Raw genomic sequence first — 57671 nt, 5'->3', positions numbered from 1 at the left:
TCGTGGGCCGACTTGAGCCGTCGTACATCGGGCTTGATGACCTCACGGTCGTATGTGAGCAGCCCGTTGAGCTCGCCCTCGACGTCCGTGATCTGGGTGTACACCGCGCCGTTGCCGCCCCGGCAGGCCAGGGCGTGCACCTCGGCGAGCTTGGTGAGGTAGTCGTCGGTGTAGGTGGCCGGGTCGACGTCGACGTAGGACTGCTGGACCGACCAGGCGTGTCCCGGTACGGCCAGGCCGAGGCCGCCGTACTCGCCGCTGACCAGGGCGCGTCTGCCGTCCGGGTGCGGGGGCAGCGCGGGGCTCGGGTAGCCGTGCTCGTCCATGATGTCGCCGGTGCCGCCGTCCGCACCGAGGTTGAGGCCCGACATGCTGTTGACCAGCCGGGTCGGGTCCCAGGCCTTGGCCTGGTCGGCGATGCGGGCCATGTCGTACTGGCCCCAGCCCTCGTTGAAGGTGACCCACATGACGACCGACGGGCTGCTGATGTGCTGGTCGATCATCTGCTTCAGCTCGCGCTCGTACTCGGCGCGGGACTCCGCGTCCGGGTTCACCCCCGCGGTCATCGCGGGCATGTCCTGCCAGACGAGCAGGCCCAGCCGGTCCGCCCAGTAGAACCAGCGGTCCGGTTCGACCTTGATGTGTTTGCGTACCGCGTTGAAGCCCATGGCCTTGTGCATCCGCAGGTCGTAGGCCAGGGCCTGGTCGCTCGGCGCGGTGTGCAGACCGTCCGGCCAGAAGCCCTGGTCGAGGGTGGCCATCATGAACACCGGTGTGCCGTTGAGGACGGTGCGCGGGGTGCTGTTGACGTTCTCGACCGCGATGGAGCGCATACCGAAGTAGCTGCCGACGCGGTCGGAGCCGACCCTCACCTTCAGGTCGTACAGGAACGGATCGCCGGGCGACCACAGGCGCGGATTGTGGATCTTCAGGGTGAGCGGGGTGCCGCTGCGCCCGGTGGCGGTGGCCACGGGCCGCTTGCCCTCGTACGCCGTCGCCGTGACCGGAAGGCCGTCCCGTACGCCCCGCGGCTCGACCGTCAGGGTGCCCGCGCTCACATCCGGCGTGAGCTTCAGCGACTCGACGTGGTCGGCCGCGACCGGCTCCAGCCACACCGTCTGCCAGATGCCCGAGGAGGGTGTGTACCAGATGCCACTGGGGTCGAGGCGCTGCTTGCCGAGGGGTGGGTTCTCGCCGCTCGCGGCGTCGGTCGGGTCGTAGACGCCGACGATCAGCTCCTGGGTGCGGCCCGGCCCCAGAGCGTCGGTGATGTCGGCGCCGAACTTGTCGTAGCCGCCCTGGTGATCGGCGACCTTGGCGCCGTTGACATAGACCTGCGTCCGCCAGTCGACCGCGCCGAAGTTCAGCCGCAGCCGCTTGCCCGAGCCGATCTTCCAGTCCGCCGGGACGGTGAAGGTGCGCCGGTACCACATGCGGTCCTCGTGCCGCTCGATGCCCGACAGCTGGGACTCCACGGGGTACGGGACGAGGATCTTCTCGGCGAGGTCCCTGCCCACTGGCGGCTGCTCGCCCGCCTTGGCGGCGGCGAACTGCCAGGTGCCGTTGAGGTTCTGCCAGTCGCCACGGGTCAGCTGCGGTCTCGGGTACTCGCGGTGGGCGTTGGCCGGGGTGACGTCGTCGGCCCACCGGGTGCGCAGTTCATACGTCGAGTGGTTGGCCCCGCTGCTCCAGAAGGATCTGACAACGTTGCCGTCCGTGCCGGTCAGGCCGCCCGTTCCGTCGTAGCGGACATCGGCGGTGCCGCGTGCGGTGCCGGTCCTGTTGCCGACGACGGGCTCCTTCAGCGCGACCAACAGCGACGTGGGGTCGGCCCCATTCAGCCGGGCCTCGCCGAGCGGCCAGGTGGCACCGCCGACCACAGCGGTCAGGTGGTCGGCGAGTTCGGCCGGGGGCGCCTGGAGCGGCTGGGCGAAGTCGAGCCGGAGCGTCCGGCCGTCCCCCAGGACCGTGGTGGCGATGGCGCCGTTGTAGTCGTAGCCCTCGGGCAGCAGGAAGGCGGACTGCGGAATGGCCGTCTTCGTGCCGCCGGGCGGGGTCCAGCGCACGTGAAGGTTGGAGCCGCCGTAGTGCTCGAAGTACTCGACCTTGATGTCGTAGGCCGTGCCCGCGGTCAACTCGACCGGCTCGCTGGTCTGTTCGCGGTCCCAGTCGTCCACCCAGTGGTCGATGACGAGCGTGCCGCCGACCCAGAGGCGGAAGCCGTTGTCCCCGGTGATCGAGAAGGTGGTGGGCCCGGTCTTCTCCGGTACGATCCGGCCGGTCCAGCGGACGCTGACGTCGTCCGACCGGCCGGTGGCGGACCTCAGCCGCGACTCCAGGGAGTCGAAGTCGAGCCGCGGATCGAATCCGGTGGCCTTGAGTTCGTGGAAGTCGAAGGCGCCGGGGGCGGACTGGGTGTAGTACTCGCCCTTGAGGCCGTGGACCTCGGGGGGATCGTCCGCGGCCGTCGCGGCGGGCATGGCGGACAGTCCCGCGACCCCCAGCACCGCCGCGACGAGCAGGGCGACACGGCTTCTCAGTGGTCCGAATGATATACGCGGTCTGAACCAAATACGCGGTCTGAACGGACTGAACGATCTGATGCGCACGAATCCTCCTTGACTGAGGAAGGGTGGCGGCTCGGTGCTTCAGTCTGTACAACGTTGTCAGCAGAGGCAGTTGGCATGAGAGCACGGCTCCCGGCCTCAAGTCCAGACCAAGGCACTCGTGCCTCGCGTGCCAGGCAGGCGGAATCGATGACGGGGGAAACGCGGTGGGGCGGGAGCCGGACGTCAACAGGATGGGATTCGGAAGACCGCCCTATCGCCGCTCGGCGAGCGGGGTGGTGGCCCTGCTGTGTTTCGTCATGGCCCTCTGCCTCTGGGCCTCTTCGGTCCATGGCGCGGTGTACGCCGGGGGCTTGGCGGGAGAACCCGGCACGCTGACCGTCGGGCGATGCTGGACCGAACACGGCACGGGCCGCGACCACAGCGTGACGAGGATGTGCGGCGGAACCTTCCGCTCCGACGACGGCCGCACCGTCGACCCGGACGCGAGCCTCGAGTCCGACGGCCGCAGGGGCGACCGGATACAGGTGCGGCGGGACGGTGGCGACTATCTGCCCGCCGGCGCCGGGGAGGTGTGGCTGTCGGCCGGGGTGTTCTTCGTCGGCTGCGTCGCGGCGGGGCTCGGCTTGTCGGCCTGGGCCGTCAACCGGCGGTTCAGGGCCGGAGACGAGCTATTCGCTGTGAAGCGGCCGGTGCGCGGCACGCCGACGGGGCGGGTCGCGCTGTCGCTGGTCCTGGGCGGCGCCGTGCTTGCGGTGGTCTGCTTCGCCCTGGCGGTGTGAGGTGAGCGCGGTGCTCAGCCGTGGTGCAGCCGCCATGTGGTGAGGGCGACCCTGGCCCGGGTCAGCCCGGTGGGTCCGGTGAGTTCGATGGCCAGGGTTCTGGCGATCTGGTCGACTCGGCGGGCGACGCTGCTGTGGTGCAGATGGAGGAGGTCGGCGGCCCGGCGCAGCGAGCCGGTGGCGCAGTAGGCGTCCAGCACCGCCATGTCCTCCGGGGTGCCGGCGATGCGGGCGATGGCGGCCACATCGGCGTTGTCGCGTGAGGCGTCCGGGGGTATCTCGGCCAGGAGCGCCAGCGCGCCCAGGTCGGTGTGGCGGACGACGGGTTCCCGCGGGGTGGTGAAGCGGAGGGCGGTGCGGGCCTGCCGCCAGGATCGGTCGGGGCTTCCGGCGGCGCCGATGCCCGCGCGTACGTCCGCCGGAAAGCGGGCCGTGTCCACGGTGGTGGCCAGGATGACGCCCACCTCGGCGAGTGGCGCCGCCTTCACCGGGCGGGCCGGGCAGATCAGGCCGCCGATCCGGTCGAGCGGGAGCCGGGCGTGTACGGCGACGACGTGGACCGGCAGATCGGCGGCGAAGCCCAGCAGCCGCAGCGCCCGCGCCCTGGCCGCCTCGTCGCTGTCGGCGCTGATCGCCAGTTCGACCAGGGCGGGGTCGGCCATGGTGGTGCGGGCCGGGCCGTACCGCTCGACGGCCGCCGCGGCCGCGATGGCGAGCCGGTCGAGGAGGACTTCGTCGAGGGGGCCCGGCGGGCCGGGGCGTTCCAGCCACACCGTGCCGATCTCCTCGTCGTCGAGGGTGATCGGCACCGTGGTGGAGGCGGGCGGCTGCGGGGCCGGCGCCTGTGTGCCATGGGGCGAGACGCGGATCGTCCGCCCCGTGCCGTGGAGTCGTATTCCGGCCACGCACTCGGCCAGGCCCGCCGAGGCGCGGGCGAGCGCCGGGAGATCCACCCGGCGGCGCATCAGGGTGTCGTAGAACGCAACGATGCGGATCGCGCCATCGACGTACGGATCGAGTCCCGAGAGCCGTACGGCCAGTGCCTCCATGGCAGAAGGATAGAAGGACGGGAACACGGACAGGAGCGCCGGTCGGTGCGCGATCGGGGCGGGATGCGCGACGGATGGCGGATGACCCCTCGGGGGACGGCCGTGAGGATGGTCGTCATGGATCCCGAACTCGAAGCATTCATTCCGCTGTTCCCCCGGACCGATCTGACCGAGCCGTCCACCGCGCGGACGAGCCTGGCCGGATTGGCCGCCGCCATCCCGGCACCGGACACCGCGGACATGGAGATCGAGGACCGTACGGTGGCCGCCGATCCGGACGTGGCGGTACGGATCTACCGGCCGCATCAGGAGCACCAGGCGCAGGGCGCCATCGTCTGGCTGCACGGCGGCGGATTCGTCATGGGGAGCCTGGACACCGAGCACCCGTGGGCCGCCCGGATCGCCTCCGGCTCCGGCGCGGTGGTGATCTCGGTGGCCTACCGGCTGGCCCCCGAACATCGCTTCCCCGCAGCCCTGGACGACGCCTACGCCGTGCTGAACTGGACGGCCGAGCACGCGGGCCAACTCGGTGTCGACCCGGCGCGGATCGCGGTCGGAGGGCACAGCGCCGGTGGCGGGATCGCGGCCGCGCTGGCGCTGCGGGCGCGTGACGAGCGGGGGCCCGCGATCTGCTTCCAGTTGCTCAACCAGCCGGGGCTCGACGACCGGCAGGAGACGTGGTCGGCGCGGAACTTCACGGACACGCCCTGGTTCACTCGCGACAAGGCCACCACCGCGTGGCGGCAGTATCTGGGCTCCCAGGCCGCGACACCGTACGCCGCCCCCGCGCGGGCCGCCGATCTGTCCGGTCTGCCACCGGCCTATATCGCCACCGCGGAGCTGTGTCCCAACCGCGACGAGGACATCGCGTACGCGCTGCGCCTGCTGCAGGCGGGCGTGTCGGTCGAACTGCACCAGTGGCCCGGCACCTTCCACGGATCGCAGGCGATCCTGTCCGCCGAGGTCTCCCAGCGGCAGAACGCCGAGCTCGGCGCCGCCCTGCGCCGCGCGCTGAACGGGGCTGTGAACGGCGCCCTGAACGGGTCCTGAACGGGGAAAGTCCCCGACGCACTCATGGAGCATGAAAGGACTGATGTCTTGATAACCGAACCCAACGAGGCATACGACGTGGCGGCCGACGGCGCGGGCTCGTCGACCGATCTCGATCCCGCGGCGCTTCAGTCCGCCCTGGACGGTGTCCATCGGGCGGGGATGCCGGGGGTGTTCGCCGAGGTGCGCGACGGCGGCCGGACATGGCGCGGCGCTTCCGGGGTCGCCGATGTCGAAACCGGCCGTCCCGTCAGCCCCGAGATGCGCCATCGCGTCGGCAGCATCACCAAGACCTTCACCGCCGCCGCCATCATGCAGCAGGTCGAGCAGGATCGGATCGAACTCGACGCGCCGATCGGCGGTTATCTGCCGCGGCTGGTACCGGGAGAGCGCGGCAGCGCGATCACGGTGCGGATGCTGCTCAACCACACCAGCGGCATCTGTGATTACATCCCCTCCGCGTTTTCGTCCGTCCGTGGTGTCCCCTCTCTGTCGGACATCTCGCCCGAGAAGGTGGACGACAACCGGTTCCGGCAGTTCGACCCGGCCGAGCTGATCGAGATGGGGCTCGCGGCGCCGCCCGTCTGCGAGCCCGGAGGCCCTAAAGGGGTGTACTCCAACACCAATTACGTGCTCCTGGGCCAACTCCTTGAGCAGGTGACCGGCACCCCGGCCGAGAAGTACGTCACCGAGAATGTGATCGAGCGCGCCGGGCTCCGGCACACCGAGTTTCCGACCGGCACGCATATCGAGAGCCCGCACCCACGGATATACGAGGCCCTGTACGGCCTGATCGACCCGCCGCGCGACTACAGCGTCTACAACATGTCCTGGGTGTGGCTGACGGCCTCTTTGATATCGACCATGGAGGATCTCAACCGTTTCTTCGGCAAGCTGCTCGACGGCGAGATCGTCGGCCAGTCGTCGCTGGCGCAGATGCAGCGCACGGGCCCGGTCGTCGCCCTGGACGGGTCGACGGTCGACTACGGCTTCGGTCTGCACAAGGTCGGCACGCCGGACGGCGCCACCTTCTGGGGCAACACCGGCACGGTGTGGGGAGCCGGAACGATGTCCATGACCCGGGCCGACGGTAAGCGCCAGATGTCCGTCGCGATCAACCTCATGAGGTGGAACAAGCCGGACTCCTCGGGCAAGCCGCAGCCCCACCCCATCGACGACGCGCTGTCGACGCTGTACCGGCAGGCGATGTGCGGTACCGCAGACGCCCGGCCCAGGAGGGCCGCGTAGCGCGGCGCCCGGGAGCCCTCGGCTCGTGACCGGCCCGGTCCCGGCGGAGGTCAGTGGTGCGGGGCCTGGGCCACGGGAGGTGGCGTCCTGCTCATGTACCAGCCGTCGCAGCGGGGCCCGACGAGGTCCGACGGCCAGCCCGCGGTCTCCACTGCGGCGTCGTAGACGGCATCGCCGAACGTGACGATGGCCTGGTGCGGGTCGGCTGTCTCCCTGAGCACGGCCCACGGCAGCAGAACCAGACCGGCGTCAGGATGCCAGGCCGCGCCGTCGACCCCCCAGGACCGGCCCTCGAGGCCGTCCGGCTGGGGCCAGATGTAGGCGTACATACCCACATCCGGCGCCTCGGGATTCCCGAAGGAGAACCCCACCGCCAGATACTCCTCGACCTGGGCGTTCCGCAGGAACGCCGGGCCGTGGGGCGGCGGCGTGGCGGGCCGTGCGCGGTGCCGCGTGGCGGAGAGGTCGAAGCCGCCCCACATCACACCGACCCGGGGGCGGTGCCCCTGGAAGGGCGCCTGCCACGCCTCGAGCCCGCCGGCGACGAGGTTCAGCGCGGTCCAGATCAGCCGAGCGGTGTGGGGATCCCAGTGACGTTCGACGCGATCATCTCCGAAGGCCGCGGCGGCACCGGGAATCTCGCAGATCAAGGAAGACCCGGGGCTGCGGATGCCGAGTTGGCCCACCGCGTTGCAGAACGACGCGTGGAACGCGGCCAGCGATTCGTCGAACAGCGGCACGGTCCGTGAGCCCGAGTCCGCCTCGATGACCACGTCACCGTCGAGCAGGCGGTAATGCACGGTGAAGGTCACATCCCGCCTCCGCAGCGTCGGTGTCCTGAGCCCGCGGGGCGTGACCTCGAGAACGATGTTTCCCCAGCCGACCTCGAACGGCTCGTCGAGCGTGTACTTGCCCGCGACCTGCACCAATCGGTTCACGAAGGCGACCATGGGAGCCAGTTCCCCGTAGACCAGCCTTGGCCACACCTTGATGGATGTGCTCACGACGAACCTCCCCACATGTCGATGGGAACGGCGAGTCGCCCGGGCGGCACCACGACACAACCGCGATGCCATCTCGTACCCATTGTGCTACGCCGGCCAGGATTTCTCCTGGTCGGCCATGGCTATGCGCCGTCTCCCCAGAGGCCGCGATGCCCGCGGTACCAGTCGACCGTGGCCGCCAGCCCGTCCTCGAACGGCACCGTCGGCTTGTAGCCCAGGGCGCCGGAGATCTTGGAGATGTCCATCGCGTACCGCCGGTCGTGCCCCTTGCGGTCGGCCACCTGCTCCACCATCGAGTGGTCCATGCCGAGCAGTTCGAGCAGCCGCTCGGTCAGCGCGCGGTTGGTCAGCTCCGTTCCGCCGCCGACGTTGTAGATCTCACCGGGCTCGCCGCCCTCGGCCACCAAGGCGATCCCCCGGCAGTGGTCGTCGACGTGCAGCCATTCCCTGATGTTCGCGCCGTCGCCGTAGAGCGGCACCTTTCGCCCGGCGAGAAGACGGGAGACGAACAGCGGGATGATTTTCTCCGGATACTGGTACGGGCCGTAGGTGTTGGAGCCGCGAGTGAGGCACACCGGCAGTCCGTGGGTGTGGTGAAAGGCCAGCACCATGAGGTCGGCCGACGCTTTCGAGGCCGCATAGGGGGAGTTGGGGGCGAGGGGTTCTTCCTCCGTCCAGGGGGTGCCGTCGGCGTCGAGCGACCCGTAGACCTCGTCGGTCGACACATGGACGAACTTGCCCACTCCCGTCTCCAGCGCACAGGTCAGCAGGGTCTGCGTACCCAGGACATTGGTCCGCACGAATTCCCCGGCCTCGGAAATGGAGCGGTCGACATGCGACTCGGCGGCGAAGTGCACGACGAGGTCGACGCCCCGCATCGCCTCCCGCATCAGCCGCCCGTCGCAGATGTCGCCCTCCACGAAACGCAGCGCGGGGCTGCCGGATACGGGCGCGAGGTTTTCCCTCCGGCCCGCGTAGGTCAGCTTGTCGACGACCACCACCTCGGCTCCCGCGAAAGCCGGGTACTCACCCTGTGTCGCCTGCCGGACGAAATGCGAGCCGATGAACCCGGCACCCCCGGTGACAAGTATGCGCACTGGCCGCCTTTCAGCCTTGCTGGGCAATCTCCCTCAGACGCCGACCGTAGTGCATCTGCGGCGGCGTGAGAGAAGTTCCGCCTTTCCTCGCGGCCGGCGGGCACCAGCCGCAAGGAGGCCCGCGCCCTGGTCGCCGCCTACGACGACCGGCGGGAGCCGCGGGCCACCACGAGCAGGCCGACGGTCAGTACCGCCACCGCAGCCGCCCGCGCGTCATGGTGCTGCAGCACGCCGTCCACCACCAGCACGCAGCCGGCCAGGACGAAGACTCCCACCCCGGCCCGCGTAGCTGCCCTCTGTCCGCGATTCATCCTGTCTCCCCCCACCGGCATGCGCCCGAGCCCCGTGATCCTATGGGGAAACGGCGACTGATGGAGCGGCGGGTCGGGGTTCCGGTGTCCGGTTGGGGTGCGGTGGCGGGGTGGTCAGTATCCGCGGGCGATCCAGGCGTCGAGCTGGGGTGCTTCGGCGCCGATGGAGGTGGAGCCGCCGTGGCCGGTGTGGACGGTGGTGTCGGCAGGGAGGGTGAGCAACTGGTGGCGGATGGAGTCGATGATGGTCGGGAAGTCGGAGTAGGAGCGGCCGGTGGCACCCGGGCCGCCCTCGAAGAGAGTGTCGCCGGAGAACAGGGCGCCCAGCTCCGGCGCGTACAGGCAGATCGCGCCGGGAGCGTGGCCGGGTGTGTGCAGCACGGTCAGGTGGGTGCCGGCCACGGTGAGGACGTCGCCGCCGGCCAGGTCCCCGTCCGGCTGCCGCCGCGGGTGCACGGCCTTCCACAGCGCGTGGTCGGACGGGTGCAGCAGGACGGGCGCCCCGAGGCGGTCGGCCAGCGCCGGGGCGGCGTTGACGTGGTCGTTGTGGGCGTGGGTGCACACGATGGCCACCAGGCGCCGCTCTCCGACGGCGGCGGCGATCGCCGCCGCGTCGTGTGCGGCATCGATGACCAGGACCTCGTCGTCGTCCCCGATGAGCCAGACGTTGTTGTCCACGTCCCAGCTTCCCCCGTCCAGCTGGAAGGTCCCGGACGTGACCAGGTGCTCGATCCGGGCGGTCACAGGACCACCACCGAGCGCAGCACCTCACCGCGGCGCATCTTCTCGAACGAGGCCTCGACCTCGTCGAGGGTGATCTTCTCGCTGACGAAGCCGCCGAGGTCGAAGCGGCCCTGCAGATAGAGGTCGATGAGGGCGGGGAAGTCGCGGGAGGGCAGGCAGTCGCCGTACCACGAGGACTTCAGCGCGCCGCCGCGGCCGAAGACGTCCAGCAGGGGGAGGTCGAGGGTCAGCTCCGGGGTGGGAACACCGACGAGGACGACGGTGCCCGCCAGGTCGCGGGCGTAGAAGGCCTGCTTGTACGTCTCCGGGCGGCCCACGGCATCGACCACCACGTCGGCGCCGAAGCCGCCGGTGAGCTCGCGGACCGCCTCGACGGCGTCGCTCTTGGCCGAGTTGACGGTGTCGGTGGCGCCGAACTTCACGGCCCACTCCAGCTTCCGCTCGTCGACATCGATGGCGATGATCTTCGAGGCGCCGGCCACCTTGGCGCCCGCGATGGCGGCCATGCCCACGCCACCGCAGCCGATCACCGCGATCGAGTCGCCCCGGCCCACGGCACCGGTGTTGACCGCGGCGCCGAATCCGGCCATCACCCCGCAGCCGAGCAGGCCCGCGGCGGTGGCCGAGGCCGTCGGGTCGACCTTGGTGCACTGGCCGGCGGCGACGAGGGTCTTCTCGGCGAAGGCGCCGATGCCCAGGGCCGGGGAGAGCGGGGTGCCGTCGGCCAGGGTCATCTTCTGGGTCGCGTTGTGGGTGGCGAAGCAGTACCACGGCTTGCCCTTGCGGCAGGCCCGGCACGTGCCGCAGACCGCGCGCCAGTTGAGGATCACGAAGTCGCCGGGGGCGACGTCGGTGACGCCCTCACCGACCGCCTCGACAACGCCGGCGGCCTCATGGCCGAGCAGGAAGGGAAACTCGTCGTTGATCCCGCCCTCGCGGTAGTGCAGATCGGTGTGACAGACACCGCAGGCCTCCACCCGCACCAGCGCCTCACCCGGGCCGGGGTCGGGCACCAGGACGGTCTCCACCGAAACCGGGGCGCCTTTCTCCAGGGCGACAACGGCGCGTACCTCGTGTGTCACTGTCGAGCTCCTTGTCGGGGTCGGCCGACATGGCTTCGGCCGGATGTACTGAACGGGTGAGGGAGAACAGGCTTGTTGCGGATCGTGCGTGGGGTTTTGTTATGGGCAACAGTCTGGTGTCTGGGGGACTGCTGTCAAGGCGTCGATTCCCGTGAACTTGTCCGGTGCCGAATAGGGCTCCGTCATCGGTTCGCTTCGTGCATAATGTTGCGCTGTGAGCAACAGTGCGCACGGTCGCCGGCCCATTGAGCAGGCGGAATCGCAGCACAAGGCGGAGTCTCCGGTGCAGTCGGTCGATCGAGCCGTGACCATCCTTGAACTCCTGGGGCGCCAGGTGGAGGCGGGGGCCACGGAGATCGCCGCTGAACTCGGGGTGCACAAGTCCACGGCCTCCCGGCTCGCGGCCGCCCTGGAGCTACGGGGGTTCATCGAGCAATCGGCAGAGCGCGGCAAGTACCGCCTGGGCCTTGGCATGATCCGCCTGGCGGGTACCGCCGCGGTTCGGCTCGACCTGTTCGAGCAGGCGCGCCCGGTGTGCGAGCAGCTCGCGGCGCAGCTCGCGGACTCCGTCCACCTGGCCGTCCTCGATGGCGACGCGTCCCTCACCATCGACCAGGTGCTCGGCCCCTCGCCGGTGACGACGCACAACTGGCTGGGCCGGTATCTGCCGCTGCACGCCACCGCAAGCGGCAAGATACTGCTGGCGCACCTGCTCGAGGAGGAAGTCGTGCGCAGGCTCGCGGGCCCGCTGCCCCGCTACACGCCGCGCACCATCACCGACGTCGCCGTCCTCAGGGCACAGCTGGACCAGGTCCGCACGGACGGCTGTGCCTACAGCGTCGTGGAGCTCGACGCGGCCCTGAGCGCGGTGGGAGCGCCGGTCTTCACCTCCAGCGGACGGGTGGAGGGCGCGCTCTGTGTCTCAGGGCCCTCGTCCCGGCTGACCGAGCAACGGCTGCGGGAGATCGCCCCCGTGGTGCGGGCGGCCGCCGAGAAGATCTCCACTCGGCTCGGCCACCCTCGCCACGGATGAAAGGCGCTCGGGAGGTCGGCGCCCGGGGTGCGGGGACTCATCGCGGACCCTGGGGGGAGGCGGCGCGTTCGGCGGCCTCGACGACGTTGGCCAGCAGCATGGCCCTCGTCATCGGCCCGACGCCGCCGGGCATGGGCGCCACCCAGCCGGCGACCTTGGCCACGTCCGGGTGGACGTCGCCGATCAGCCCGCTCTCGGTGCGGGTGATGCCGACGTCGAGCACGGCGGCCCCCGGCCGGACCATGTCCGGGGTGACGATCCCGGGCGAGCCGGCGGCCGCGACGACGATGTCCGCGTCGCGGACGTGCCAGGACAGGCCCTTCGTGCCGGTGTGGCACAGGGTGACGGTCGCGTTCTCCGACCTGCGGGTGAGGAGCAGGCCGAGAGGCCGTCCGACCGTGACGCCGCGGCCGATGACACACACCCGGGCGCCGTCGAGCGGCACACCGTGGCGGCGCAGGAGTTCGACGATGCCGCGCGGGGTGCACGGCAGTGGGCCGTCGACGCCGAGGACCAGCCGGCCGAGGTTGGTCGGGTGCAGACCGTCGGCGTCCTTGGCCGGGTCCATCCGCGCGAGGACGCGGCCTGAGTCCAGGCCGCGCGGCAGCGGCAGTTGGACGATGTATCCGGTGCAGGCGGGGTCGGCGTTGAGCTCGTCGACGACGGCCTCGACCTGGGCCTGGGTGGCGTCGGCCGGCAGTTCGCGCCGGATCGAGGTGATGCCTGCCTGGGCGCAGTCGCGGTGTTTGCCGGCGACGTAGGCGTGGCTGCCGGGGTCGTCTCCGACGAGGACGGTCCCCAGGCCGGGCACCACACCGCGCTCGGTCAGTGCGGCGACGCGGGCGGCGAGCTCGGCGCGGATGGCGGCCGCGGTGCTGCGGCCGTCGAGGATGGTTGCGGTCACGGGCCTGTCTCCTTCTCAGCCGCTTCTCAGCCGCGCAGGCGCTGCATGCTCGGGTCGAACAGGGGCTCCTCGGCGACGGCCGCGGGAACGCGCTGGTCGAAGTAGCCGATGGTCAGCGAACGGCCGGCGGTGGCCAGGTCGGCGGGCAGCCAGGCGTACGCGATGCCCTTGCCGATCGTGTAGCCGTACGCGGCGCTGGTGACATAGCCGACCGCGCGGTCCCCGTCGTAGACGGGCTCCTTGCCCATGACCTGGGCGTGCGGGTCGTCGATGGTGAGGGGGGCCAGCCGGCGCCGGACGTCGGCCGCCCGCCGCTCCAGTGCGGCACGGCCGATGAAATCGCCCTTGTCCATCTTGACGGCGAAGCCGACACCGGCCTCGTAGGGGTCGTGCTCATAGGTCATGTCGGTGCCGAAGGACCGGTAGCCCTTCTCCAGGCGGAGGCTGTTGAACGCGCCCCGCCCGGCCGCGATGCCGCCGTACGGCTGGGCCGCCTCCCACAGGGTGTCCCAGAGCTTGAGGCCCATGTCGGCGGTGGTGTAGATCTCCCAGCCCAGCTCCCCGACATAGGACAGCCGCATGGCGGTGACGGGGACGGAGCCGATATGGGCCCGCTGGGCGCGGAAGTAGCGCAGCCCCGCGTTGGAGAAGTCCTTGTCGGCCAGTGGCTGCAGCACCTCGCGGGCCTTCGGACCCCACAGCCCGACACAGCAGGTGCCGCCGGTGATGTCGCGGACGGCGACGGATCCGTCGTCGGGCAGATGCCGGGTGAGCCAGTCCAGGTCCAGGTTGCCGTTGGCGCCGACCTGGAAGTGGTCGCGCCCCAGGCGGGCGACGGTGATGTCGCTGCGGATGCCGCCGTCGTGGTCGAGCATCAGGGTATAGGTGACCGAGCCGACGGACTTGTCGACATTGGCCGTGGTCATGCGCTGGAGGAAGGCGACGGCCCCGCGGCCGGTGACCTCGAGCCGCTTGAGCGCCGTCATGTCGTACAGGGCGACGGACTCGCGGGTGGCCTGGGCCTCGGCGCCGACGATGGGCGACCAGTAGCGGGCGGCCCAGTCGTTGGGCGTGGGGATGTCCCGCCCCTTCAGCAGGGCCTCGTTCGCCGCGTACCACTGGGGCCGCTCCCAGCCGGAGGCCTCCAGGAAGTAGCCGCCGAGCTCCTGCTGACGGGCGTGGAACGGGCTGGTGCGCAGGGGCCGGGGCGCACCGGTGGGCTGCAGCGGGTGCAGGATGTCGTAGACCTCGACGAAGTTCTGGCAGTCGCGCGCGAGCACGTACTCGGGGGCGAGCTGATGCGGTTCGAAGCGGTTGACATCGCATTCGTGGAGGTCGAAGGACGAGCAGTGGCCGTCGACGAGCCATTCGGCCATGGCGCGGCCGACGCCGGCGGAGTGGGTGACCCATACGGCCTCGGCGACCCAGAACCCCTTGACGTCGGGCGACTCGCCGAGCAGGGGGAGCCCGTCGATGGTGAAGGAGAAGAGGCCGTTGATGCCCTCCTCGATCGTGGCGTCCTTGGTGGCGGGCAGCAGGGCCCGGGTCTCGCTCCAGGCGTCGGCGAAGTCGTCCTCGGTGAAGCCGAGTACGGAGGGCATCTGCTCGGCGGAGTCGACGGAGAGGATGTCGTCGGGCGACATCGGCATCGGGCGGTGGCCGTAGTAGCCGATGCCGATCCGGTCGAAGCGGTCGCGGTAGTAGAGGTCGGCGTCCTGGTGGCGGAGGATCGGGCGGATGGCTTCCTCGGCCTGCCCGGCGAGGGCGGGAACGGGGCCGGTCCAGGCGAGCTGGTGGGCCAGCGGTGTCAGGGGAAGGTTCATCCCGACCATGCGGGCGATCCTGGGGCCCCATATGCCGGCGCAGCACACGACGATGTCCGCGGGGACCTCGCCGTGGTCGGTGACCACGGCGGTGACGCGGCCGTCCTCCTCGCGGATGTCGAGGACTTCGTGGCGGGCGAGGGTCCGCACACCGCGGTCCTGGGCGGCTTTCAGCTGTGCCTCGACCGCGAGGACGGCCTTGGCCAGGCCGTCCGTGGGGATGAGCAGCCCGCCGAGCACCCGCTCGCGGTCGACCAGCGGATGGAGCCCGACGCATTCGTCCGGGCCGATCAGCCGGGCCTCGATGCCCCAGGAGGTCACCCAGCCGTGCCGGCGTCGCAGCTCCGCCAGACGCTCGGGGGTGGTGGCGATCTCGAGGCCGCCGACCTGGAGGAAACAGGGCTGCCCGGCAACCTCCAGGGAGCAGAACTTCTCCACGGTGTAGCGGGCCATCTCGGTCATGGTCTTCGAGGCATTGGTCTGGAACACCAGGCCCGGGGCGTGGGACGTGGATCCGCCGGTGGCGGGCAACGGTCCCTGGTCCACGACCGTGATGTCCGCCCAGCCGCGGGCGGACAGTTCGTCGGCCAGTGCGGCCCCTACGACGCCCGCCCCGATGATGACCACGCGCGGTCCCGCCATCGCATAACCTCCAGTTGCTGTTTATGCAACCTGCATCGCATTATGCAACTCACAGTGCAGGGCCCCCAGGTCGCTGTCAAGAGGTCGCGCGACAGCTCGGCTTTCTGCGGGCCGGTTGCACACCGGCTCTTGACCGGCTGGGCGGTGCACTGGACCATGTTGCGCATCACTCACCAGGTTGCGTATTGCGCATCAAATGGAGGATGGCGATGTCAATGTCTTCTCGACCGCGACCCGGCCACGAGTTCGTCCTCACCCTCTCGTGTCCCGACCAGGCCGGCATCGTCCACGCCGTAACCGCGTTTCTCGTCGGCCACTCCGGCAACATCCTGGAGAGCCGTCAGTTCGACGACCGGCTGCGGAACCGCTTCTTCATGCGGCTGCACTTCGACGTCTCGGATCCGGGTGTTTCGCTCAAGGAGCTGCGCGATGGTTTCGGCCCGGTGGCCGAGGAGTACGGGATCACCTGGCAGCTGCACGACGCCTCGGTCCCCACCCGCACGCTGATCATGGTGTCGAAGTTCGGCCACTGCCTGAACGACCTGCTCTTCCGCACCAGCGCGGGCGCCCTCAACATCGAGATCCCGGCGATCGTCTCCAATCACCGGGACCTCGAGCCGCTGGCGCGCAACTACGGCATCCCCTTCCACCACATCCCCGTGACCCAGCAGACCAAGGCCGAGGCGGAGGCGCGGCTGCTGGAACTGGTCGACGAACTCGACGTCGACCTGGTGGTGCTCGCCCGCTATATGCAGATCCTCTCCGACGATCTGTGCAAGCAGCTCGACGGCCGGGCCATCAACATCCACCACTCGTTTCTGCCGAGCTTCAAGGGCGCGCGGCCGTACGTCCAGGCGCATGAGCGCGGCGTCAAGCTGGTGGGGGCCACGGCGCACTACGTCACCTCGGACCTCGACGAGGGGCCGATCATCGAGCAGGACGTGGTCCGTGTGGACCACTCGCGCGCCCCGGACGAGCTGGTCACCCTCGGCCGTGACGTCGAGGCCCAGGTGCTGGCGCGGGCCGTGGAGTGGCACAGCGACAGCCGCGTCCTGGTCAACGGCAACCGCACCGTCGTCTTCCGCTGACCGGGTGAGCGACCGCGGGTCCGCCGCTGCGGAAGAAGGGTGACCTGGGACACGCGGCAGCCACGCGAACGGGCGGCGGGCCGTGGCGGAGGGATCACGTTGCGTGGCGGGGCGGGCTGATCCTGATGAGCATGCACACACCGCGCCCCCTACCTTCATGGCTCCCTCACGCCGCACCCCGAGGGGGCCCGGAGCCCAGCACATATAGTTGCGCTATGAGCAACTACACGGCAGCTAACGAAACAGCCAGCCCCGGAGTGAACGGGGTGCAGTCCGTCGACCGTGCCGTGAGCGTCTTGGAGATCCTGGCCCAACGCGGTGAGGCGGGCGTCAGTGAAGTGGCCGCCGAGATTGACGTGCACAAGTCGACCGCCTTCCGCCTGCTCGGAGCGCTCGAGTCACGCGGCCTGGTGGAGCAGGCCACCGAGCGGGGCAAATACCGCCTGGGCTTTGGGATCGTGCGCCTGGCCGGGGCGGTCACCGGCCGTATCGACGTCACCCAGCAGAGCCGGCCCGTCTGCGAACGGCTCGCCGAAGAGATCGGCGAGACCGTCAACATCGGCGTGCTGCAGGAGCACTACGCGGTCAACCTCTACCAGGTGCGCGGCCCGGGCGCGGTCGGCGCGCACAACTGGGTCGGGCAGCTCACCCCGCCGCACGCCACCTCCAGCGGCAAGATCCTGCTGGCCCACCTGCCCGCGAAGGAACGCGCCGAACTGATCGGGGAGTTCGGCATGAAGAAGCTCACCCCGCACACCATCACGGCCAGGACGAAGCTGGAGAAGAACCTCACCGAGGCGCGGGAGCGCGGATACGCGGTGACGCTCGAAGAGCTCGAGGTCGGCCTGCACGCCATGGCGGCGCCGATCCGGTCGCGGGACGGCGAGGTCGTCGCCGCGATCAGCGCGTCCGGGCCGGCGTACCGCTTCACCGAGGAGCGTATGCGCGAGGTCGCCCCGGTACTCGTCGAGGGCGCGGAGGAGATCAGCCACCGGCTGGGTTACCTGGGCTGAACCTCCCGCACGCCGCAGGACGGGGAAGCACGGCGCTCCAGCCGCACCACGATGCTCTTGGACGTCGGTGTGTTGGAGGTGTCGGCCACCGAGCCGAGCGGGACCAGCACATTGGCCTCGGGGAAGTACGCCGCACAGCAGCCGCGCGGGGTGTCGTAGGCCACGGCGCGGAAGGCCTCGGCCCGCCGCTCGTGGCCGTCGGACCACTCGCTGACGATGTCCACCACCTCACCGTCGGCGATGTCGCGCTCCGCGAGGTCATCGGGGTGGACGAAGACCACCCTGCGCCCCTGGTGGATGCCGCGGTACCGGTCGTCGAGCCCGTAGATCGTGGTGTTGTACTGGTCGTGGCTGCGCAGCGTCTGCAGCAGCAGACGACCGGGCGGGACGCGGAGCACCTCCAGGGTGTTCACCGTGAAGTTGGCCTTGCCGGTGGCGGTGGGGAAGCGCCGTTCGTCACGGGGGGCGTGCGGCAGGGTGAAGCCGCCGGGCTGCCGCACCCGGGTGTTGAAGTCGGTGAAGTCGGGCACGACCCGGGCGATGCTGTCGCGGACGGCGTCGTAGTCGGCCTCGAAGGCCGCCCAGGGCACGTTGTCGTCAGCGGCGTTGTCAGCGGCGGCGCTGTCGGTGGTGGCGGCTCGGTCGTCCGGGCCGAAGAGGGCGCGTGCCAGGCCGCAGATGATGGCCGGCTCCGAGCGAAGGTGCGGGGAGGCGGGGGCCAGCCGTCCCCGTGAGGCGTGCACCATCCCCATCGAGTCCTCGACGGTGACGAAGCGGTCCTCCCCGCCCGGCCCCCGGTCCCGCTCGGTGCGGCCCAGGGTGGGGAGGATGAGGGCCTCGCGGCCGCATACGGCGTGTGAGCGGTTCAGCTTGGTGGAGACCTGCACGGTGAGGCGGCAGCGTCGCAGGGCCCGCTCGGTGGCGGCGGTGTCCGGGGCGGCTGAGACGAAGTTGCCGCCCATGGCCATGAACACCCTCACCTCCCCGGCGCCCATCGCCCGGATCGTCTCCACCGCGTCGAAGCCGTGGTGGCGGGGCGGGTCGAAGCCGAACTCCTTGTTCATCGCGTCCAGGAACTCCGGGGCCGGCTTCTCGTAGATGCCCATCGTGCGGTCGCCCTGGACGTTCGAGTGGCCCCGCACCGGACAGACCCCGGCTCCGGGCCGGCCCAGGTTGCCGCGCAGCAGCAGGAAGTTCACGACCTCGCGGATGGTGGGCACGGAGTGCTTGTGCTGGGTGAGCCCCATGGCCCAGCACACCACGATCGACGGGGCTGACATGACGTCCCGTGCGGTCGACTCGATGATGTCACGGGTGAGCCCGGTGGCCTCCATGACATCGTCCCAGTTGAGTTTGCGCAGGTCGTCGGCGTACGCCTCGAAGCCCTCGGTGTGCTCGGCGATGAAGTCGCGGTCGAGGACCGTACCGGGGCGGGCGTCCTCGGCGTCGAGCAGGAGCCGCGACAGCGCCTGGAAGAGCGCCAGGTCGCCACCGAGCCGGATCTGGAGGAAACGGTCCGCGAGGGCCGTGCCGCCCCCCGCCACTCCGCGCGCGTTCTGCGGGTTCTTGAAGCGCAGCAGCCCCGCCTCGGGCAGGGGATTGACCGCGACGATGCGCGCGCCGCGGCGCTTGGCCTTCTCCAGGGCGGACAGCATCCGCGGATGGTTGGTGCCGGGGTTCTGTCCGACGACGAAGATCAGGCCGGCGTTGTGCAGATCGTTGAGGTGGACGCTGCCCTTGCCCACCCCGATCGTCTCCACGAGGGCCGAGCCGCTGGACTCGTGGCACATGTTCGAGCAGTCCGGCAGGTTGTTGGTGCCGAATTGCCGGACCAAGAGCTGGTAGAGGTAGGCCGCCTCATTGGAGGTCCGGCCCGAGGTGTAGAAGGCGGCTTCGTCGGGGGTGCGCAGCGCCCTGAGTTCCCGGGAGATGATGGCGAAGGCCTTCTCCCAGGTGACCGGCGCGTAGTGTGCGGATTCGGCGGGCTTGTACATCGGCTCGGTGAGGCGGCCTTGCTGGCCCAGCCAGTAGTCGCTGCGCTCGGCGAGCTCGTCCACCGGGTGAGCGGCGAAGAACTCCGGCGCCACCCGGCGGATGGTGGCTTCTTCGGCGACGGCCTTCGCGCCGTTCTCACAGAACTCCGCCCGGCTGCGGTGGTCGCCTTCGGGCCAGGCACAGCCGGGGCAGTCGAAGCCGTTCTTCTGATTGACCCTGAGCAGTGTCAGCGCGGTGCGCCTGACGCCCATCTGGTCGTACCCCATGCGCAGCGCGTGGGTCACCGCGGGCACGCCGGCGGCCCATTGCCCGGGCGCCCCCACCGTCAGCGCGTCCTCACCGGGCTCCTCGCGGGGCGCCTTGCGTGGCATGGGTGTTTCTCCTCGTCGATGTGGCGGTGGACCGCTGTTATGCGCTCAGCCTGCTCTGCAGCCAGGTGTGGAACTCGCCGATGTGGTGCTCGCTGGGCACCAGGACGCCGCCCTTGGCGTAGGCCCGCGAGCTCATCGCCGGCTGGGTGCGCTCGCAGGCGTCGAAGTCCTGTTGGTTGACCCGGTGGAACAGCTCCACCGAACGCTCCACGTCCTGACCGCTCTCCACCACATGCGGCAGGTAGAGCCAGTCGCACTCCACGACCGTGCGGTCGGGTGCCATCGGATACATCCGGTGGAAGATCACATGGTCCGGCACCAGGTTGATGAAGACCTGCGGCCTGACCGTGATCGCGTAGTAACGCCGGTCCTGGTCCTCTCCCACGCCGGGAATGCGGTCCAGTCCCTCGCTGCCGTCGACGGTGAACCCCTGGATCTGCCGGCCGAACTCCGCGCCGTGCCCGACGTAGTACTGGGCCGCGTACCCGTCGGCGAACTCCGGCAGCACCTCCGTCAGCTCCGGATGGATGGTGGCGCAGTGGTAGCACTCCATGAAGTTCTCGATGATGAGCTTCCAGTTCGCCGTGACGTCGTAGGTGATCCGCCGGCCCACCTCGAGGTCTTCGATCCGGTAGTTCTCGATCGCCTCCACGTTGCCCAGACGCTCGACCACCGCGCCGATCACGTCGTCCTCGAACGACGGCGGGGTGTCGGCCAGCGACACCCACACATAGCCCAGCCACTCCCGGACATGCACGTTGACCAGGCCGTACTCCTGCCGGTCGATGTCCGGCATCGACGTCAGATTGGGGGCCGCGACCAGCTTCCCGTCCAGACCGTAGGTCCAGGCGTGGTACGGGCACTGGAAGGCCCGCTTGACCTCACCCGACTCCTCCAGGCACAGCTTCGCGCCCCGGTGCCGGCAGATGTTCAGGAACCCCTTGATCGAACCGTCCCGCGCACGGGAGACCAGCACGCTCTCCCGCCCGACCTGGTACGTGCGGAACTGACCCGGCTTGGCCAGATCGGCGGAGCGGGCCACGCAGAACCACATGGCCTCGAAGACGCGCTCCTGCTCGAGCGCGAAGATCGCGGGATCGGTGTAGTACTCCCCCGACAACGTGCTGATCAGGCTGGGGGGCAGGCTGGTCGTGGTCACGGTGCTCCTTGAGGGTTACGTCGTGGACGGGGCTGACGGACGCTTCAGGAACGGCGTCGATCTGTTTCTTAATGAGAAACGACGCTCTTATTACGCAACGAGAATCGGGTGTAGAAGTACCGGTGTCAAGAGTTCGGGAGGCCTGCGCCGGCCCGCCGCGGGGCGGTGGCGCGGACCGTCGGGCTCACACGGATCCGGCCCTCTGTGCGGCAGCCTCCGTGGCCAGCAGGCGGCGCCAGCGCATGAACGGCTTGGCCCGGTTCACGCCGAGCACCGCGACCGGCTGGTCCGCGCGCCGGTAGACGGCCAGGAAGCTGCGGTCGTCGGCCGCGCCCTCCTCGATCGTCACCTGGTCGGCTTCGGCGGCGTATCCGGCGAACTGGACGCGGACACCGTACTGGTCGGACCAGAAGTACGGGGGGCGGACGGGCTCGGGGGCGGCTGTGCCACCGGAGAGCAGGGTGGACACGGCGGCCGCCGCACGCTCCAGCGCCCCCGTCCAGTGCTCGACCCGGCGGTGCGCCCCGACCGCGGGGTCGTACCAGGCCGCGCAGTCGCCGACCGCGACGACGCCCGGCAGGCTCGTGCCGCCACCGGCGTCACACCGCACCCCGTTCTCCAGCGCCACGCCCGAGCCGGCGAGCCAGTCGACGCAGGGGCGGGCGCCCACTCCGACGACGACGGTGTCGGCCGCGAGGCGGCGGCCGTCCTCGAGCAGCACCGCCTCCACACGGCTCCCGCCGCTGAGCCCCCGGACGGCGGTGCCGCACAGCAGCCGGACGCCGTGGTCGGCGTGGAGGGAGGAGACCAGCCCACCCATCTCCGCTCCGAGCGGACCGGTGAGCGGGGCCGGTGCGGCTGAGACGACGGTGACTTCGAGGCCCAGCGCACGGGCCGTCGAGGCGACCTCGGCGCCGATGAACCCGCCGCCGACGACCACGAGCGAGCCGCCGCGCGCCAGGTCCGCACGGAGCGCACGGGCGTCGTCGAGGGTGCGCAGCACATGGACGCCGGCGAGGCCGTGTCCGGTCGGCAGGGTGCGGGCCGCCGCTCCGGTGGCCACCACCACCCCGTCGGCGCGGACCGTGCCGCCGTCCGCCAGCCGTATGGCGCGGTCGGACCGGTCGAGGCCGACGGCGCGCGCGCCGAGCATCCAGTGGGCGTCCAGGGCCTCGTCGTCCGACTCGAGCGCGAGGGCGGACTCCGTCATGGCTCCGGCCAGGAACTCCTTCGACAGCGGCGGCCTGTCGTAGGGGCGGTGGACTTCCTCGCCGAGGACGACAAGGCGTCCGTCGTAGCCCTGGGTACGCAGTGCGCGGGCGGCCGACAGTCCGGCGAGCGACGCACCGACGATGGCCACGGTTCTCATGCGGCCCCCTCGCCGGCCAGGCGGTGGGCGACGCGGGGCGGCAGGTTCGGTGCGTCCTGGGACAGCTGGACGTAGATCATGCCGTCCTCGACGACGACCTGGTGGGTGCGTACCGGGAGCTTGGCCGGCGGAGCGTCCACCCTGCCGGTGCGCAGGTCGAACTTCGAGGCGTGCAGCGGGCACTCCACCTCGCACCCCTCCAGCCAACCGTCGGACAGCGAGGCGTCCTGGTGGGTGCATGTGTCGTCGATGGCATAGACCTCGCCGTCATCGGTGTGGAACACCGCTATGGGCGGGGTGTTCTCGAACCGGAAGGCCTCGCCTCGCGGCAGATCGGCGAGACGGCACACGGGAATCATCACGACCACCTCGATGCATATAATGAAACGGATTGCGCGAAGCGCAACGTCAGTCTGAAGTCGGCCATATCCCTTGTCAAGGAGTCGACATGGACACAAGGCGCTGCTCGCCCGCGTACACGTTCATGGAGTCGCCGCGCAGAAAGCCGACCAGGGTGAGCCCGGTCTCCGCCGCCAGATCCACCGCGAGGGCGGACGGCGCCGACACCGCCGCCAGCACCGGAATACCGGCCATGACGGCCTTCTGCGCCAGCTCGAAGGAGGCGCGGCCCGACACCAGCAGAACGCTCCGCGACAGCGGCAGCGCGCCGGCCCGCAGGGCGTGGCCGATCAGCTTGTCCACGGCGTTGTGCCGGCCCACGTCCGCGCGCAGGTCCAGCAGCTCGCCCTCGGCCGAGAACAGCCCGGCGGCGTGCAGCCCCCCGGTCCGGTCGAACACCCGCTGCGCGGCCCGCAGCCGTTCGGGCAGGGCGGCCAGCAGCTCAGGGGAGACCTGGACTCGCGGGGTGTCGGCGATCGGCCAGCGGGCGGTGGTCCGTACGGCGTCCAGGCTCGCCTTCCCGCACAGACCGCATGAGGACGTCGTGTAGACGTTCCGCTCGAGCGTGATGTCGGGGACCGGCACGCCGGGGGCGAGCCGGACGTCGACCACGTTGTAGGTGTTCGAGCCGTCTTCCGTGGCGCCGGCGCAGTACACGATGGCGGCGAGTTCTTCAGCCGCGCCGAGGACGCCCTCGCTCACCAGGAAGCCCGCCGCCAGCGCGAAGTCGTCCCCGGGCGTGCGCATGGTGATCGCCAGCGGCTTGCCGCCCAGCCGGATCTCCAGCGGTTCCTCGGCGACGAGGGTGTCGGGGCGGGCGCCGGCCACGCCGTCCCGGATCCGTACCACACGCCGGCGCACGGTGACCCGTCCCATACCGTTTCTCCAGGTTGTGTACCAGTGACGTTGGCGGCCGGCGCCGGTCCGCCGGGCCGGCACGGGGACATGCCGGTGCGGCACGCGGCCGGTTGACCGCGTGCCGCACGGGGTCGGCTTTGCCGACCGTGCCGTCGGAGGGCGCCCGTGGGCCGCCATTTCATCCGCTGTGGAGAGGTGGAGTTGATCGCTCATGCCGGCCAGGGCGACGCCGACGACGGCCTGCTTCGTTCGCCGGGCGCGCCACGTGCGTGCACGGCTCTTGACAGGGGCTCCGGCTCGCGCAAGCGTGTTGCGCTTATCGCTGTGCGTTTCTTATGGCAGAACGCCCTGGCTCGGGCGTGGCGAGGCGGGGGTCAGTGAGGGGAACGACGCCCGGCATCCGTCCCGCGTCGAGCATCCCGCCGCGGTCGCCATCCACGACGTGGTCATCCAGGAGGGGTTGCCCTGGATCGTCATGGAGTTGGTCCGCGGCGAGTCCCTGGGCGGGGTGCTGCGGCACGGTGCTCTCCCGCCCGCCGAGACCGCGCGGATCGGCCTCGCCGTCGTCAACGCCCTCGCGGCCGCGCACGCCGTCGGTGTCGTCCACCGCGATGTGAAACCCGCGAACGTGCTGCTCGGACAGAACGGCCGCGTCGTACTCACCGACTTCGGCATCGCCCAGATCCAGGGCGAGGAATCCCTCACGGCCAGCGGGGAGTTCGTCGGCTCTGTCGAGTTCATCGCCCCGGAGCGGATGTCGGGCCGCGGCGCCGGTGCGGCGGCCGACCTGTGGTCCTTGGGGGTCGTGCTGTACGCGGCCGTCGAGGGCTGGTCTCCCTTCCGGCGGGACACGCTCGAGTCCACGCTCGCCGCGATCCTGGCCGTCGAGCCGCCCGAGCCGGAGCGGGCGGGGCCGCTCGGGCCCCTGATCCTGCGGCTGCTCGCCAAGGAGCCTGGCCGGCGGCCCGACGCGGAGGAGGCCGCGGCCACGCTGCGGGCGGTGGCCGAGGGGCGGCCCGTACCGGATGGCGCCGAGAGGCTGGTGGAGACCCAGCACAGCTGGGAGCTGCGCGAGTTCGGGGAGAACCCCGGGACGGTGGGACCGGCAGGGGCGCCAGGGCCGACGGGTGGGGCCGACACGGCGTCCGCCGTGATCGCGCCCACGCACGCCCACCCCACCGGCCCCGCCCCCAAGCGCCCGTACGCTACCGGACGCCTGCTCGCCTCCGCTCTGGCCGGCGTGCTGGTCGCCGGGGGCGCCGTCTGGGCGGGCGTCACCGCGGGCGACGACGGAACGACCCCGGCGGCAGGGAAGACCGCCGGCCCGAACACCAGCGCCAGCCCCTCGCCGCGCCCCGGCTCCTGGACCGCCCACCGCGAGAAGCAACTCGACGCGATCGTGTCGGTGCCCGCCGGCACCCCCGAGTACGACCGCTCGGACTCCGGTGCGAACCACCGGGACCCTTCCCAGTGGGTGACCTACGGCGACAAGACCGTCCAGCTCCGGCTGACCCGCAAGGGGGCGGTGCCCCCGACCGTCAAGGAGTGGGCGACGGAGGCCACCTTGTCCTGGGCGGACGACAACGCCCAGACGCTGTACGTACCCACCCGCTTCCACGGCTACGAGGCCATGGCGACCGACACCACGTACGAGGTGGACGGGAAGCGGTACCGGGTGTTCGCCCTGCTCCCGATGGTGCTCGCCGCGCATGCCGCCCACGCCGCGGCCGCCGGCGGGTGCCCCGGGCTCCAGGAAGCCGTCCTCGCAAATCGTCATAAGGTTGAAGGCGACGTTGGAAGCCGTGTCCGCCACCCGAGGGACCGGCGCCTGCCCACCGGCGGGCCCTGTACCCGGAGGCGGTACACACGCGGGACAGAGAGGCTGAGCAATGCCTGCAGGATCCAACCGCAAGCGGGAGCGGCAGTACGAGCACATCAAGGAGAGCCAGGAAGAGCGTGGTACGTCCACCTCCCGGGCCAAGGAGATCGCCGCCCGCACCGTGAACAAGGAACGTGCCCGAGCGGGCGAGGCCAAGACCGCCAGCAAGACCTCCACACGGGACCCGAAGTCCGCGTCGGAGCGAGGCGGGCAGCGGTCGCACAGCGGGGCCAAGGGCCCCACCCGTGACCAGCTGTACAACGAGGCCAAGCACCGCGGTATCGAGGGCCGCTCCCACATGAACAAGGAGCAGTTGGCGAAGGCGCTCGGGCGCTGACGCGCGGCCCACCACTCCTCGCCCGCGGGCCGGTCGCCGGCCCGCTCACGCCGGGACCGGCCCGGGGCATCCGTGTGCGCTGAGCTGTCAGGGAAGTGGGTGTCGCACGGGCCATCGAGGGAAGTCGTCCCTCTGAGATTTTCGGTCAGTGGGCCCTGTGGTGTGGCGGGGAGTGAGGAGGGATGACGGTGGACGACGCTGCCCCGGCCCCGCCGCCACCATGGACGCTGCGGGAGTACGCCGTCCTCGCGGACGGGGAACGCGGCGCCGTGGTGGGGCCCCGTGGTGAGGCGGTGTGGCTGTGCGCGCCCCGCTGGCACAGCGATGCCGTCTTCTCCGCCCTGATCGGCGGCGCGGGGGAGTACACCGTCGGCCCGGCGGACGACTGGAACGCCTGGGGCGGCGCGTACGAGGACGGCACGCTCATCCACGTGGGCCGCTGGATCACCAGTGACGCCGTGGTCGAATGCCGCGAGGCGCTGGCGATGCCGGCCACCCCGGACCGGCTCGTGCTGCTACGCCGCGTCCGGGCCGTGAGGGGGAGCGCCCGGCTGCGGCTGCGGCTCGATGCCCGCCCCGGATTCGGCGCGCAGCCGATGTCCGGCGCCTGGACGGACGACGGCGTGTGGCACGCCTCCGGCGGAGGGCTGCACCTGCGCTTCACCGGCGCCGCCGGCGCCACCCCCACCCCCGAAGGGGGCTTGTACGGGGAGCTGACCGTGAGGGAAGGCGCCGAACACGACCTCGTCCTCGAGATCTCGGAGCGGCCGTGCACACGGCCCCTGGAACCGGAACGGCTGTGGCGTGCCACGGAAGAGTGCTGGGCGGGCGCCGTCCCCGCGTGCTCCGACCTGGTCGCGCAGCGTGACGCCCGCCACGCCTACGCCGTACTGCGCGGCCTGACCAGCGACTCCGGCGGCATGGTCGCCGCCGCCACCACCTCGCTCCCGGAGCGGGCCGGCGCCCGCCGCGACTACGACTACCGCTTCGCCTGGATCCGCGACCAGTGCTACGCCGGGCTCGCCGTGGCCGCGCACGGCCCGCACCCGCTGCTGGACACCGCCGTCGGCTATCTGACCGAACGCCTGCTCGACAAGGGTGACGCGCTGTGCCCGGTCTACACGGTCACCGGGGCCGAGGTCCCGGGGGCCCGGTCCCTGCCCCTGCGCGGGTATCCCGGCGGCAGTGACCGGATCGGCAACAGGGCCGGTGCCCAGTTCCAGCTCGACACCCACGGTGAGCTGCTGCAGCTGTACGCGGCTGCCGCCCGCTTCGACCGCCTCACCCCCGACGCCCGGCGCGCCGTCGATGTGGCGGTGGACGCCATCGAGCGCCGCTGGCTGACACCGGACGCCGGTCTGTGGGAGCTGGAGGACCGGTGGTGGACACATTCCCGGCTCTGCGTGGTGGCCGGGCTGCGCTGCCTGGCCCGCGAGCTGCCGGGCCGCGCGGCGGCCCGGTGGGACACCCTGGCCGATGCCATGCTCGGGGAGACCCGTCGGCGGTGTCTGGCCCCGGAGGGGCACTGGATCCGCGCCGAGGACGACACCGGGGCGGAGGCCGGTCTGCTGCTTCCCCTGGCCCGCGGCGCTCTGCCCGCGGGCGACCCCAGTGGTCCGCGAACCCGCCGGTTCATCGAGGACCGGCTGGCCGAGGACGGCTATCTCTACCGCTTCCGCCACGGGGAGACGCCCCTGGGCGAGACGGAGGGGGCCTTTCTGCTGTGCGGTTTCATGATGGCACTGGCCGCCCGGCACGAGGGCGACACCACCAGCGCGTTCCGCTGGTTCGAACGCACCCGCGCGGCGTGTGGCGCCCCTGGCCTGTTCGCCGAGGAGTACGACGTCGGCCAGCGACAGCTGCGCGGCAACCTGCCCCAGGCATTCGTCCACGCCCAGATGCTGGAAACGGCGGCCAGCCTCGGGGAAAGGCGGTAGCGCATCGCGAAGGAGGCATGGTGATGCATGACGACCACGAAGCGCCGAGGCCCGATGGCCGTGCAGCACCGTCCGGGCGCGTGGAGACCCGGGAGGAGCGGGCCGACCGCAGATGGGCCGAGTTGCTGCAGGAGGTGAGAGTGACGCAGACGGGCATACAGATTCTGTTCGCCTTCCTGCTCACGGTCGCCTTCACCCCGCGCTTCCAGAGTCTGGGGCACTCGGATCGGACCATCTACGTCGTGACGGTCCTCCTGGGGGCGGCGGCCACCGGCGCGTTGATCGCACCGGTCTCCTTGCACCGGATCGTCACCGGACGCCGGCTGAAGCCGGAGACGGTGGATGTGGCGTCCCGCTTCACCGTGGCCGGGCTGGTGCTGCTGCTGTGCACGGTGGTCTCGGCGCTGCTGCTGATCCTGCGCGTCGTCGTCGCCGACGTCACCGCGCTCTGGCTGGCGGTCGCGGCCCTGGTGTGGTTCGTGGGCTGCTGGCTGGCCCCCGCGGTCTGGCTCTGCCGCCGCTCGCGCAGGGAGGACTGAGCGCCCGGCCCCGCCCCACCGCATCCGCCGCACCGGGGGGCGGGGCCGGCGATGCGCCGACCCCGCCGGGCAGGGATCAGTTGTAGCCGAAGCCGGGCGGCAGTGGCCGGTTCACGAAGAGGTGAAGGGGGAAGGCTTCGGCGAGCACACGGTAACCCTCGGGGTTGAAGTGCAGGTGGTCACCCACGTCGAGGTCCGGGCGGAGGCGCCTGGGATCGTCCTTGTCCCGCGCCGCACTGTCCAGGTCCACCACCGCGTCGAAGCGGCCGCTGGTACGTATCCAGTCGTTGACCCGCTGCCGTGCCGCCTCGCGGTGGCCCGCCGCGTCGTCGTAGTCGCGGTTGCCGCCGAACGGGGTGATGGTGGCCCCGTAGACGCGGATCCCCTGCGCGTGGGCGCGCAGGATGATCTGGTCGTAGGCCGCGATGAGCCGGTCCGCGACGTCCTTCTGCCCGTCGGGGGTGGCGGGGGCGGTTCCGATGTCGTTGACGCCTTCGAAGACGATCAGCGAGGTGACGCCGGGCTGCACCAGGACGTCACGGTCCACCCGGGAGAGGCCGTTCGGGCCCAGCCCGTCGGTGAGAACACGGTTCCCGCCGGCCGCCTGGTTCAGCACCGCGGTGTCGGCCGTCCTGCGGTCCGCGCGCAGCCGCGTCATCAGCCGGTCCGTCCAGCGGTCGTTGTGGTTGGTGGTGGAGCCCCTGCCGTCGGTGAGCGAGTCGCCCAGCACCGCGGTGGCCCGGGTCCGCGCCGGTGACCACGTCTCGACGCCGCTCAGGAAGTACCAGTGGTCGACAGGGGTCGCCCCCTCCAGGTCCGTGGCCTCGACGTGGTTGCCGCGCAGCATGTACGAGGTGGTGCGCGAACCGGGGTGGGAGGTGATGGCGGTCGACTGCTGGCCCGTGGCGAGGTACGTGGTCACGGTGAGGTTCGAGCCCGCCGGCAGCTTGAAGTCCAAGGGGTCGGAGACCACCTGCGCGCCCGTCGGCACCGTCGCCTGGGCACGGCCGTGGAAGGTGACCGGCCGGGACGTGCCGGGTCTGATCGCGCTCACACCGGCCCGGCCGTCCACCGGAAGGGCCACGGAGACACGGGTGATGGGCAGCGGCGCGCCACCGAAGGCATTGGAGAAACGGAGCCGAAGGTGGCTGCCGCCCACCGACACATGCACGGTCTGCCGGAGTGTGCTGTCGGCGAAGACCGTGCCGTCCTGGGTGTAGGGCGCGGGCGGCATGTTTCCCGGCTCGGTCAGCTGGGGCATGGCGGTCCACGTTCCCACCCAGTGGGTGCCCGCGGGCGGCGCGCCCGCGCCTGCCCTGGCCGGTGCGGTGCGCGCCTCGCTCCTCTCGGCCCCCTGGGCGCCGGACACCAACATCACGATGGGCACAACGGCGGCGGGCACGGCCGCCGCCCAAAGGCTGAGTCTTCGGGCGATTCCTCGCACGGACCGTCCTTTCCACGCGGGGGGACAGGGCACATTCACCCCACCCTTCCCACCGGTGGCCCGAGGTACACGGTCCCCGGCTTCCCGGCCGCCGCGCCGCCCCGACTGCGGAATGCGGAACACCCGGCCTTCGGGTACGACGGCTTTCGCCGGGCGTGGCGCGCGGCCAGACGGCGGTGCGACCGCCGTCGACGGGGAGGATCGCGCCCTGCACGAAGCGCGCCCCGTCGTCGGCCAGGTTCCGCAGAATCCCCTCGTTCACCTCACCCGGCGGGCGCGGGGCCGCCATCGGCGTCCGGCAGATACCACTGGTGCGGTGCGATCAGTTCGCTGACGGCCGGTTCGGGGCCCCACGAGCCGGGGGCGTACGGCTGCAACGGCGGCGGGTTCTCGAGGAGCGGGGTCGACGCGGCCCAGATGTGCTCGATTCCGTCGGAGCCGGTGAACAGCGACTGGTCGCCCAGCATGGCGTCCAGGATCAGTCGTTCGTAGCCGTCGAGCCCATGGTTCTGGCAGAAGGAGCCGCCGTAGCGGAAGGTCATCGTCGCCGGTGCGAGTCGCATGGTGGGGCCGGGCTCCTTCGCGAGGAAGCAGGCGGCGATCCACCCGGGGTCCCGGAAGTCGATCACCATCTTGTTGCCCCGGTACTTCTCCTGCTGGGCGAGGTCGGTACGGAACATCCTCAAGGGCGGCTCGCGCAGGCCCAGGGTGATCACCTCGCGCCCCTGGGCGAGGCTCTTGCCGGAGCGCAGATGGAACGGGACTCCGGCCCACCGCCAGTTGTCCACCTCCAGGCGCAGCGCGGCGAACGTCTCGGTCTGTGAGTCGGGGGCGACACCCGGTTCGTCGCGGTAGCCCTCGTACTGGCCGCGTACGACATGCCCGGGTTGGACGGGGCGCAGCGCCTCGAAGACCTTGGCCTTCTCGTCCTGCAGCGGCTGGGCGGCGAGCGAGACGGGTGGTTCCATCGCCACGATGCCGAGCACCTGGATCAGATGGGTGACGATCATGTCCCGGTAGGCTCCGGTCCCTTCGTAGAAGTGGGCACGGCCCTCGAGGCCGAGCGTCTCGGGAACGTCGATCTGCACATGGCTGATGTGGTCCCGGTTCCAGATGGGCTCGAACAGGCCGTTGGCGAAGCGGAGGGCGAGGATGTTGTCCACCGATTCCTTGCCGAGGAAATGATCAATGCGGTAGACCCGGGACTCGTCGAAGACGGCGTGGATCGTCTCGTTGAGCGCTCGTGCCGAGGCGAGATCGGTGCCGAAGGGCTTCTCCACGATCACTTTCCCGTTCTCCGCGAGGTTCGTGTCGCCGAGCATTCCGACGGTGGACGCGAACGCGGAGGGCGGAATGGCCAGATGGAACAGTCTGCGTGGCCGCCCGCCGAGGGAGTCCTCGGCTGCCCCTACGGCCGCGAGCAGCGGGCCGGGGTTCTGGGAGTCGGCCGCGCCGAAGGACAGCGCGTCCGCGAAGGACTGCCACGCCGGCCCGGACGGCTCGGACCGTCCGAAGGTGGCCACCGCGTCGTGCGCCAGAGCGCGGAAGGCGTCGTCGCTCAGCGCGGACTTGGCACGGGACGAGCCCACGATGCGGTAGCCGTCCGGGAGGAGGCCCGCCGTGGCGAGGTGGAACAGCCCGGGGAGGAGTTTGCGCCTGGCGAGGTCGCCGGTGGCGCCGAAGAGCACGATCACATGGTCGTCCGGGCGGGTCACGGCCGGCTCCGCATCATGCCGAGCCGCACGGGGGTATCGGTGGCCATGGTGCTCTCCTTCGGGACGGGGCGCCTCGACGAAGTGAGCAGCTGTTTGAGGGTGCGGAGGCGCCGAAGGTGTGCATACCGACGATGGCCCCGCCGTGGCCGACGTACCGGTCCCAGCCGAGCGTGGACGCCTCCTCCACCGCGACCCTGGCCGCCACCGTGGGCGGCAGCACCTGATCCCGGTGCTCCCGTCTGTGCACCGCGTCGACGAGCCTGGCCGAGAGGGCCGGAGCGGGCCATCCGAACCGGCCCACCCCCACCAGCCTAGGCTCGCTCGTACCCGCCCTCAACTCAGGTGTGGCCCGGCTGTACGCCGCGTATGTGCGTTGGCGCACCCCGCACCACGCGCGCGGTCAGTTCGGCTGCCGACGGGCCCGCTTCACCTCACGGTCGATGGCCCAGGCGTCGGCGACCGGCCCGATGTGGCCGAGCTTGTCGGGGTTGATCACGGTGCGGATGGTCTGGATCTGCCCCTCGAGCACATCGAGGGCCAGGGTGTGCAGGACCTTCCCGTCCCGGTCGCGGAAGATGGCGCCGGGCTGGCCGTTGACCTCGTGCGGCTCGAACGACACGTCGATCCGGCTCATCAAGGGGAACACCGTGCCCAGCATCCGGGCCACGTTGTCCGCGCCGATGACGGCCCTGGCCAGCTGCGGGGCCTTGCCACCGCCGTCCCCGACCAACTGCGCGTCGGCGGCGAGCAGATTCCGCAGCCCGCCCACATCGCCGTCCTTCAGCGCGTCGAAGAACCGCTGCGCCAGCTCCTGCCGCTCCCGCCGGTCCGCTTCGAACCGCGGCCGCCCGGCCTCCATGTGCCGCCGCGCCCGCACCAGCAGCTGCCGGCACGCCGACTCCGAACGCCCCACCGCCGCGGCGATTTCGTCGAACCCGAAGGCGAACACCTCGCGCAGCACGAACACCGACCGCTCCAGCGGGCTCAGCCGCTCCAGCAGGAGCAGCGCGGCCATCGACACCGAGTCGGCCAGCTCCACCGCCCGCGCCGGATCCTGATACGGATCGCTCAGCAGCGGCTCGGGAAACCACGGCCCGACGTACTCCTCCCGCCGTACCCGGGCGGAACGCAGCACATCGATCGAGATGCGTGTCACCGCGGCCGACAGAAAGGCCTTGGTCGACGTGGGCCGGGTCGTCGAACCGTCAAAGCGCAGCCATGTCTCCTGCACCGCGTCCTCGGCCTCGCTGACGCTGCCCAGAATCCGGTAGGCAATGGAGAACAGCAGCGGCCGCAGCTCCTCGAACTCCTCGACCTTGCTCACGCCGGGTCCCCTCCCGTAGAGGCTCTTCCACCTGGCCGTACTCGTCGGCGCAGACATCTTCTGGTGATCATCCGGGTCGCAGGCAGGCCAGGGCAACGCCCCCGCCCCGCCACCCGGGGGCCCGGAGCCCGCCCGGGGGCCCGGAGCCCGCAGCCGGGCCCCGGACCAGTTGCCGTGCCCGTGTTCAGTGGAACTGCCCGACCTTGTAGTCGCCCGCCGGCTGCTGGGTGATGATGTTCAGCCGGTTCACCGAGTTCATGAAGGAGACCAGGATCACCAGGGCGGTCAGCTGCTCCTGGTCATAGTGGGTGGCGGCGTGTGCCCACACCTCGTCGCTGACCCCGACGGCCGCATCCGCGACCCGGGTCCCCTCCTCCGCCAGCGCCAGCGCGGCACGCTCGGCCTCGGTGAAGACCGTGGCCTCCCGCCACACGGCGACCAGGTTCAGCCGCACGGAGGTCTCGCCCGCCGCAGCGGCCTCCTTGGTGTGCATGTCGATGCAGGCGGCACAGCCGTTGATCTGGCTCACGCGCAGCGCCACCAGCTCCTGCGTCGCGGCCGGCAGCGACGACTCCTTGAGCGCCTTGCCCGCCGACATGAAGTACTTGAGGGCCTTTCCGGCGGTCGGGCTGGCGAAGTAGTTCAGTCGCGCGTCCATGGTGTCTTCCTCCGTGGTGGTCAGTGGCTTACACCCCCGAGACGAGGTAGCCCGCGCCCCTGTGACATGAACGGATGTGACCTGCCTCTCTCGCCGGCGTTTCGGAGGGTGCCCGGCCGGGACATCATGAGTCTGTGATCGCCCTCATCGTCGTCGTCTTCGCCCTGGCGGTGGCGTGCTTCATAGCCGGGGCGAACAGCTCCGCCGCCTCGGCGGCCAACGCGGTCCTCTCCCGGCGGACGGGATGGCTGGTCCACGGAGTGGTCCTGGTGGCCCTGGGCCTGTACCTGGTGAACGTGCACCAGGAGCGGACGTGGAGCGATGGCGAGGTGGAGGCAGTGGCGCGGGAGGCGGCCGAGGCCGTCGACGGAGCCACATACCGCAGCGCCTACCTCGTCCATGACGCGGTGGAGGACGGCTTGCGGCGCGCGGCCAAGGGCAAGGGGGCTTGGGAAGAGCTGCGGGTGCGCAGCCAGGGGCTGGACTTCACGGTCTTCGCCGAAGAAGACGGGCCGGCTCACTGCATCCGGGTGACCACGACCGAAGCCACCGTGGGCGGCGCGGGAACAACCGGCCCGGAAGCCACTGCGGTTGAGGGGGTCCGGGTGTCCGCCACGGTGTCCGGCGGCCGGTGCTAGGCCCCGGTAAGGGGGTGCGGGCCCGGCGAGCGGGCCCGCACCCGGCCCCGGGCACGCGACGTCGCCACCTCGCCGTCTCGGAGGGTGCTCAGTCGAGACAGAACTCGTTGCCCTCGATGTCCTGCATCACGATGCACGACTCGTTGTAGTCATCGGCAAGCAGCACTCGCTCGCGTTTCGCGCCGAGCGCGATCAGTCGTGCGCACTCGGCTTCGAGTGTGGCCAGGCGCTCTTCACCCACGAGGCCGGTGCCGACTCGCACGTCAAGATGGACCCGGTTCTTGACGACCTTGCCTTCGGGGACGCGCTGGAAGTACAGCCGCGGGCCCACGCCTGAGGGATCACTGCAGGAGAATCCCGAACCCTGCCGCTCAGGTGGCAGAGAGCGATCGAAATCGCTCCACGTGGCAAACCCCTCAGGTGGCGGCGGTACGACGTACCCCAACACCTCGCACCAAAAGCGAGCGACGCGCTCGGGTTCTGCGCAGTCGAAGGTGACTTGGACTTGTTTGACCGATGCCATCGGGCCACCGTAGCAGGGGGCTCTGTTGCGTGTTTCCCGGTGGGTATCCGCTCACGGCCATGCCCTGCCACGAACGGCCGAATGCCCCCTGCGTGTGTGACACGTTCTTCAAGCGCCGCTCCAGCGGCCGGATCGCCACGCCCGCACAGCGCCGCCGGTAGCGCCCAGGTGGCGCCGTGGCGGACCCGCGGCCACCTCACGGCTTGCCCGGTGCGGCATGCGCCACGGCCGGCCGTCCGCCCGTGGGCGGGGTGTCGGCCACCCGGAAACCTGTGAGGTCATCGGCTGAACAACTCGAAGACGACGGCCGGTTGGCCACCGAACCGCGCGCTCGCCGCATGGGCGTTGTCGGTCAGGAAGCGACGCACATACGTCTCGGGATCCTCCTCGGTCAATGCCTCGATGTAGGCGCGGTGCTCGAGCAGCGAGCGCACCGCCCGCTCCAGGCCGCGGTCGGCCCGTACGGCGTGGGAGGGGTCCTTGGAATTGGCGACGGCGACCCAGCGCACACCGTTCCACATGATGTGGGTCTTGGTCGGTACAGAGCTTGCCACTCCGGCCAGGCCGGCGCCCTCCGGCTTTCTCCGGCTCCTCCAGCAGTCCGGGCAGGACCCACCACGACACCGCGGATGAGACGCGCGTCACGCCCCAGCCCTGTCACACCCTGCAGGGCTGCCCGGTCATTGGTGTGTATCCGCAACATGGTTAGGAGATCACCGTGGAATCGCGTCTCAACTACTTCGGCAATCCCCTCGCGGCCAAGGTGCTGAAGCACATCAACTCGGCCGGCAAGGTGGTGTCGGACTCGACGCTGCCGGCAGCGACGCAGGAACTGGTGAAGATTCGCGCGAGCCAGATCAACGGCTGCGGCTTCTGCACTGATATGCACACCAAGGAAGCCGCCCTCGCCGGGGAGACCTCGCTGCGCCTCAACCTGATCGCGGCCTGGCGGGAGGCCACGGTCTTCACCGACTCGGAGCGGGCCGCACTGGAACTGGCGGAGCAGGGCACCCGGATCGCCGACGCGGCCGGTGGTGTCACGGATGAGGCATGGGCGAACGCGGCCAAGCACTTCGACGAGGAGCAGCTCGTCGCGTTGGTGTCCCTCATCGCCGTCATCAACGCCTACAACCGCATCAACGTCATCAACCAGCAGCCCGCCGGGGATTACCAGCCCGGCCAGTTCGGCTGACCGGCAACCGGTGAGCAGCACCCGGCCTTCCCGGACGGGAAGGTCCACCCCCTCCGCCTCATACGGAACTCAGCCGACTCTTCGGTCACACTCCTTATCCAAGCCCCCAGCGGGCCCCAGGACATGAGCGGTCCTACTCAGTTCGCGCCCTGGTGGCGGGCACCGCCGCGGGCGCCGGCGGCAGCCGGTAGGTGGCGCAGGACGCCGGGATCCGCACCCCGCTGAAGCGGAGGTGGGCGAGGCGGCGGTGGAACGCGGCGCCGTGCATCAGATGGCGTGCCACATCGGCGACCCGGCGCCGGCCGGGGTCTGCCAGGACGGAGCCGGCCGCCCAGTCGTTGAACGCGCCCATCGCCGGCCCGCACCAGACCTGGTAGTCGCCGCCGCGCTCGGCGCCGGTGACGGCCCAGCGGGACGACTGGCCGAGGTACCAGCGGAAGACCAGGGCCATACGGTGCTTGGGGTCGAACTCGGCGCGGAGGAGCTGTTCGGGATGGTGCTCGGCGAGATAGTCCGCACTCTCCTGCCAGACCTCGGACAGGGGGCGCTGGAAGACCGTCGCCTCCAGGCGTCGGCGGTCCGCGGCGGGGAGCTCGTCCAGGCCGGCGTGGGTGCGGTAGAGCTCGTGCAACCGGCGTGCCCGGCCGGCGAAGAGGCTGCCGCTGCGGAGGACCTGGACCTCGGCACCCCCCTCGAACATGTCGGCGGCCGGGGCCATCGCGTAGTCGGCGGGTCCGGCCGCGGCGAGCAGCGCCTTGACCTGCGGGGAGGTGCCTGCCTCCAGGCAGGCCTGGTTGACCGAGCCGGTGACGACGTAGGCGGCGCCCAGGCTGAAGGCGGCCAGGGCCGCCTCCGGGGTGCCGATGCCACCGGCCGCGCCGACCCGTACCTGCGGCGTCGCGCGGCCGAGCTCGCGGGCGACGCGGTCCCGCAGCCGCAGCATCGCGGGCAGCGCGGTGACGAGCGGGCGGCGGTCGGTGTGTCCCGCGGAGTCCGCCTCGACGGTCAGATCGTCGGCCATCGGGACGAGCCGCGCCAGGGCGACCTGCTCGGCGGTGATCTCGCCGCGGTCGAACAGGGCGCGGACCATCGGCTCGGGCGCCGGGCGGAGGAACAGCTCGGCCACCTCCGCGCGGGACACTTTCGCGATCAGCCGGTTCTCGGCGTACGCTCCGCCCCCGGGGCCCAGGCGCAGCCCCGCCACCCGGTAGCGGACCAGGTCGGGGGTGAGCTGGACGAACGCCGAGGCCTCGACACACCGCAGCCGGTGCCTCACACAGAGGTCGACAACCGCTCGCTCCAGGTGCGGGGCGTGCGGGGTGTGGATGAGATTGACGGCGTGAGGCAGGCCGGGGATCTCGCGAGCGAGCCGCGTCAGGGCCCGCTCGACCCGTTCGGGAGGCAGGCCGGCGGCGCCGAAGGAGGCGAGGAAACCGGCGCGGGCCAGCGCGGCCACCAGCTCCTCCGAGGCGATGCCTGCGGCCATGGAACCGGCGAGATACGCATGGGACACGCCGTGACGGCGCCCGAAGCCGGACTCGCCGAGCCGGGTGGACGGCATCGGCCCGGCGACGGCCAGCGGGGTCAACGGGCCGCCCGCGCCCGGAGGTTCGGCGGTGGCGCCGATCCGGTCCCCGTTCCGGACGATGTAGCAGGGGGCGTCCAGGTCGGCGAGGACGGCGTACACCCCGTCCGGGTCGTACCGCACTGTCATGACGACACCCGCTCCTCCGCCGTCCCGCCGGTCGGCAGGATCTCCACGCCGATGTTGTCCACCTGGTAGATCCGCAGGTCGTCGCGCCATACGCTGCCGTCGGCGATGAGCAGGAGACCGTCGCCGTGAGGCCGCACCTGGCGGATGTGGACCTCGCCGCGCATCAGCCGGTGACCGGGTGTGATCTGCCCCCGGTACTTCCAGGCCAGCTCGACGAGGGCCGCGGGCCGCGCGGCCGGGGCCGGCAGGGCGTCGGCGAGGCCGGTGTGCAGCGCGTACGCCGCGACGGACTGGAACAGCGCCTCCACGCCCACCGATCCGGGCATCACCGGGTCGAAGCGGAAGTGGTGCGCCATGAACCAGTCGTCCTTCGGCACCGTCCGCTCCCACAGGAGGTATCCGGCGCCGTGTTCGCCGCCGTCCGGCACCAGGTCGGCCTCGCGCAGCAGCGCGAACCGCCCGCGGCCGAGCCGGACGTCGTGGGAGAGGTCGAGCCGGCGCAGCCCCGGGGGCCGCGCCGGAAGGCGGTCCAGCCAGGGCGGAACGCACCGGCCGCCGTCGAGCCCCTGCTGGTTGTCCAGGACCTCCTTGGTGAGGAAGCCGTGGACCGACTCGCCCGAGTAGACCGGCCCGTCGGGAAGGCTGAGCTCGTAGGCGTAACGGTGGAGGATCGCCCCCGGCAGCTTCGAGTGGTCGGCCAGCGTGATGCGGTGCCGCAGGGCGAGACCGCGCGGGTCGGCGTGGCGGAGCAGGGTGGCGCGGCCCTCCAGGTTCCGGCAGACGAAGGCGCTGTCGCGATGCTGGTCGAGCATGCCCTGGGCGGCGCTCAACTGGGCGGCGGCCTGGAGGCTGGACTCCATGTACAGGAGGTTGGGCACGGCGCCGGAGCCGTTCTCCCGGCAGAACCAGGGGTCGGGGTGGACGGCGTACTCGCTGGTGAGGGTGGCGCCCGTCCGGAATTCAAGAGGCTCGGCGTCGTAGTCGAGCGCTTGGTCGACCATCAGCAGGTCGCCGCGCGGCAGCCGGGGCCGCACGGTCACCGGGGACACCGAGGTCGCCTGGGGTTCGCCGGTGACGGCCGAGAGGTCGCCCTCGGCCGAGTGGGCGAGCAGCAGCCGCTGCAGTGCGCCGCTTTGCCGCAACGACTTCTGGGCGGCGGCCGGGGAGTCGCGCGCCTCCCAGATCGTCAGGGCGCCGAGGTCGGTGCCCGGCGGCTCGTGGAGGGCCACGCCGATGCCGTGCAGACGGGCCACCGGCCGGTCGCCGGCGAGGACAACGGCGTCGGCGACGACGTGCGGGCGGGGCACGAGCCCCACCTCGGCCACGTCGAGCTCGCAGCGCAGGGCGGAGCCGAGCGCGGCCGGGTCGATCACCTCGATGGCGGTCGGGCCGCCGTCCCAGGGCTGGAAGCGCGGCTCCGGCAGGCACAGATGCAGCCCGCAGTACAGCGCGTACGCCTGGAGCACACCGGCGACGGCCTCGGCAAGCAGCGGGGTGGCGTCCCCTCCGCGCGCGGGCCCGCCGCCGTGGAAGGTGAGCTCGGCGGCCACCTTGCCCTGCCCGTAACGGCCTCCCTCGCAGGCCAGTTCCGTGATGCTGCCGATCAGCCGCGGGGCCGGTCCTGGCAGCCGCGGGCCGGTGCCCTCGCCCTCGAAGTCGGGGCCGAGGACCTCCGTGAGGAATCCGCCGGCGAGGGCCCGCAGCTCCTGCCAGGTCAGCCGGGACCGCCGGGCGACCGCCAGCGGGCGGAACTGGCGCGGGTAGCGAGGGGTTTGACGCTCCGGCCAGGGAGCCTCGTCCGGCAGCTGCTGGGTGGCATGTCCGGGCGTCAGGAAGCCACCGGTGCCGGTGGCCTCGACCAGGAGGTTCCCCTCGACGTGGACCTGCCAGTCGAACGTGAAGCGTGTGCCGCGCTCGTCCCGGTGGACGGCCTCGGCGCCCGCCCGCACGTGGAGCTCCGCCCCGGCCTCCGGCAGCTCCCGGTGCCAGCTGAGGTCGGTGCGGCCGGGCCGGTGGACGGCCCCGGCCGGCGCCAGCCCGCGTGCCCCGAGCAGGGGCAGGGCCGCCGCGGCGGCGTCGAGGATCCACACCGGGTCGGCCTGGCCCGCCACGCTGTACGCCGCGTCCGCCGGGACCGTCCGGACCAGCTCGACGCGCGCCGGGCGGTCCATGTATTCCGTGGGTTGCGGCGCGGGAGCCGCCGCGGGCCGCGCGCCCGGCGCATGGCGCGCGAGGAGGTGCCGCTGGACAGCCTCGTGGGCCTCCAGCACCGCCGCGTGGGCGCGGCCGACCCGGTCGGCGATGTCGCGCGCGAGGTGGCTCAGGTCGCCGAGGCCCTGCGGGGCGGGCGGAGCCGGCGCGGCGGACGGGGCGGGAAGGGCAGGAAGGAGCAACGGCTCACCTTCGAAGCCCAGTTCCTCGACTGCGTCGAAGCCCCATTCACCGTGGGCGGCGACGGTGGCGGCGCCGTCGGCCCCGGCGGGAGCGCCGGTGTCAGCCATTTCGTCCCCCGGGCTCCGCGGGCAGGAAGATGCCGCTGTCCTTCATCTCCGGTGAGGTGAGGATCATGCCGATCCGGCTCCACCGCTGGAGCACCCTTCCCTCCGGGGTGCAGGCGGTGACCGTGCAGATCAGGTGCAGGGGGCTCTCCTCGACGGATTCGGCCACGAGCACGAACGGCACGTCCGCGGGCAGTGGCGCGAAGAGCTGAACCCGCTCCACCGACACCGGCAGACAGAGCAGGCCGAGGCGCTGGCGGCCGAGCAGCGCCGCCGCCTGGAGCAGCAGGTCCGTGAGGGCCGGGCTGTACCTGGCCCCGGCGAACGCGCCCTGGCCGAAGGCCGGGTCGGCCATCCGGACGGCGAGGACGAGCCTGCCGGGCCGCTCCTCCAGGATCGGTCCGAGGCCGCGCAGGGTCGGCCCGTGGAAGAGGAAGCCCTCGTACGCCTCGTGGGTCTGCGGGTCGAAGTCCGGGAGCTCGTGGGGCGACAGGTCGATCTCCGGCGCTTGGGTGGCCCGTTTCTCGAGGAGGAAGTTCCCCGCGAAGCGGAGCACCTGCGCGGCGCCCTCCCGTTCGCTGCTGAGCCGGACGGCGATGGCGGCCGAGTCCCCGCTCTCGGGCCTCTCGGGCGGCGAGACCGTCAGCAGGAAGCGGTCGTCCTCCACCGAACCGTCGAAGACCAGCCCCTTGCTGATCTTGAAGTCGCGGCACTCGACGACCGGCTGCCCGCCGTGCATCGCCTCCACCACGCGTACGCCCCAGCCGACCGCGGCCGTCAGCGGCAGCACCGGCCAGCCGTGGATGCGGTGGTCGGCGAGCAGCGGCTCGGCGGCGAGCTCCGCCATCCGCCGCTCCACGACCACGCCGCCGGCCGGCAGCGTCTCGCTGCGCCGGTACATGGGCTCCAGCGGGCCGATGACCGTCACCAGGTCCGCGGCGTGCTCGGGGCTCATCTGCTCGGTGAAGTAGCCGGCGCCGACGTCCCGGGCGAGCAGCGGCACCCCGTGCTGCATGAACAGCTTCTGGACGCCGGGGGAGGCCATGCCGCCGGCCCACGGCCCCCAGGCCAGGGCGGTGGCATGGCGGCCGGGATACCTGGCCTTCCAGGCGCAGACGAACCGGCTCAGCGCCTCGTTGGCCAGGGCGTAGTCGGCCTGCCGGAGGTTTCCGTAGATGCCCGAGACGGAGGTGAAGACGACCAGGTGACGCAGTCGTTCGGCGTCGAGCGCGTCCAGTACGTTGCCGAGCCCGGTCAGCTTGGTGCCGACCACCCGCCCGACACCCTCCGCGTCCTTGTCGGCGAGGAACTGGTCGGCGAGGACGCCCGCCCCGTGGACGACGCCGGTGACCCGGTCGGCGTGCGGGCCCAGCGCCGCGCGCACCGCCGCGGCGTCGGTCAGGTCCACGGCCACGTACTCGGCCTCGGCGCCCGCATCGCGCAGGGCGGCCAGGGTGGCCCGGATCTCGCGCCCGCCGGTGGTCTCGCGGACCTGCCGGGCGATCAGCTCGACGGCGGCCGGCTCCTCCGGGTCCTGGCCGGTGGCGCGCAGCTGTTCGGCGGCGGCGGCCTTCAGCTCCTCCCGGCCGTCGAGCCCTGCCGCCCAGTCGGGCTCGTCCGCAAGCGGTGTGCTGCCGAGCAGCAGGTAGCCGCAGCGCACCTGCCGCGCCAGGGCGATGGCGCACCAGGCGGTGATGCCCCGCGCGCCGCCGGTGACCAGCAGGGTGTCGTCGGCCGTCAGCTCCGCGGGCGGCTCGACGGCCACGTCCCGGCCGTCGGGTGCGGCCGCTGCGTTCCGGTCGTCCGGCGCGGCCACTGCTCCCCGGTCGTCCGGCGCGGCCGCGTCGACCAGCGGGACCGGCTCGGCGACCAGGACCGGCGTACGGCGCCCGGCCGGGTGGCGGGCCACCTCGTGGAGGTCGACGGCGGCATCCGCGAGCTCGCCCGCGAGGCAGGTGCCGACCTCCTCCTCGGTCAGCTCGGGAGCCAGGTCGACCGTTCGGCAGAAGAGCTCGGGCGCCTCCAGGGCCAGCGACTTGACCAGCCCGGTGACGCCGCCGGCCAGCGCCCGGTCGGAATCGCCGCCCGAGCCGGCGTAGCCGAGCGCGCCGTCGAGCCGGGTGACGGCGACGAACCCGGCGCGGGTGCCGCCGGCCGCCGCCCCGCCGAGGGGCTGACGCAGATGCTTGGCGACCAGGACGGCGTGGGCCAGGCGGCGCACGGCGTCGTCGCGGTCGGTCCCCGGGTCGCCGCTGAAGGGGAGCAGGCACAGGTCGAGGCGCGGCACGGCGGCGTCAAGGAGGCGGACCTGCTCCGCCAGGCTCTCCTCGCCCCAGTCGGCCGGCTGCCAGGTGTCCGGTTCTGACTCTCCGGACGCGGTGCGGGTCCCGGGCAGCGCGAGCCGGCCGACCCACCAGCCGCGCGACCGGAGCGCCGTGGCGATCCAGCCGCTCAGCTCCCCGCCGTCGTCGACCAGTACGGCGCGTGGCTGTTCCGCATAGGCGCCGAGCAGGACGTCCGGCTCGGGCAGACCGCGCCAGCCGATGTGCGCCCGGCCCAGCGGCACCGAGGCGGCGACACGGAGATTGGTGGTGGGGTTCTTCAGCACCTCGGGGATCAGCGTGGCGAAGTCCCGGACGGTTCGGGCCGCCGTGAAGCGGAAGATCTCCTCCCGGGAGAAGACCGGGTAGCGGCGCCAGAGTTCGGAGGCGATCTCCAACTGCTTGAGGGAGTCGATGCCGAGCTCCGTCTGCAGATCGATGTCGGGATCGATCATGTCGATCGAGTAGCCGGTCTTCTCGGCCACCACCTCCCGCATCACCTGCTCGATCTCCACGGGATCGAGGTTGGCCAGCTCGGCGCGGAGCTCGGGGTCGATCGCGGCGTCGAAATCGGCGTCGCGGAGCACTTCGAGCGCGGATTTGCCGGTCGGCGTGCCCGCTTCGCCGGGCCCCATGGGTTCAACGGGTACGACGGGGCCGATGGGCTCGACGGGTACGAGCGGGGCCGGGCTCTGCGGCGGTCCGTCCACGGCGGGCAGACCACCGGGGTGCGACGGTGTGTCGAGCACATGCCCGTCGGCCGCGGCGAACGCGGCGGGCGCCCCGTTCACATCGCTCAGGGGCCCGTCGGCCGTGCCGCCCGGCGAATACCCCGTCGGCGTCACGCCCGTGGGAAGGCGCAGCAGATCGCCCAGCACCTCGCTGGCGCGGGCGTGAGCCTCGCCGAGCGCCACGCTGTGGTCCCGGATGGCGGTGATCCCGGCGAGGACCGCCTCGGCCGAGCCGCCGCCGACGCCCTCGTTCAGCAGGTTCACCAACTGGTCGGCGGTCCGCAGCTGCCCGTCCAGATAGCGGGTGTGCATCGTCAGGTGCTCGGCCGCGGCGCGCCCCAGCGGATCGTCGTGGGCGGGGGCCGCGGTCTGTGGCGCGGCGACGGGCTCCGGCTCCCGGCCGACGGGCTCGGCCACCCGGTACGGCGTGTCGAGGACGCGCTGGTACTCCTCCTGGCGGGCGATCGTGGCGAACTGCGGGCCGTCGAGGACCCGGGCCACCGCGGACGCGGCGGGGCGCGGCGGCACCGGCTCGTCGTACCGGTCGATGCCGCTCAGCGGCAGCCCCAGAACGGTCAGTTGGACGGCGGCCTGCTTCAGGGCGAGCGCGCTGTCGCCACCGGTGCCGATGTCCGTCCAGACGATGTCCACCCCCTGATCGCCGAGTGTGTGCTCGACGAACTGGGAGAGGGTGCGCTTCGGTCCGAACTCCACGAAGACCCGGAAGCCGTCCGCGTACATCTGCCGCAGCCTGGCCTCGAAGTCGACGGTGTCGACGATCTGCCGCGTCAGCACCTCGCGGTTCGCCGCGGGGTCCTCGCCATAGCTCGCTCCCGGAGTGTTCGCGTACACCGGGACGCGCGGGGCACGGAGCGGGATGTCGGCGATCCGGCGGGCGAAGGAGGAGACGGCGTGCTGGACATGCGGGGTGTGGAAGGCCGCTCCGACGGACAGCCGCTGCGCCGGGATGCGGCGCTCGCCACAGGCCGCGGTGAACCGCTCAACGGCGGCCGTGGGACCGCCGACCACCACCTCCTCGGGCGCGTTCCGGTTGCACACCGTCAGCTCGGGGAACTCGGCGAGCAGCGCGTCGAGCCGGGCGGGCGAGGTGCGCACGCCGGCCATGGCACCCGGGTCGTGCCCGGCCGCGTCGGCGGGCGGGGCCATCGCCTCGGCGCGGGCCGCCGTGGCGGCGAGGAAACCGGCGTCGTCGAGGCAGTCGGCGGCCCACAGGGCGGTCAGCTCGCCGAAGCTGTGGCCGAGCACGCCGTCCGGCGCGAAGCCGAGTCCGGACAGATAGCGGAACTGCCCCATCGACAACGCCCCGATGGCCGGCTGGGCGTAGGTGGTGCGGCGCAGCCGCTCGGAGGCCCGCCGCAGGTCCTTCCCGTCGCGCCCGGGCGCCGGGTAGACGACGTCGGACAGCAGCTCCCGGGGCGGATCGGCCTCAGCGTACGGCGCGTTGGCCGCGTCGAAGGCGGCGCGCACCGGTGGGACGCAGAGCAGCGCCTCGCGGCCCATGTTGACGTACTGGCTGCCCTGGCCGGCGAAGAGCGCCGCCGCCTTGCCGTCCGCGGGGAGCGCGGCGGCGCGGTACCAGATGCCGTCCGCGTGAGTCCAGCGAGCAAGGCCGGGGTGCGCGTCGAACTGTGCCATGGCCTTGGCCAGCAGGTCGGCATAGGAGTCGGCGGTGGCGACGAAGCCCAGACGGGCGTGGTCGGCGGGTATCTCGCCGCGGGCGGCCAGCTGTTCGCCGCGTTCGAGCAGTTCGCGCAGCGCCTCGGGGGTCGGGGCGTGCCAGAGGTGGGCTCGCGGGGCGGTGTGCAGGGTGCGCGTCGCGTCGGTCGCGCCGTTGGGGGGTTGGTGTTCCTCCAGTACGGCGTGCGCGTTGACCCCGCCGAAGCCGAACGCGGAGACCCCGGCCCGGCGCACCGGGCGCCGCGGGTCGCGGATCCACGGGCGGGTGGTGGTGTTGACGTACAGCGCCGCGTCCTCCTGCCGGGCCGCGGCGGTTGGGGTGCGGACGTTGATGGTGGCGGGCAGCACCTTGTGGTGCAGGGCCAGGGCCGCCTTGATCAGCCCGGCCGCGCCGGCCGCCGCCTTGGTGTGCCCGATCTGGGACTTCACACTGCCGACGGCCGCGTACCGCCGGTCTCCGGGCGTCGCCATCAGTGTGTTGAGCGCCCCGAGTTCCACGTCGTCACCGGTGGTGGTGCCGGTGCCGTGGGCCTCGATCAGCCCGACCGAGGACGGCGGGCAGTCGGCGTCCTCGTAGGCCCGGCGCAACGCGGTGAGCTGGCCGTCTCCGCAGGGCGCGAAGATGCTCTGAGACCGGCCGTCGCTCGAGGTGCCGAGGCCTCGGATGACGGCGTAGACCCGGTCGCCGTCGCGCTCGGCGTCAGCCAGCCGCTTGAGGGCCAGCATCCCGATGCCCTCTCCCACGAGGGTGCCGTCGGCGTCCTCGTCGAAGGGGCGTATCTCGCCGCTCGGCGACAGCGCCGGGGTCTTGCTGAAGCACATGAAGGAGAAGACGGTGTTGTCCGCGTCGCAGCCGCCGGTGATCATGAGGTCGGCGCGATGTCCGACCAGCTCGCTGACGGCCATCCGCAGCGCGGCGAGGGAGCTGGCGCAGGCGGCGTCCACGGTGCCGTTGAAGGCGCCGAGGTTGAGGCGGTTGGCGATCCGGCCGGAGACGACGTTGCCCAGGAAACCGGGGAAGGAGTTCTCCGTCCACGGCGGGAAGGCCGCAGTGTACCGGCGCGCGATCTCCTCGGCGTCCCGCTCGCTCAGGCCGCAGCTGAGGGCCGCCGCCTTGAGCGCGGGCGTCTGGAGCCGGGCCGCCAGCGGCATCATGCTCGAACTCCCGCCGCACACTCCGAGCACCACCCCGGTCCGCGCCGGGTCGTACCACTTTGCGGTGTCGCAGCCGGCGTCCCGCAGCACGTCCTTGGCCACATGGAGGCTGAGCAGCTGGATCAGCCCGGTGGCGTCCAGCGTGTTGGGGGGGATGCCGAACTCGCGGGGGTCGAAGCGGAACGGGGGGAGGAAGCCGCCGCGCCGGCAGTAGGTCTTGTCCTCGGCGAAGGGATCGGGATCGAAGTAGTCGGCGACGCTGAAGCGGGATTCCGGGACCTCCTCGATGCAGTCGGTGCCGGCCACGATGTTGCTCCAGAACTCCCGCACGTTCATCGCCCGGGGGAAGAGCCCCGCGAGTCCCACGATCGCGATCGGGTTTCGGGCCAGCCGGTTGTCGACGGCGTCAGCCAACATAGGGCTCTCCTGAGGGGAGATCGGGAAAGGTCCGGGGAAGGCCGTCAGTGAAGATCAACTGCCGCCGGAAGTCTATGAGATGAAGAGTCGTCTCCCGCGGCCCTTGTTGATCACGTTTCGGTTGCTCCCATGCTGTGGCACCTGCGAGTTCTTCGGGGGGCGCCTGATGGGGCGGTCCGGCTGGGGCGGCCGCGCCACACCGGAAAGTTCACCCGTATGAGGGAGCCCATGGAATTGAAACGTGCCGGGCCCCTGATCCCCGTGCGCCTCAGGCCTGTCCCGCCGCCCGCCTCAGTCGTACGCCTTCATGCACAGCATCGTCGCGCCGTCGTCCACCTCCGTGGACCAGTACGTGTTGCTGTCGTACTGCCCGTGGCGGCACACCTCGGCGCCGGCGCCCGTCGCCCGGTAGATGTCCGTGACGACCAGGATCTCGTTGTACGGGACGGGAACCCGGCGGTCCGTGCAGTTCGGGGACGACAGCATGGCGATGCTGCTGACGTTGTTGCCTTCGTGCTTGGCGAGCAGGCAGTCACCCTGGCGGTACTGGCCGGTGAGGCAGAGCTCGGTCCGCTCGCCGCTGCTGGTGGAGTAGTACGACCAAGTGGCCTTGCCCACGCCGGACGGGCAGTCGCCGGTGGTACCGGTGACCTTCACGCGCGTCCCGTAGCCGCAGGACGTCGTGTTCGGCTCCTCCTCGCTCCAGTCGTACTTGGTGGTGCCGCCGTAACCGGTGTCGACGACGTCCAGGCAGTCCCCGTACGAGACGGCCTTGAACGCCTCTTCGGTGGGGTCGGGCTCGGGCTCGGGGGAGGTGGTCTCCGGCTCGGGTTCGGGCTCGGTCTCGGTGTCATCGACGCCGCCGCTCGACGAACTGGAGGAGCTGTCTGTGTCGGTGCCGCTGTCGGTGCCGCTGTCGCTGTCGTCGTCTCCGAGGCCGCTGGTGGTTCCGCTGCTGCTGGAGAGGGTGACACGTGAGCTCGGGCTGCTGCTCGGGGTGTCGTCGTCCTTCTTGTCCCAGGGGTGCCAGATCAGGGCCCCGATGATGAGCGCAACCAGCAGCAGGCCGCCCCAACTCTCCGAGGAGCCCGTACTCTTGGCGGGCTGTTTGGCCGCTCCGGACTTCGGCGTGGCCTTGGGCGTCGACGCCGTGCCGGTGCTCTTGTTCTTGGTGGCGGTCTCGGTCTTCTCGTGCGCTATTCGCTCGCGCTCCTTGCGCTGCTTCTCCTTCTGCTCGCGTTCCTTGCGCTCGCGTTCTTTGCGCTCGCGCTCCCTCCGTTCCTTCTCCTTCCTCTCCTTCTCCCTCCTCTCCTGATCCTTGCGCTCCCGCTCCCGGCGTTCCGCCTCGTCCTTCCGCGCCTGTTCCCTGTGCCTGCGCTCCTCCTCTTCCCGGCGCGCGAGCTCCCGTGCCGCCGCCTCCGCCTGCTCCTCGGCCTGCGCCTGCATCAAGGCGTCCCGCTGCTTGCGCAGGGCCTCCAACTGCTCGCGCATCTCGCTCAGCGCCTCGTCCGCGCGCTCGGGAGCGCCCTCGGACCTCACCTGAGTCGGCGCCTCCGCCGCGGCGAAGTCCACCGCCTCGCTGCGCAGTTGGCGCCCCTGCTCCGCGTACTCCTCGATCAGCTCGGTCCACGCCTGCGGCAGCCGCTGCTCGGCGCCCAGGTCCGCCGTGCCCTGGTCGAGGTCGGCGAGGACGTCCCGCAGCAGGTCGGACGGGGTGGGACGGCTTCCGGGGTCGACCCGCAGCAAGGGGAGGATCAGCGGTTCCAGCTCGGGCGGCAGCCCGCTCGTGTCGAGCTCGCCGCGCTGGACGAGGGCGAGGACGCCGAAGGGGTGGTCGGTCTGCTCGTACGGCGGGCGGCCGACCGCGAGGAAGAAGAGCGTGGCGCCCAGGGAGTACAGGTCGGACGCGGCGGTGGACTTCTTGCCGCACGCCTGTTCCGGCGAGGTGAAGGCGAAGGTGCCGATGGTCGTGGTCGAGCTGGTGTGGTCGTGGGCGTGCGAGATGCCGAAGTCGATGAGGCGGGGGCCGTCATGGGGCAGCAGGATGTTCAGGGGTTTGATGTCCCGGTGGACGACCCCCAGACCGTGCAGCTCGACCAGCGCCCGCGCCGCCCCGGCCGCGATCCGGCGCACGGCGCCCGTGGGCAGCGTTCCCGCGCTGACGACGAGTTCGCCCAGGCTCGGCGCCGGAATGAACTCGATGGCGAGCCACGGGCGCTCCGCCTTGGGGTTGGCGTCGAGCACCGTGGCGGTGTACGCACTGTCGACCCGCCCCGCCAGCTCCACCTCGCGGGCGAACCGCTCCCGGTCCGGCCTGCTCACGAACCCCTCGGCGAGAAGTGTCTTGACCGCCACGAGCCCGTGGTCCACCACGGTGCCGGTGGGGCCGGCGGCGCTGGCGGCGGTCCCGGGGGCCTCCTGCCGGGCGAGATAGATACGGCCCATGCCGCCGGTGGCGATCCGCCGCAGCAGCCGGTAGGGGCCGAGCCGCGGCGGATCGTTGGATTCGAGCGAGTAGAGCTTCATTCCGGCCATGCGGCGTCACTCCCCATGTGCGTCCCCCGTCCGTGCTGTTGCCCGGATGCGCCCCGTGCGCCATGCGCGCTGGTGCGAATCAGCGATCAAGCCGTGCCAGGGTAACGGGAGTTACGAGAATCCGCGGGGCCGGAGTGAGCGGCGTTGGTCAGACGAGGTGCCGGGAGAAGAACCGCAGCGTGCTGTCCAGTTCGAAGGCCGGGACCTCCCCGTGTCCACCGGGGTTGGCGTGCAGCGTCTTCTCGGCCGAGGCCAGGGCGTCGAACAGCGCCAGGGCCTGCGCCCGCGGCACTCGCTCATCGTCCCACTGCACCAGGAATTCGACCGGGACGGTGATCCGCGCGGCGTCCTCGGCCGCGGCCAGGGCCCCGCCCTGGCCCAACACCGCCGCGCGGACCCGGGGTTCGGCGGCGACGAACGGAACGCCGAGTCCGCACCCCAGAGAGATGCCCCAGTAGCCCACCGGACCGGCGCCGACGTGGTCGAGCCGCTGGACCGCGTCCAGGGCGGCCTGCCACTCCGGGACGGTCTGGCGGGCCACGAGCGCCTGGAAGCGGGCGATCAGCGGAGCCGGCTCTTCTCCGGCCTCGACACGAGCGTGGTTCTCGGCCGCGATCCGGCCGTACTTCTCGTCGCTCGGCCGGTCGCCATGGCCGGGCACGTCGACCGCCAGCGCCGCGAAACCGCGTTCGGCCGCCAAGCGGCGCGCGAGGGCCAGGATGTCGGGGGCCTTCTTGTGCTGACCGCCGCCGTGTCCCAGCAGGACCAGGGGACGGGTGCCGGCGGCACCTTCCGGCGTCCACAGCGCGCCGGGAAGCTCGCCGAGGGTGAAGAGCTGTTCGCGGACACTGTCGTACGAGGTGTCAGAGGTGAAACGCATAGCGGCGCAAGCCTTTCGGGATGCCTTCTGCGGGCACTCCCTAGGCCATGCGGGGGAGGAAGGCCCGACCTGTCACAGTGTTGATCGGTCTCACCTCCTCGGTTCGCAGCGGCGCACGGCGGGGCCGACAGTATCACGAGGCCTGATCCGACCCCTTGGCGCGCCGTGATCATCCATGGCGGCTGGAGCGTGCTCAAGAACTCCTCGTGACTCTCCCGGGTGCCCCGTGGTCCGTCAGCGGCGGAAGGGCCCGGTCACCTCGTAGGTGATGCCGCCCGAGGAACTGCCGCTCGTACCGCGCTGGCTGGAGAAGTACAGCCGGGTGCCGTCCGGTGAGAAGGCCGGGCCGGTGATCTCGGAACCGGACTGGCCGTTGATCCGCAGGAACGGCGCGACGACGTCGTCCGGTGTGATGACGCAGATCTCCATGTTGCCGCCGTCCTCGGCGACGAACAGGTCTCCGGAGGAGGAGCCGGTGACGTTGTCCACGCCGGTCAGCGGGGCGGAGCCGGGGCTGACCAGGGAGTCGTCGTAGGCCAGCTCGTAGGTGCTGCTCGCCAGGTTGAGCTGCCAGACGCGGTTGTCGCCCTTGGTGGTGAACCAGACGGTGTCGCCGGCGTAGTGGCAGCCCTCGCCACCGTTGAAGATCTTGGCGCCCGGGACCTGGTCGCGGGTGACGGTGGGGGAGCCGTCGGGGTCGGGTACGTTCGCCCAGCTGAACGACCCGGAGGCGCCGGAGCCCGCGGTCAGCACCTGCAGCGTGCCCAAGGAGAGGTCGCCCCAGGTGGCCGGCACGAACCGGTAGAAGCAGCCGTCCGGCTCGTCCTCGGTCATGTAGATCACCTTGCGCACCGGGTCGGCGGCTGCCGCCTCGTGCTTGAACTGGCCCATGGCGGCGCGGCGGGTGGCGGCCTTCACGCCCCAGGGGTCGGTCTCGTAGACGTAGCCGCGGCTGACCTCTTCACAGGAGAGCCAGGTGTGCCAGGGCGTCGCGCCGCCCGCGCAGTTGTTCCGCGTGTTGGACAGGATGCGGTGGGCGCCGGTGATGGTGCCCGAGGAGTCGAAGGTGACGGCGCCGGCGCCGCCACCGGTGCTGATCTCGGAGTTGGAGACGTAGATCCAGCCCGTGCCGTCGGCGAAGCAGGCGCCGCCGTCGGGGGCGTTGTGCCAGGTGTAGGAGGTGCCGGAGACGACCTTTCCGGAACGGGCGATGACTTTGCTCGTGAAGCCGTTGGGCAGCTGGATGCCGTTCGCGTCGGCCGTGCCCAGCGCTCCGTAGGGGCCGGGTCCGTTCTGGGCGGGGGCCGCGTAGGCGGCGCCGCGCATCAGAGTGCCGCCGAAGGCCGCGGCCGAGGTGCCGATGACCGCTCCGCGCAGGAAGGTACGACGTTCCACTCTCACTCCCGGGGTGTGTGTGCCCGCCGCCGGCCGGCGGCGGGGCCGCGCTCGGGGAGCCTAGGGCCGAGAGGTGGCCCGTCAATGGACGACGTATGACACGGGTGAGGATTCCGGCCGTCCTGACGCCGCCATGGCCGCCGTAAGGGATGCGTCAAAGCCGTACGGGCGGCCGTAAGAGAGCCGTCAACGACGCCGGAAACCAGCCATGAGCGCGCTTTGCTCTCTTCATCGATTCGAATCATCGAATGATCAGATTTTCATCCGATCTCTAGGAGCTCGCGATGGCCGACGTGGCCTTCGTCGTCACCACGATCGCGTTGTTCGCGCTCGTGGCTCTCGTCGCCAAGGGGGTGACGAAGCTGTGACCGCCGAGAACGTCGTCGGCCTCGTCGTGGCCGTCGCCCTGCTGGGCTATCTCGTCCTCGCCCTGATCTTCCCGGAGAGGTTCTGAGCCCCCTCATGAGTCCCGTCCTCGCCGGCGTGCTCCAGCTTCTCGCCCTGATCGGGGCGCTGGCGCTCGTCCACCGTCCACTCGGCGACTACATGGCCACGGTCTACTCGACCGACAAGCACCTGCGTGTCGAGAAGTGGATCTACAAGGGCATCGGCGCCGACCCGAACACCGAAATGCGCTGGCCCGCGTATCTGCGCGGCGTTCTCGCCTTCTCGGCCGTCTCGGTCCTCTTCCTCTATCTGCTGCAGCGGCTTCAGGGCGCGCTGCCCGGCTCGCTCGGCTTCGCCTCCGTCGACCCGGACCAGGCGTTCAACACGGCCGTCTCGTTCGTGACCAACACCAACTGGCAGTCGTACTCCGGCGAGCAGACCATGGGCCATGTCGTGCAGACCGCCGGCCTGGCCGTACAGAACTTCGTGTCGGCCGCGGTGGGCATGGCGGTGGCCGCGGCGCTGGTGCGGGGCTTCGCCCGCTCGCGCACCGGTGAGCTGGGCAACTTCTGGGCCGACCTGGTGCGCGGCACGATCCGGGTCCTGGTGCCGCTCGCCGCGGTCGCGGCGGTCGTCCTGGTGGCGTGCGGCGCGATCCAGAACTTCTCCGGCATCCACGAGGTCGGCCAGTTCATGGGCGGCTCACAGCAGTGGAACGGCGGTGCGGTCGCCTCGACGGAGGCCATCAAGGAGATCGGCACCAACGGCGGTGGCATCTTCAACGCCAACAGCGCCCACCCGCTCGAGAACCCCACCCCGTTCACCAACCTTTTCGAGATCTTCCTGATCCTGGTCATCCCGTTCTCGCTGACCCGCACGTTCGGCCTCATGGTCGGCTCGGTGAAGCAGGGGTACGCGATCCTCGCCACGATGGCCACCATCTGGATCGGATTCACGGCGCTGATGATGTGGACCGAGTTCGCCCACCGCGGCCCGGCGCTGGAGCTCGCGGGCGGGGCGATGGAGGGCAAGGAGGTCCGCTTCGGGGTCGGCGCCTCGTCGATCTTCGCGGTGTCCACCACGCTCACCTCGACCGGTGCGGTGGACTCCTTCCACTCCTCGTTCACGGGCCTGGGCGGCGGCATCACCATGCTCGGCATGCAGCTGGGCGAGATCGCGCCCGGCGGTGTGGGCTCCGGCCTCTACGGCATGCTGATCATGGCGGTCATCGCGGTGTTCATCGCGGGCCTGATGGTCGGCCGGACGCCCGAGTACCTGGGCAAGAAGATCGGCACCCGCGAGATCAAGCTCGCCGCCTGCTACATCCTCGTCACCCCGGCCCTGGTGCTGATCTTCACGGCCGCGGCGATGGCCCTGCCGACCCCGCAACACTCCATGACGAACACCGGGGCGCACGGGTTCTCCGAGATCCTTTACGCCTACACCTCCGGTGCCAACAACAACGGTTCGGCCTTCGCCGGCCTGAACGCGGACACGCAGTGGTTCAACACCACGATCGGCATCGCGATGCTGCTCGGCCGGTTCGTGCCGATGGTGTTCGTGCTGGCGCTGGCGGGCTCGCTGGCGGAGCAGAAGCCGGTACCGGCCACCGCGGGCACCCTGCGCACCGAGAAGCCCCTGTTCACCGGCCTGCTGGTGGGCGCCATCCTGATCATCACCGGTCTGACGTACTTCCCGGCGCTCGCGTTGGGCCCGCTCGCCGAGGGGATGGCGGCATGACCGGCATGACGACCGACACCAAGAAGCACGAGGACTCGATGTCCACAGCCACTCCGGCCCGGGCGCCGCACAGCGACGTACCCACCGGCCACAGGCCCGCCGAGGGCCGTGTCGGCGCGGGCCTGTTCGACCCCGGGCAGCTCCTCAGATCGCTGCCGGACGCCGTCCGCAAGCTCGACCCGCGGGTGATGGTCAAGTCTCCCGTGATGTTCGTGGTGCTGGTCGGCTCGGTCCTGACGACGGTGTTCTCGTGGCAGGACCCGACCGACTGGTTCGGCTGGGCGATCAGCGCCTGGCTGTGGCTGACCGTGATCTTCGCGAACCTCGCGGAGGCGGTCGCCGAGGGCCGCGGCAAGGCGCAGGCCGACACCTTGCGCAAGGCGAAGACCGACACGGTCGCGCGCCGGCTCGACGGCTCCGCGGAGGAGCGCGTACCCGGCACCGAGCTGAGGATCGGCGATCTGGTCGTCTGCGAGGCGGGCGACGTCATCCCCGGTGACGGCGATGTCGTCGAGGGTGTCGCCTCAGTGGACGAGTCGGCCATCACCGGCGAGTCCGCGCCCGTCATCCGCGAGTCGGGCGGTGACCGCAGCGCCGTCACCGGCGGGACGAAGGTGCTCTCCGACCGCATCGTCATCAAGATCACGACGAAGCCCGGCGAGACCTTCATCGACCGGATGATCAACCTCGTCGAGGGCGCGGCCCGGCAGAAGACGCCCAACGAGATCGCGCTGAACATCCTGCTCGCGTCCCTGACGATCGTGTTCCTCCTCGCCTGCGCCACACTGCCGCCGTTCGCCGCGTACGCGCACAGGCACCTGACCATGGTCGTCCTGGTGGCCCTGCTGGTCTGCCTGATCCCGACCACGATCGGCGCACTGCTCTCCGCGATCGGCATCGCCGGTATGGACCGCCTGGTCCAGCGCAATGTGCTCGCCATGTCCGGGCGCGCCGTCGAGGCCGCCGGTGACGTCTCCACCCTGCTGCTCGACAAGACCGGCACCATCACGCTCGGCAACCGCCAGGCGGCGGAGTTCGTGCCGGTGCGCGGCGCCACCGAGGCCGAGGTCGCCGACGCCGCGCAGCTCTCGTCGCTGGCCGACGAGACGCCCGAGGGCCGTTCCATCGTCGTCCTCGCGAAGGAGAAGTACGGGCTGCGCGAGCGGCACCAGGGCGAACTGACCGATGCCGAGTGGATCGCCTTCACCGCTCAGACCCGTATGTCGGGGGTCGACGTCGACGGCAGGAAGGTCCGCAAGGGCGCGGCCGGCTCGGTCGTCGCCTGGGTCCGGGAGCAGGGCGGTACGGTCGCACAGGACGCGGACGAGATCGCCGGCCGGATCTCCGAGGCGGGCGGTACGCCGCTGCTGGTCGCGGTCCATGACGTTGGCCCGGACGGGAGGGGCGACGCCCGGATCCTCGGGGTCATCCACCTCAAGGACGTCGTCAAGGAGGGCATGCGGGAGCGGTTCGACGAGCTGCGCCGCATGGGCATCAAGACCGTCATGATCACCGGCGACAATCCGCTGACGGCGAGGGCGATCGCCGAGGAGGCGGGCGTCGACGACTTCCTCGCCGAGGCCACCCCCGAGGACAAGATGGCCCTCATCAAACGCGAGCAGGCGGGCGGCAAGCTGGTCGCGATGACCGGCGACGGCACGAACGACGCGCCCGCGCTGGCCCAGGCGGACGTCGGGGTCGCGATGAACACCGGTACGTCGGCCGCCAAGGAGGCCGGCAACATGGTCGACCTCGACTCCAACCCGACCAAGCTCATCGAGATCGTCGAGATCGGCAAGCAACTCCTCATCACCCGGGGCGCCTTGACGACGTTCTCCATCGCCAATGACGTCGCCAAGTACTTCGCGATCATCCCGGCGCTGTTCGCGGCGGTCTACCCGGGGCTGGACAAGCTCAACATCATGGGCCTGTCCTCACCCGACTCCGCGATCCTGTCCGCGGTCATCTTCAACGCGCTGATCATCATCGCGCTGGTGCCGCTCGCCCTGCGCGGGGTGCGGTACCGCCCGGTCAGCGCCGACCGGATGCTCCGCCGCAACCTCGCCGTCTACGGCCTCGGCGGGCTCATCGCGCCCTTCATCGGCATCAAGATCATCGACCTGCTCATCTCGCTCATCCCCGGGATCGGCTGAAGGACATGAACAACACCCTGATGAACACCGCCCGGTTGCTGGGCGCGGGTCTGCGCGCCCTCCTCGTGCTGACCCTGGTGACGGGCGTCATCTATCCGCTGGTCATCACCGGCATCGCCCAGGGCCTGTTCCACGACAAGGCGAACGGCTCCGAGATCAGGGCGGACGGCGAGGTCGTCGGCTCGTCCCTGATCGGGCAGGCCTACAACCTGCCGCTGAAGAAGGGGCAGGAAACCCCGCGGGCGGACCTGAAGTGGTTCCAGGGCCGCCCGCAGAACGGCCTCGGCGGCAACAGCCGCAACACCCAGTACAAGCTCATCCTTTCCGGCGCCACCAATCGCTCGGCGGACAACGAAGAGCTCATCCAGTGGGTGAAGGAGGCCAAGGCCACCGTCGCCAAGGACAACTCGGTGGCCGGCTACCGGGTCAAGCGGTCCGATGTGCCCGCCGACGCGGTGACCTCCTCCGGCTCGGGCCTTGACCCGGACATCTCCCCGGCCTACGCCGACCTTCAGGTCCACCGCGTCGCCGCGAGGAACGGCCTGCCCGTCTCCCGGGTGCAGAAGCTGGTCGACGACCACGTCGAGGGGCGCACCCTCGGCTTCATCGGCGAGCCCAGGGTGAACGTCCTGGAGCTGAACATCGCCCTCAAGGCGCTCCTGGCGAAGAGCTGAGGTGGGCGGGGGCGGGGAAGGGGGCTCGTCGCGGGCGCGGCCCGGGGCTTTCCCGGGTACGGCTCACATGTGTACGACGGGTGCCGCGCCGGCGTCCTGGGCGGGTGCGCCGCGCCGGTAGAGGAGGGCGCTGATGACCAGGCCGGCGACGAAGAAGACGGCCGACCACCAGTAGGCCGTGGAGTAGCCCTCCAGGCCGGCCTGGGCGAGGACGGCGGGGTCCTTGGGGTTCCTGCCGTCCAGGTAGGTGGTGACGGCGCTGGTGGAGAGGGTGTTGAGCAGGGCGGTGCCGAGGGAGCCGCCCACTTGCGAAGGCGACGCGATCGTCGAGATCGACGGCGCGGAACACCGCCTGACCCGCTTCGACACCACCTACGTGGCCGCCGGCACCCCGCACCGCTTCCGCAACGCCTCGGACACCGAGCCGATGCGGATCCTGTGGATCTACGCCTCCGTGGACGCCACCCGTACCCTCGTGGAAACCGGGATCACCACCCGCGTCGACGCGTAGCACGCGGGGCCCGCCGGAACCACGCACTGAGGACGGAGAAGCGCATGATCACGGAGATCGCCCAGATCGAGGTCAAGCCCGGCAGCGAGGAGGAGTTCGAGAAGGCCGTGGCCGAGGCGGTCCCGCTCTTCCTCGCCGCGGACGGCTGCGAGGGAATCGACCTCACCCGCAGCGTCGAGGAGCCGTTCCGCTACCGGCTCATGGTGCGGTGGGAAACCGTCGAACACCACACCGTGACCTTCCGCCAGTCCGACGCCTTCACCCGGTGGCGGGCCCTCGCCGGCCCGTACTTCACCGCTGCGCCGCAGGTCGAGCACGTATACTCCGTGCTTGCCTCATGACCGGCGGCCGGGGCCCAACCGGTCCCGGCCAGCTCCGGCCACTCCTGCGCAGGCATGACCCATGAACCCGCCCACGGCGCGGAAACCGAACTCCGGCGGTGGCGGCGCGGAGCACGCGGTCACCCCGCTGACCCGCCAGACGGCCGCCCGCATCGTGGAACACATCAACGCCGACGGGCTGCCGGAGGGCACCCGGCTGGTGGAGCGCAACCTCGCCGAACTGCTGAAGGTCTCCCGCTCGCCCGTCCGCCAGGCCCTGCGGCTGCTGGCGGACGACGGCGTGGTCACGCCGGCCGAGCGGGGCGGCTTCACCGTGGCACTGACCGGAGAGGCCCTGACCCGGGCGGCCGCGGTCCCGCCCGCCGAGGACGACATCGAGGCCACGTATCTGCGCATCGCCGCGGACGGCCTCGACGGCCATCTGCCCGACCGCGTCACCGAGAACGCCCTCGCCCGCCGCTGCGACCTCGCCCCGGGCCAACTGGCCCGCCTGCTGCGCCGCATCGCCGTCGAGGGCCGGATCGAACGGCTGCCCGGCTACGGCTGGGAGTTCCAGCCCATGCTCACCCCGATGGACCGGTACGAGGACAGCTACCGCTTCCGCCTGACCATCGAACCCGCCGCCATCCTCGAACCCGGCTTCGTCCTGGACCGCGACGCGCTGGACGTCGTCCGAGCCCAGCAGCAGCGCCTGGTCGACGGCGACATCTGGACCATCGGCAATGCCCAGCTGTACGACCTCAACAG

General features: G+C 71.2%; 44 protein-coding genes and 3 pseudogenes (2 of these 47 running past the window's edge). 19 read left to right on the top strand and 28 right to left on the bottom strand.

Annotation, left to right across the window (positions count from 1 at the left end; genetic code table 11):
• Positions 1–2480 carry the 5' portion of a PA14 domain-containing protein gene (locus ACFZDL_RS03820; RefSeq protein ID WP_353591207.1) on the bottom strand. Its footprint begins 49 nt before the window's first position, so only the first 2480 of its 2529 coding nucleotides appear in the window; its start codon is at positions 2478–2480; the stop codon falls past the left edge of the window.
• 440 nt (positions 2481–2920) lie between these two features.
• On the opposite strand from ACFZDL_RS03820, the gene ACFZDL_RS03815 reads away from it, so the two are divergent.
• Positions 2921–3349: a hypothetical protein gene (locus ACFZDL_RS03815; protein ID WP_353591206.1), complete on the top strand. Its 429-nt coding sequence runs from the start codon at positions 2921–2923 to the stop codon at positions 3347–3349.
• Positions 3350–3363: 14 nt separating this feature from the next.
• On the opposite strand, the gene ACFZDL_RS03810 is transcribed toward ACFZDL_RS03815, so the two are convergent.
• Entirely contained in the window at positions 3364–4398 is a 1035-nt protein-coding gene (locus ACFZDL_RS03810) for a helix-turn-helix domain-containing protein (RefSeq protein ID WP_353591205.1), read from the bottom strand.
• Positions 4399–4515: 117 nt separating this feature from the next.
• Here ACFZDL_RS03810 and ACFZDL_RS03805 point away from each other — a divergent pair, with 117 nt between their 5' ends.
• The gene (locus tag ACFZDL_RS03805; RefSeq protein ID WP_353591204.1) at positions 4516–5448 is read left to right on the top strand and encodes an alpha/beta hydrolase; all 933 of its coding nucleotides are present in this window, start codon (positions 4516–4518) and stop codon (positions 5446–5448) included.
• 51 nt (positions 5449–5499) lie between these two features.
• Complete coding sequence (locus ACFZDL_RS03800; protein WP_353591374.1) at positions 5500–6696, top strand: serine hydrolase domain-containing protein; 1197 nt, start codon at positions 5500–5502, stop codon at positions 6694–6696.
• Positions 6697–6746: 50 nt separating this feature from the next.
• On the opposite strand, the gene ACFZDL_RS03795 is transcribed toward ACFZDL_RS03800, so the two are convergent.
• The 5 genes from ACFZDL_RS03795 to ACFZDL_RS03775 all read right to left on the bottom strand — a co-directional run bounded on the left by ACFZDL_RS03795 (position 6747) and on the right by ACFZDL_RS03775 (position 10934).
• Complete coding sequence (locus tag ACFZDL_RS03795; RefSeq protein WP_353591203.1) at positions 6747–7700, bottom strand: DUF5996 family protein; 954 nt, start codon at positions 7698–7700, stop codon at positions 6747–6749.
• Between the two features lie 122 nt (positions 7701–7822).
• Positions 7823–8797 carry a dTDP-glucose 4,6-dehydratase gene (gene rfbB, locus ACFZDL_RS03790; protein WP_353591202.1) on the bottom strand — a complete coding sequence of 325 codons (975 nt, stop codon included), beginning with the start codon at positions 8795–8797 and terminating at the stop codon, positions 7823–7825.
• A gap of 137 nt (positions 8798–8934) precedes the next feature.
• Entirely contained in the window at positions 8935–9108 is a 174-nt protein-coding gene (locus ACFZDL_RS03785; RefSeq protein WP_353591201.1) for a hypothetical protein, read from the bottom strand.
• A gap of 114 nt (positions 9109–9222) precedes the next feature.
• The gene (locus ACFZDL_RS03780) at positions 9223–9852 is read right to left on the bottom strand and encodes an MBL fold metallo-hydrolase (RefSeq protein WP_353591200.1); all 630 of its coding nucleotides are present in this window, start codon (positions 9850–9852) and stop codon (positions 9223–9225) included.
• Positions 9849–10934 carry an S-(hydroxymethyl)mycothiol dehydrogenase gene (locus ACFZDL_RS03775; RefSeq protein WP_353591199.1) on the bottom strand — a complete coding sequence of 362 codons (1086 nt, stop codon included), beginning with the start codon at positions 10932–10934 and terminating at the stop codon, positions 9849–9851. Before ACFZDL_RS03775 ends, ACFZDL_RS03780 begins: the two co-directional genes overlap by 4 nt.
• 214 nt (positions 10935–11148) lie before the next feature.
• On the opposite strand from ACFZDL_RS03775, the gene ACFZDL_RS03770 reads away from it, so the two are divergent.
• On the top strand, positions 11149–11967 hold the full coding sequence (locus ACFZDL_RS03770) for an IclR family transcriptional regulator (protein ID WP_353591198.1): 819 nt from the start codon (positions 11149–11151) through the stop codon (positions 11965–11967).
• A 37-nt stretch (positions 11968–12004) separates the two neighbouring features.
• Here the strand turns inward: ACFZDL_RS03770 and ACFZDL_RS03765 are convergent, their stop codons facing one another.
• Complete coding sequence (locus ACFZDL_RS03765; protein ID WP_353591197.1) at positions 12005–12871, bottom strand: bifunctional methylenetetrahydrofolate dehydrogenase/methenyltetrahydrofolate cyclohydrolase; 867 nt, start codon at positions 12869–12871, stop codon at positions 12005–12007.
• 26 nt (positions 12872–12897) lie between these two features.
• Positions 12898–15336, bottom strand: a complete 2439-nt coding sequence (locus ACFZDL_RS03760) for an FAD-dependent oxidoreductase (protein ID WP_353591196.1) — start codon at positions 15334–15336, stop codon at positions 12898–12900.
• Positions 15337–15551: 215 nt separating this feature from the next.
• Here ACFZDL_RS03760 and purU point away from each other — a divergent pair, with 215 nt between their 5' ends.
• A complete protein-coding gene (gene purU / locus ACFZDL_RS03755) occupies positions 15552–16424 on the top strand; it encodes a formyltetrahydrofolate deformylase (RefSeq protein WP_353591195.1) in 873 nt (290 codons plus the stop codon).
• A gap of 215 nt (positions 16425–16639) precedes the next feature.
• Positions 16640–17437, top strand: coding sequence for an IclR family transcriptional regulator C-terminal domain-containing protein (locus ACFZDL_RS03750; RefSeq protein WP_391190304.1), 798 nt, complete (start codon positions 16640–16642; stop codon positions 17435–17437).
• On the opposite strand, the gene ACFZDL_RS03745 is transcribed toward ACFZDL_RS03750, so the two are convergent.
• The 5 genes from ACFZDL_RS03745 to fdhD all read right to left on the bottom strand — a co-directional run bounded on the left by ACFZDL_RS03745 (position 17425) and on the right by fdhD (position 23606).
• Positions 17425–19803 (bottom strand): FdhF/YdeP family oxidoreductase, encoded by a 2379-nt coding sequence (locus tag ACFZDL_RS03745; RefSeq protein WP_353591194.1) that lies wholly within the window; start codon positions 19801–19803, stop codon positions 17425–17427. The two genes, ACFZDL_RS03750 and ACFZDL_RS03745, sit on opposite strands and share 13 nt — an antisense overlap.
• Before the next feature lie 37 nt (positions 19804–19840).
• Positions 19841–20962 (bottom strand): aromatic ring-hydroxylating dioxygenase subunit alpha, encoded by a 1122-nt coding sequence (locus ACFZDL_RS03740; protein WP_353591193.1) that lies wholly within the window; start codon positions 20960–20962, stop codon positions 19841–19843.
• 184 nt (positions 20963–21146) lie between these two features.
• Positions 21147–22331, bottom strand: coding sequence for an FAD-dependent oxidoreductase (locus tag ACFZDL_RS03735; RefSeq protein WP_353591192.1), 1185 nt, complete (start codon positions 22329–22331; stop codon positions 21147–21149).
• Positions 22328–22693: a bifunctional 3-phenylpropionate/cinnamic acid dioxygenase ferredoxin subunit gene (locus ACFZDL_RS03730; protein ID WP_353591191.1), complete on the bottom strand. Its 366-nt coding sequence runs from the start codon at positions 22691–22693 to the stop codon at positions 22328–22330. Before ACFZDL_RS03730 ends, ACFZDL_RS03735 begins: the two co-directional genes overlap by 4 nt.
• Positions 22694–22766: 73 nt before the next feature.
• Positions 22767–23606 carry a formate dehydrogenase accessory sulfurtransferase FdhD gene (gene fdhD, locus ACFZDL_RS03725; protein ID WP_353591190.1) on the bottom strand — a complete coding sequence of 280 codons (840 nt, stop codon included), beginning with the start codon at positions 23604–23606 and terminating at the stop codon, positions 22767–22769.
• Between the two features lie 193 nt (positions 23607–23799).
• Between fdhD and ACFZDL_RS03720 the strand changes: the two are divergent.
• The 4 genes and pseudogenes from ACFZDL_RS03720 to ACFZDL_RS03705 all read left to right on the top strand — a co-directional run.
• Positions 23800–24561 (top strand): annotated as a pseudogene (locus ACFZDL_RS03720) (serine/threonine-protein kinase); the annotation flags it as partial.
• Between the two features lie 916 nt (positions 24562–25477).
• Positions 25478–25804, top strand: coding sequence for a plasmid stabilization protein (locus tag ACFZDL_RS03715; RefSeq protein WP_353591189.1), 327 nt, complete (start codon positions 25478–25480; stop codon positions 25802–25804).
• 182 nt (positions 25805–25986) lie between these two features.
• Positions 25987–27741, top strand: a complete 1755-nt coding sequence (locus tag ACFZDL_RS03710) for a glycoside hydrolase family 15 protein (protein WP_391190296.1) — start codon at positions 25987–25989, stop codon at positions 27739–27741.
• 23 nt (positions 27742–27764) lie between these two features.
• Positions 27765–28280: a DUF6328 family protein gene (locus ACFZDL_RS03705; RefSeq protein ID WP_353591187.1), complete on the top strand. Its 516-nt coding sequence runs from the start codon at positions 27765–27767 to the stop codon at positions 28278–28280.
• Positions 28281–28356: 76 nt separating this feature from the next.
• Here the strand turns inward: ACFZDL_RS03705 and ACFZDL_RS03700 are convergent, their stop codons facing one another.
• The 5 genes from ACFZDL_RS03700 to ACFZDL_RS03680 all read right to left on the bottom strand — a co-directional run bounded on the left by ACFZDL_RS03700 (position 28357) and on the right by ACFZDL_RS03680 (position 33421).
• Positions 28357–29655, bottom strand: coding sequence for an SGNH/GDSL hydrolase family protein (locus ACFZDL_RS03700; RefSeq protein ID WP_353591372.1), 1299 nt, complete (start codon positions 29653–29655; stop codon positions 28357–28359).
• Between the two features lie 332 nt (positions 29656–29987).
• On the bottom strand, positions 29988–31439 hold the full coding sequence (zwf, locus tag ACFZDL_RS03695) for a glucose-6-phosphate dehydrogenase (RefSeq protein WP_353591186.1): 1452 nt from the start codon (positions 31437–31439) through the stop codon (positions 29988–29990).
• 13 nt (positions 31440–31452) lie between these two features.
• Positions 31453–31626 (bottom strand): hypothetical protein, encoded by a 174-nt coding sequence (locus tag ACFZDL_RS03690; protein ID WP_391190492.1) that lies wholly within the window; start codon positions 31624–31626, stop codon positions 31453–31455.
• A gap of 213 nt (positions 31627–31839) precedes the next feature.
• Positions 31840–32763, bottom strand: a complete 924-nt coding sequence (locus ACFZDL_RS03685; protein WP_353591185.1) for an RNA polymerase sigma-70 factor — start codon at positions 32761–32763, stop codon at positions 31840–31842.
• Positions 32764–32947: 184 nt separating this feature from the next.
• Positions 32948–33421 (bottom strand): carboxymuconolactone decarboxylase family protein, encoded by a 474-nt coding sequence (locus ACFZDL_RS03680; protein WP_353591184.1) that lies wholly within the window; start codon positions 33419–33421, stop codon positions 32948–32950.
• Positions 33422–33555: 134 nt separating this feature from the next.
• Here ACFZDL_RS03680 and ACFZDL_RS03675 point away from each other — a divergent pair, with 134 nt between their 5' ends.
• Positions 33556–34059 carry a hypothetical protein gene (locus ACFZDL_RS03675; protein ID WP_353591183.1) on the top strand — a complete coding sequence of 168 codons (504 nt, stop codon included), beginning with the start codon at positions 33556–33558 and terminating at the stop codon, positions 34057–34059.
• Between the two features lie 88 nt (positions 34060–34147).
• Here ACFZDL_RS03675 and ACFZDL_RS03670 read toward each other — a convergent pair whose 3' ends face one another.
• Positions 34148–34582: a VOC family protein gene (locus tag ACFZDL_RS03670; protein WP_353591182.1), complete on the bottom strand. Its 435-nt coding sequence runs from the start codon at positions 34580–34582 to the stop codon at positions 34148–34150.
• Positions 34583–34860: 278 nt separating this feature from the next.
• Positions 34861–35100, bottom strand: a pseudogene (locus ACFZDL_RS03665) (PIG-L family deacetylase); the annotation flags it as partial.
• Positions 35101–35300: 200 nt separating this feature from the next.
• Between ACFZDL_RS03665 and ACFZDL_RS03660 the strand changes: the two are divergent.
• Entirely contained in the window at positions 35301–35774 is a 474-nt protein-coding gene (locus ACFZDL_RS03660; protein WP_353591181.1) for a carboxymuconolactone decarboxylase family protein, read from the top strand.
• 133 nt (positions 35775–35907) lie between these two features.
• Here ACFZDL_RS03660 and ACFZDL_RS03655 read toward each other — a convergent pair whose 3' ends face one another.
• The 6 genes from ACFZDL_RS03655 to ACFZDL_RS03630 form a co-directional block, all read right to left on the bottom strand.
• Positions 35908–37488, bottom strand: coding sequence for a PfaD family polyunsaturated fatty acid/polyketide biosynthesis protein (locus tag ACFZDL_RS03655; protein ID WP_353591180.1), 1581 nt, complete (start codon positions 37486–37488; stop codon positions 35908–35910).
• The gene (locus ACFZDL_RS03650) at positions 37485–39989 is read right to left on the bottom strand and encodes a hypothetical protein (protein ID WP_353591179.1); all 2505 of its coding nucleotides are present in this window, start codon (positions 39987–39989) and stop codon (positions 37485–37487) included. Before ACFZDL_RS03650 ends, ACFZDL_RS03655 begins: the two co-directional genes overlap by 4 nt.
• A complete protein-coding gene (locus ACFZDL_RS03645; RefSeq protein ID WP_353591178.1) occupies positions 39982–46308 on the bottom strand; it encodes a beta-ketoacyl synthase N-terminal-like domain-containing protein in 6327 nt (2108 codons plus the stop codon). The genes ACFZDL_RS03650 and ACFZDL_RS03645 overlap by 8 nt, the downstream gene beginning before the upstream one ends.
• 291 nt (positions 46309–46599) lie before the next feature.
• Positions 46600–48843, bottom strand: a complete 2244-nt coding sequence (locus ACFZDL_RS03640) for a protein kinase (RefSeq protein ID WP_353591177.1) — start codon at positions 48841–48843, stop codon at positions 46600–46602.
• A 148-nt stretch (positions 48844–48991) separates the two neighbouring features.
• Positions 48992–49723, bottom strand: coding sequence for a dienelactone hydrolase family protein (locus ACFZDL_RS03635; protein ID WP_353591176.1), 732 nt, complete (start codon positions 49721–49723; stop codon positions 48992–48994).
• A gap of 234 nt (positions 49724–49957) precedes the next feature.
• Positions 49958–51118, bottom strand: a complete 1161-nt coding sequence (locus ACFZDL_RS03630; RefSeq protein WP_353591175.1) for an alkaline phosphatase PhoX — start codon at positions 51116–51118, stop codon at positions 49958–49960.
• Between the two features lie 364 nt (positions 51119–51482).
• Between ACFZDL_RS03630 and kdpF the strand changes: the two genes are divergently transcribed.
• The 4 genes from kdpF to ACFZDL_RS03610 are packed head-to-tail and all read left to right on the top strand — an operon-like array spanning position 51483 to position 56072.
• Complete coding sequence (gene kdpF / locus ACFZDL_RS03625; RefSeq protein ID WP_009326374.1) at positions 51483–51572, top strand: K(+)-transporting ATPase subunit F; 90 nt, start codon at positions 51483–51485, stop codon at positions 51570–51572.
• Between the two features lie 8 nt (positions 51573–51580).
• Positions 51581–53245: a potassium-transporting ATPase subunit KdpA gene (gene kdpA / locus ACFZDL_RS03620; protein WP_353591174.1), complete on the top strand. Its 1665-nt coding sequence runs from the start codon at positions 51581–51583 to the stop codon at positions 53243–53245.
• A 5-nt stretch (positions 53246–53250) separates the two neighbouring features.
• Complete coding sequence (gene kdpB, locus ACFZDL_RS03615; protein WP_353591371.1) at positions 53251–55398, top strand: potassium-transporting ATPase subunit KdpB; 2148 nt, start codon at positions 53251–53253, stop codon at positions 55396–55398.
• Between the two features lie 5 nt (positions 55399–55403).
• Positions 55404–56072 carry a potassium-transporting ATPase subunit C gene (locus ACFZDL_RS03610; RefSeq protein ID WP_353591173.1) on the top strand — a complete coding sequence of 223 codons (669 nt, stop codon included), beginning with the start codon at positions 55404–55406 and terminating at the stop codon, positions 56070–56072.
• Positions 56073–56135: 63 nt separating this feature from the next.
• On the opposite strand, the pseudogene ACFZDL_RS03605 reads toward ACFZDL_RS03610, so the two are convergent.
• Positions 56136–56384, bottom strand: a pseudogene (locus ACFZDL_RS03605) (MFS transporter); the annotation flags it as partial.
• Between ACFZDL_RS03605 and ACFZDL_RS03600 the strand changes: the two are divergent.
• The 3 genes from ACFZDL_RS03600 to ACFZDL_RS03590 all read left to right on the top strand — a co-directional run.
• Positions 56320–56583, top strand: coding sequence for a cupin domain-containing protein (locus tag ACFZDL_RS03600; protein ID WP_353591172.1), 264 nt, complete (start codon positions 56320–56322; stop codon positions 56581–56583). The pseudogene ACFZDL_RS03605 and the gene ACFZDL_RS03600 sit on opposite strands and share 65 nt — an antisense overlap.
• A 44-nt stretch (positions 56584–56627) precedes the next feature.
• Positions 56628–56924, top strand: a complete 297-nt coding sequence (locus ACFZDL_RS03595; protein WP_353591171.1) for an antibiotic biosynthesis monooxygenase family protein — start codon at positions 56628–56630, stop codon at positions 56922–56924.
• A 61-nt stretch (positions 56925–56985) separates the two neighbouring features.
• On the top strand, positions 56986–57671 hold the 5' portion of the coding sequence (locus ACFZDL_RS03590; RefSeq protein ID WP_353591170.1) for a GntR family transcriptional regulator. It continues 136 nt past the right edge of the window; 686 of the gene's 822 nt are visible here — the first part of the coding sequence; it begins with the start codon at positions 56986–56988; its stop codon lies beyond the right edge, outside the window.

Origin of the sequence: Streptomyces sp. NPDC007917 (genome assembly GCF_042959105.1) — a bacterium.
In the GTDB taxonomy this organism is placed as follows: domain Bacteria; phylum Actinomycetota; class Actinomycetes; order Streptomycetales; family Streptomycetaceae; genus Streptomyces.
This window is presented reverse-complemented; position numbering and strand designations above follow the sequence as displayed.

What these genes read in the sequence shown, in the direction of transcription:
- ACFZDL_RS03810 (WP_353591205.1), bottom strand. Translation starts at nt 4,398, where the DNA reads ATGGAGGCACTGGCCGTACGGCTCTCGGGACTCGATCCGTACGTCGAT.
- ACFZDL_RS03805 (WP_353591204.1), top strand. Translation starts at nt 4,516, where the DNA reads ATGGATCCCGAACTCGAAGCATTCATTCCGCTGTTCCCCCGGACCGAT.
- ACFZDL_RS03785 (WP_353591201.1), bottom strand. Translation starts at nt 9,108, where the DNA reads ATGAATCGCGGACAGAGGGCAGCTACGCGGGCCGGGGTGGGAGTCTTC.
- ACFZDL_RS03760 (WP_353591196.1), bottom strand. Translation starts at nt 15,336, where the DNA reads ATGGCGGGACCGCGCGTGGTCATCATCGGGGCGGGCGTCGTAGGGGCC.
- purU (WP_353591195.1), top strand. Translation starts at nt 15,552, where the DNA reads ATGTCTTCTCGACCGCGACCCGGCCACGAGTTCGTCCTCACCCTCTCG.
- ACFZDL_RS03750 (WP_391190304.1), top strand. Translation starts at nt 16,640, where the DNA reads ATGAGCAACTACACGGCAGCTAACGAAACAGCCAGCCCCGGAGTGAAC.
- ACFZDL_RS03745 (WP_353591194.1), bottom strand. Translation starts at nt 19,803, where the DNA reads ATGCCACGCAAGGCGCCCCGCGAGGAGCCCGGTGAGGACGCGCTGACG.
- ACFZDL_RS03735 (WP_353591192.1), bottom strand. Translation starts at nt 22,331, where the DNA reads ATGAGAACCGTGGCCATCGTCGGTGCGTCGCTCGCCGGACTGTCGGCC.
- fdhD (WP_353591190.1), bottom strand. Translation starts at nt 23,606, where the DNA reads ATGGGACGGGTCACCGTGCGCCGGCGTGTGGTACGGATCCGGGACGGC.
- ACFZDL_RS03715 (WP_353591189.1), top strand. Translation starts at nt 25,478, where the DNA reads ATGCCTGCAGGATCCAACCGCAAGCGGGAGCGGCAGTACGAGCACATC.
- ACFZDL_RS03710 (WP_391190296.1), top strand. Translation starts at nt 25,987, where the DNA reads ATGACGGTGGACGACGCTGCCCCGGCCCCGCCGCCACCATGGACGCTG.
- ACFZDL_RS03705 (WP_353591187.1), top strand. Translation starts at nt 27,765, where the DNA reads ATGCATGACGACCACGAAGCGCCGAGGCCCGATGGCCGTGCAGCACCG.
- ACFZDL_RS03700 (WP_353591372.1), bottom strand. Translation starts at nt 29,655, where the DNA reads ATGTTGGTGTCCGGCGCCCAGGGGGCCGAGAGGAGCGAGGCGCGCACC.
- ACFZDL_RS03680 (WP_353591184.1), bottom strand. Translation starts at nt 33,421, where the DNA reads ATGGACGCGCGACTGAACTACTTCGCCAGCCCGACCGCCGGAAAGGCC.
- ACFZDL_RS03670 (WP_353591182.1), bottom strand. Translation starts at nt 34,582, where the DNA reads ATGGCATCGGTCAAACAAGTCCAAGTCACCTTCGACTGCGCAGAACCC.
- ACFZDL_RS03655 (WP_353591180.1), bottom strand. Translation starts at nt 37,488, where the DNA reads ATGACAGTGCGGTACGACCCGGACGGGGTGTACGCCGTCCTCGCCGAC.
- ACFZDL_RS03650 (WP_353591179.1), bottom strand. Translation starts at nt 39,989, where the DNA reads ATGGCTGACACCGGCGCTCCCGCCGGGGCCGACGGCGCCGCCACCGTC.
- ACFZDL_RS03645 (WP_353591178.1), bottom strand. Translation starts at nt 46,308, where the DNA reads ATGTTGGCTGACGCCGTCGACAACCGGCTGGCCCGAAACCCGATCGCG.
- ACFZDL_RS03640 (WP_353591177.1), bottom strand. Translation starts at nt 48,843, where the DNA reads ATGGCCGGAATGAAGCTCTACTCGCTCGAATCCAACGATCCGCCGCGG.
- ACFZDL_RS03635 (WP_353591176.1), bottom strand. Translation starts at nt 49,723, where the DNA reads ATGCGTTTCACCTCTGACACCTCGTACGACAGTGTCCGCGAACAGCTC.
- kdpA (WP_353591174.1), top strand. Translation starts at nt 51,581, where the DNA reads ATGAGTCCCGTCCTCGCCGGCGTGCTCCAGCTTCTCGCCCTGATCGGG.
- kdpB (WP_353591371.1), top strand. Translation starts at nt 53,251, where the DNA reads ATGACGACCGACACCAAGAAGCACGAGGACTCGATGTCCACAGCCACT.
- ACFZDL_RS03610 (WP_353591173.1), top strand. Translation starts at nt 55,404, where the DNA reads ATGAACAACACCCTGATGAACACCGCCCGGTTGCTGGGCGCGGGTCTG.
- ACFZDL_RS03595 (WP_353591171.1), top strand. Translation starts at nt 56,628, where the DNA reads ATGATCACGGAGATCGCCCAGATCGAGGTCAAGCCCGGCAGCGAGGAG.